The organism is Caproicibacterium sp. NSD3 (genome assembly GCF_053613275.1).
On the sequence record NZ_CM132119.1, the window covers coordinates 629,155 to 686,825 of the forward strand.

General features: G+C 43.4%; 52 protein-coding genes, 4 tRNA genes and 1 riboswitch (2 of these 57 only partly in view). Of the genes, 41 read left to right on the forward strand and 15 right to left on the reverse strand.

The window, feature by feature from the left end; translation table 11 throughout:
- Positions 1–1,262, reverse strand: the 5' portion of a protein-coding gene (locus tag ACVS9P_RS03090) for a shikimate kinase (protein ID WP_452104180.1). It extends 163 nt beyond the left edge of the window; 1,262 of the gene's 1,425 nt are visible here — the first part of the coding sequence; it begins with the start codon at positions 1,260–1,262; the stop codon falls past the left edge of the window.
- A gap of 208 nt (positions 1,263–1,470) precedes the next feature.
- Here ACVS9P_RS03090 and acpP point away from each other — a divergent pair, with 208 nt between their 5' ends.
- The 25 genes from acpP to ACVS9P_RS03215 all read left to right on the forward strand — a co-directional run bounded on the left by acpP (position 1,471) and on the right by ACVS9P_RS03215 (position 22,073).
- Positions 1,471–1,704: an acyl carrier protein gene (gene acpP, locus ACVS9P_RS03095; protein ID WP_180341230.1), complete on the forward strand. Its 234-nt coding sequence runs from the start codon at positions 1,471–1,473 to the stop codon at positions 1,702–1,704.
- 225 nt (positions 1,705–1,929) lie between these two features.
- Positions 1,930–2,211: a sporulation protein YabP gene (yabP, locus tag ACVS9P_RS03100; RefSeq protein WP_452104181.1), complete on the forward strand. Its 282-nt coding sequence runs from the start codon at positions 1,930–1,932 to the stop codon at positions 2,209–2,211.
- Positions 2,212–2,222: 11 nt separating this feature from the next.
- Positions 2,223–3,032: a septum formation initiator family protein gene (locus ACVS9P_RS03105; RefSeq protein ID WP_452104182.1), complete on the forward strand. Its 810-nt coding sequence runs from the start codon at positions 2,223–2,225 to the stop codon at positions 3,030–3,032.
- A 49-nt stretch (positions 3,033–3,081) separates the two neighbouring features.
- Entirely contained in the window at positions 3,082–3,588 is a 507-nt protein-coding gene (locus ACVS9P_RS03110; protein WP_452104183.1) for a S1 RNA-binding domain-containing protein, read from the forward strand.
- A gap of 105 nt (positions 3,589–3,693) precedes the next feature.
- Positions 3,694–4,878: an amidohydrolase gene (locus tag ACVS9P_RS03115; protein ID WP_452104184.1), complete on the forward strand. Its 1,185-nt coding sequence runs from the start codon at positions 3,694–3,696 to the stop codon at positions 4,876–4,878.
- 23 nt (positions 4,879–4,901) lie between these two features.
- Complete coding sequence (locus tag ACVS9P_RS03120; protein WP_452104185.1) at positions 4,902–5,741, forward strand: fumarate hydratase; 840 nt, start codon at positions 4,902–4,904, stop codon at positions 5,739–5,741.
- Positions 5,742–5,867: 126 nt separating this feature from the next.
- Positions 5,868–6,407 carry a ribosome hibernation-promoting factor, HPF/YfiA family gene (gene hpf / locus ACVS9P_RS03125; protein WP_452104186.1) on the forward strand — a complete coding sequence of 180 codons (540 nt, stop codon included), beginning with the start codon at positions 5,868–5,870 and terminating at the stop codon, positions 6,405–6,407.
- A 77-nt stretch (positions 6,408–6,484) separates the two neighbouring features.
- Positions 6,485–7,633 carry a THUMP domain-containing class I SAM-dependent RNA methyltransferase gene (locus ACVS9P_RS03130; protein WP_452104187.1) on the forward strand — a complete coding sequence of 383 codons (1,149 nt, stop codon included), beginning with the start codon at positions 6,485–6,487 and terminating at the stop codon, positions 7,631–7,633.
- 44 nt (positions 7,634–7,677) lie between these two features.
- Entirely contained in the window at positions 7,678–8,172 is a 495-nt protein-coding gene (locus tag ACVS9P_RS03135) for an N-acetyltransferase family protein (protein ID WP_452104188.1), read from the forward strand.
- 202 nt (positions 8,173–8,374) lie between these two features.
- Positions 8,375–8,659 (forward strand): co-chaperone GroES, encoded by a 285-nt coding sequence (locus ACVS9P_RS03140; protein WP_452104189.1) that lies wholly within the window; start codon positions 8,375–8,377, stop codon positions 8,657–8,659.
- A gap of 30 nt (positions 8,660–8,689) precedes the next feature.
- Entirely contained in the window at positions 8,690–10,321 is a 1,632-nt protein-coding gene (groL, locus tag ACVS9P_RS03145; protein ID WP_452104190.1) for a chaperonin GroEL, read from the forward strand.
- A gap of 184 nt (positions 10,322–10,505) precedes the next feature.
- Positions 10,506–11,450: a phosphate ABC transporter substrate-binding protein PstS family protein gene (locus ACVS9P_RS03150; protein WP_452104191.1), complete on the forward strand. Its 945-nt coding sequence runs from the start codon at positions 10,506–10,508 to the stop codon at positions 11,448–11,450.
- Positions 11,451–11,554: 104 nt separating this feature from the next.
- On the forward strand, positions 11,555–12,466 hold the full coding sequence (gene pstC, locus ACVS9P_RS03155) for a phosphate ABC transporter permease subunit PstC (protein WP_180341219.1): 912 nt from the start codon (positions 11,555–11,557) through the stop codon (positions 12,464–12,466).
- Positions 12,456–13,364, forward strand: a complete 909-nt coding sequence (gene pstA / locus ACVS9P_RS03160) for a phosphate ABC transporter permease PstA (protein WP_452104192.1) — start codon at positions 12,456–12,458, stop codon at positions 13,362–13,364. The genes pstC and pstA overlap by 11 nt, the downstream gene beginning before the upstream one ends.
- An 11-nt stretch (positions 13,365–13,375) precedes the next feature.
- Entirely contained in the window at positions 13,376–14,275 is a 900-nt protein-coding gene (gene pstB / locus ACVS9P_RS03165) for a phosphate ABC transporter ATP-binding protein PstB (protein ID WP_452104193.1), read from the forward strand.
- Between the two features lie 54 nt (positions 14,276–14,329).
- On the forward strand, positions 14,330–15,010 hold the full coding sequence (phoU, locus tag ACVS9P_RS03170; protein ID WP_452104194.1) for a phosphate signaling complex protein PhoU: 681 nt from the start codon (positions 14,330–14,332) through the stop codon (positions 15,008–15,010).
- A gap of 11 nt (positions 15,011–15,021) precedes the next feature.
- Positions 15,022–15,720, forward strand: coding sequence for a response regulator transcription factor (locus tag ACVS9P_RS03175; RefSeq protein ID WP_452104195.1), 699 nt, complete (start codon positions 15,022–15,024; stop codon positions 15,718–15,720).
- The gene (locus ACVS9P_RS03180; protein ID WP_452104196.1) at positions 15,717–17,435 is read left to right on the forward strand and encodes an ATP-binding protein; all 1,719 of its coding nucleotides are present in this window, start codon (positions 15,717–15,719) and stop codon (positions 17,433–17,435) included. The genes ACVS9P_RS03175 and ACVS9P_RS03180 overlap by 4 nt, the downstream gene beginning before the upstream one ends.
- Positions 17,436–17,543: 108 nt before the next feature.
- Positions 17,544–18,632: a DUF3048 domain-containing protein gene (locus tag ACVS9P_RS03185; RefSeq protein ID WP_452104197.1), complete on the forward strand. Its 1,089-nt coding sequence runs from the start codon at positions 17,544–17,546 to the stop codon at positions 18,630–18,632.
- Positions 18,633–18,778: 146 nt separating this feature from the next.
- Positions 18,779–19,966 carry a phage baseplate protein gene (locus ACVS9P_RS03190; protein ID WP_452104198.1) on the forward strand — a complete coding sequence of 396 codons (1,188 nt, stop codon included), beginning with the start codon at positions 18,779–18,781 and terminating at the stop codon, positions 19,964–19,966.
- Positions 19,967–19,980: 14 nt separating this feature from the next.
- Positions 19,981–20,340: a hypothetical protein gene (locus ACVS9P_RS03195; protein ID WP_452104199.1), complete on the forward strand. Its 360-nt coding sequence runs from the start codon at positions 19,981–19,983 to the stop codon at positions 20,338–20,340.
- Complete coding sequence (locus ACVS9P_RS03200; protein WP_452104200.1) at positions 20,337–20,459, forward strand: hypothetical protein; 123 nt, start codon at positions 20,337–20,339, stop codon at positions 20,457–20,459. Before ACVS9P_RS03195 ends, ACVS9P_RS03200 begins: the two co-directional genes overlap by 4 nt.
- Positions 20,460–20,471: 12 nt before the next feature.
- The gene (locus ACVS9P_RS03205) at positions 20,472–21,542 is read left to right on the forward strand and encodes a glycoside hydrolase family 25 protein (protein WP_452104201.1); all 1,071 of its coding nucleotides are present in this window, start codon (positions 20,472–20,474) and stop codon (positions 21,540–21,542) included.
- Between the two features lie 14 nt (positions 21,543–21,556).
- Entirely contained in the window at positions 21,557–21,793 is a 237-nt protein-coding gene (locus ACVS9P_RS03210; RefSeq protein WP_452104202.1) for a hypothetical protein, read from the forward strand.
- Positions 21,786–22,073, forward strand: coding sequence for a hypothetical protein (locus ACVS9P_RS03215; protein ID WP_452104203.1), 288 nt, complete (start codon positions 21,786–21,788; stop codon positions 22,071–22,073). Before ACVS9P_RS03210 ends, ACVS9P_RS03215 begins: the two co-directional genes overlap by 8 nt.
- A 111-nt stretch (positions 22,074–22,184) precedes the next feature.
- Here the strand turns inward: ACVS9P_RS03215 and ACVS9P_RS03220 are convergent, their stop codons facing one another.
- Positions 22,185–23,588, reverse strand: a complete 1,404-nt coding sequence (locus ACVS9P_RS03220) for an alanine/glycine:cation symporter family protein (RefSeq protein ID WP_452104204.1) — start codon at positions 23,586–23,588, stop codon at positions 22,185–22,187.
- Between the two features lie 249 nt (positions 23,589–23,837).
- Here ACVS9P_RS03220 and ACVS9P_RS03225 point away from each other — a divergent pair, with 249 nt between their 5' ends.
- Positions 23,838–25,202, forward strand: a complete 1,365-nt coding sequence (locus tag ACVS9P_RS03225) for a hypothetical protein (RefSeq protein WP_452104205.1) — start codon at positions 23,838–23,840, stop codon at positions 25,200–25,202.
- A 595-nt stretch (positions 25,203–25,797) separates the two neighbouring features.
- Here the strand turns inward: ACVS9P_RS03225 and ACVS9P_RS03230 are convergent.
- The gene (locus ACVS9P_RS03230) at positions 25,798–26,358 is read right to left on the reverse strand and encodes a DUF5714 domain-containing protein (RefSeq protein WP_452104206.1); all 561 of its coding nucleotides are present in this window, start codon (positions 26,356–26,358) and stop codon (positions 25,798–25,800) included.
- A gap of 348 nt (positions 26,359–26,706) precedes the next feature.
- Here ACVS9P_RS03230 and ACVS9P_RS03235 point away from each other — a divergent pair, with 348 nt between their 5' ends.
- From ACVS9P_RS03235 to ACVS9P_RS03245, 3 genes are all read left to right on the forward strand, one after another.
- Positions 26,707–27,231 carry a DUF6143 family protein gene (locus ACVS9P_RS03235; protein WP_452104207.1) on the forward strand — a complete coding sequence of 175 codons (525 nt, stop codon included), beginning with the start codon at positions 26,707–26,709 and terminating at the stop codon, positions 27,229–27,231.
- 363 nt (positions 27,232–27,594) lie between these two features.
- Complete coding sequence (locus ACVS9P_RS03240) at positions 27,595–28,482, forward strand: MerR family transcriptional regulator (RefSeq protein ID WP_452104208.1); 888 nt, start codon at positions 27,595–27,597, stop codon at positions 28,480–28,482.
- A 374-nt stretch (positions 28,483–28,856) separates the two neighbouring features.
- Positions 28,857–28,947: riboswitch (NiCo riboswitch) on the forward strand.
- A gap of 113 nt (positions 28,948–29,060) precedes the next feature.
- Positions 29,061–31,595: a cation-translocating P-type ATPase gene (locus ACVS9P_RS03245; RefSeq protein WP_452104209.1), complete on the forward strand. Its 2,535-nt coding sequence runs from the start codon at positions 29,061–29,063 to the stop codon at positions 31,593–31,595.
- Between the two features lie 667 nt (positions 31,596–32,262).
- Here ACVS9P_RS03245 and ACVS9P_RS03250 read toward each other — a convergent pair.
- From ACVS9P_RS03250 to ACVS9P_RS03265, 4 genes are all read right to left on the reverse strand, one after another.
- A tRNA-Gln gene (locus tag ACVS9P_RS03250) sits at positions 32,263–32,337 on the reverse strand.
- A gap of 41 nt (positions 32,338–32,378) precedes the next feature.
- Positions 32,379–32,455 (reverse strand) — tRNA-His (locus tag ACVS9P_RS03255).
- 41 nt (positions 32,456–32,496) lie between these two features.
- Positions 32,497–32,573: transfer RNA gene (locus ACVS9P_RS03260), tRNA-Arg, on the reverse strand.
- An 8-nt stretch (positions 32,574–32,581) separates the two neighbouring features.
- A tRNA-Gly gene (locus ACVS9P_RS03265) sits at positions 32,582–32,655 on the reverse strand.
- Between the two features lie 284 nt (positions 32,656–32,939).
- Here ACVS9P_RS03265 and ACVS9P_RS03270 point away from each other — a divergent pair.
- The 4 genes from ACVS9P_RS03270 to ACVS9P_RS03285 all read left to right on the forward strand — a co-directional run bounded on the left by ACVS9P_RS03270 (position 32,940) and on the right by ACVS9P_RS03285 (position 37,002).
- Positions 32,940–33,671, forward strand: coding sequence for an ATP-binding cassette domain-containing protein (locus tag ACVS9P_RS03270; RefSeq protein ID WP_452104210.1), 732 nt, complete (start codon positions 32,940–32,942; stop codon positions 33,669–33,671).
- Positions 33,668–34,585, forward strand: a complete 918-nt coding sequence (locus ACVS9P_RS03275; protein ID WP_452104211.1) for a SufB/SufD family protein — start codon at positions 33,668–33,670, stop codon at positions 34,583–34,585. The genes ACVS9P_RS03270 and ACVS9P_RS03275 overlap by 4 nt, the downstream gene beginning before the upstream one ends.
- 423 nt (positions 34,586–35,008) lie before the next feature.
- Positions 35,009–36,037, forward strand: a complete 1,029-nt coding sequence (locus tag ACVS9P_RS03280; RefSeq protein ID WP_452104212.1) for an ABC transporter substrate-binding protein — start codon at positions 35,009–35,011, stop codon at positions 36,035–36,037.
- 23 nt (positions 36,038–36,060) lie between these two features.
- Positions 36,061–37,002, forward strand: a complete 942-nt coding sequence (locus ACVS9P_RS03285) for an L-lactate dehydrogenase (RefSeq protein ID WP_452104213.1) — start codon at positions 36,061–36,063, stop codon at positions 37,000–37,002.
- Between the two features lie 66 nt (positions 37,003–37,068).
- Here the strand turns inward: ACVS9P_RS03285 and ACVS9P_RS03290 are convergent, their stop codons facing one another.
- Positions 37,069–37,971: a C39 family peptidase gene (locus ACVS9P_RS03290; RefSeq protein ID WP_452104214.1), complete on the reverse strand. Its 903-nt coding sequence runs from the start codon at positions 37,969–37,971 to the stop codon at positions 37,069–37,071.
- A 186-nt stretch (positions 37,972–38,157) separates the two neighbouring features.
- Between ACVS9P_RS03290 and ACVS9P_RS03295 the strand changes: the two genes are divergently transcribed.
- Together ACVS9P_RS03295 and ACVS9P_RS03300 are read left to right on the forward strand one after the other, a co-directional pair.
- Positions 38,158–38,751, forward strand: coding sequence for an HD domain-containing protein (locus ACVS9P_RS03295; RefSeq protein WP_452104215.1), 594 nt, complete (start codon positions 38,158–38,160; stop codon positions 38,749–38,751).
- A 20-nt stretch (positions 38,752–38,771) separates the two neighbouring features.
- Positions 38,772–39,668, forward strand: coding sequence for a YitT family protein (locus ACVS9P_RS03300; protein ID WP_452104216.1), 897 nt, complete (start codon positions 38,772–38,774; stop codon positions 39,666–39,668).
- Positions 39,669–39,766: 98 nt separating this feature from the next.
- On the opposite strand, the gene ACVS9P_RS03305 is transcribed toward ACVS9P_RS03300, so the two are convergent.
- Entirely contained in the window at positions 39,767–40,702 is a 936-nt protein-coding gene (locus ACVS9P_RS03305) for a sugar phosphate nucleotidyltransferase (protein ID WP_452104217.1), read from the reverse strand.
- A 148-nt stretch (positions 40,703–40,850) separates the two neighbouring features.
- Between ACVS9P_RS03305 and ACVS9P_RS03310 the strand changes: the two genes are divergently transcribed.
- From ACVS9P_RS03310 to ACVS9P_RS03335, 6 genes are all read left to right on the forward strand, one after another.
- A complete protein-coding gene (locus ACVS9P_RS03310; protein WP_452104218.1) occupies positions 40,851–41,210 on the forward strand; it encodes a DUF4186 domain-containing protein in 360 nt (119 codons plus the stop codon).
- Positions 41,211–41,374: 164 nt separating this feature from the next.
- The gene (locus tag ACVS9P_RS03315; RefSeq protein ID WP_452104219.1) at positions 41,375–42,733 is read left to right on the forward strand and encodes a carbohydrate ABC transporter substrate-binding protein; all 1,359 of its coding nucleotides are present in this window, start codon (positions 41,375–41,377) and stop codon (positions 42,731–42,733) included.
- Between the two features lie 148 nt (positions 42,734–42,881).
- Positions 42,882–43,607, forward strand: coding sequence for an ABC transporter ATP-binding protein (locus ACVS9P_RS03320; RefSeq protein WP_452104220.1), 726 nt, complete (start codon positions 42,882–42,884; stop codon positions 43,605–43,607).
- A complete protein-coding gene (locus tag ACVS9P_RS03325; RefSeq protein ID WP_452104221.1) occupies positions 43,600–45,171 on the forward strand; it encodes a hypothetical protein in 1,572 nt (523 codons plus the stop codon). Before ACVS9P_RS03320 ends, ACVS9P_RS03325 begins: the two co-directional genes overlap by 8 nt.
- Before the next feature lie 239 nt (positions 45,172–45,410).
- On the forward strand, positions 45,411–48,050 hold the full coding sequence (gene clpB, locus ACVS9P_RS03330) for an ATP-dependent chaperone ClpB (protein WP_452104222.1): 2,640 nt from the start codon (positions 45,411–45,413) through the stop codon (positions 48,048–48,050).
- A 95-nt stretch (positions 48,051–48,145) separates the two neighbouring features.
- Positions 48,146–48,439, forward strand: a complete 294-nt coding sequence (locus tag ACVS9P_RS03335; protein ID WP_452104223.1) for a Dabb family protein — start codon at positions 48,146–48,148, stop codon at positions 48,437–48,439.
- 39 nt (positions 48,440–48,478) lie between these two features.
- On the opposite strand, the gene ACVS9P_RS03340 is transcribed toward ACVS9P_RS03335, so the two are convergent.
- The 6 genes in view from ACVS9P_RS03340 to ACVS9P_RS03365 are tightly spaced (at most 31 nt apart) and all read right to left on the reverse strand, a layout consistent with a single transcriptional unit that may run on beyond the window.
- Positions 48,479–49,030, reverse strand: coding sequence for a 4'-phosphopantetheinyl transferase family protein (locus tag ACVS9P_RS03340; protein ID WP_452104224.1), 552 nt, complete (start codon positions 49,028–49,030; stop codon positions 48,479–48,481).
- Positions 49,027–49,260, reverse strand: a complete 234-nt coding sequence (locus ACVS9P_RS03345; RefSeq protein ID WP_180341186.1) for an acyl carrier protein — start codon at positions 49,258–49,260, stop codon at positions 49,027–49,029. The genes ACVS9P_RS03340 and ACVS9P_RS03345 overlap by 4 nt, the downstream gene beginning before the upstream one ends.
- 31 nt (positions 49,261–49,291) lie before the next feature.
- Positions 49,292–50,935: an AMP-binding protein gene (locus tag ACVS9P_RS03350; protein WP_452104225.1), complete on the reverse strand. Its 1,644-nt coding sequence runs from the start codon at positions 50,933–50,935 to the stop codon at positions 49,292–49,294.
- A gap of 18 nt (positions 50,936–50,953) precedes the next feature.
- A complete protein-coding gene (locus ACVS9P_RS03355; protein ID WP_452104226.1) occupies positions 50,954–52,444 on the reverse strand; it encodes an HD domain-containing response regulator in 1,491 nt (496 codons plus the stop codon).
- Positions 52,441–54,306, reverse strand: coding sequence for a histidine kinase N-terminal 7TM domain-containing protein (locus ACVS9P_RS03360; RefSeq protein WP_452104227.1), 1,866 nt, complete (start codon positions 54,304–54,306; stop codon positions 52,441–52,443). Before ACVS9P_RS03360 ends, ACVS9P_RS03355 begins: the two co-directional genes overlap by 4 nt.
- A gap of 14 nt (positions 54,307–54,320) precedes the next feature.
- A protein-coding gene (locus tag ACVS9P_RS03365) for an amino acid adenylation domain-containing protein (RefSeq protein ID WP_452104228.1) crosses the window boundary here: on the reverse strand, positions 54,321–57,671 show its 3' portion. The gene runs 4,095 nt beyond the window's last position; the window shows 3,351 of its 7,446 coding nt (coding positions 4,096–7,446); the start codon falls outside the window, past its right edge; its stop codon occupies positions 54,321–54,323.

A 57,671-nucleotide genomic window follows, 5' to 3' on the forward strand; every position in this document is an offset into this window, starting at 1 on the left:
TGATCATCCTTTAAACGTTGTTCAATGAGTGCAAGCGGTGCATCCAGCAGAATTGTGATCCCGGTCTCTTGGAACAGTTCTGTGTTTTTTGGATTGAGCAGGCATCCTCCACCGGCAGCGATGACAAGCCCCTCTTTGCGGGAAAGAGTTTCAACCGCTTTGGTTTCCATTTCCCGAAATGCTTTTTCGCCATCCTGTGCAAAAATTTCTGAGATGGTTTTTCCGGACTCTTTTTGGATATAAGAATCTATATCGATAAATTCCCGATTCAGTGCGTTGGAGAGAATTGCGCCTACCGTAGTTTTTCCGCATCCCATAAAGCCGCAGAGAATAATGTTTCCAAAACGGCGCTGCATAGCATTTTGAGCGTCTTTGATAATGGGGGTAACCTGTTCCGGCAAAAATGTTTTTCCGGTCCAAATTTTTTGCGCGGCAGCAGCCTGCCATACCAGCATGCCCATTCCGCCGATGGAAGGAATCCCATTCTTTTTGGCTAGGTGCAGAAGACGAGTGGTAAGCGGATTATAAATTGCATCAAAGACAGTATTACAGGCACATACAACCATTTCACTGACAGGACAGTCTGCAAGGTGAGGATACATTCCAACGCTGGTAGCGTTGATCAGAAGGTCAAAAGTTTCTCCTGATTTTACCATTCCCTCCAGTTCTTCAAATGAACAGAGATCAATTACAGCATTTTCTTTTCCGATTTTCCGGCAAGTTTCGCTTAAAGTCTCTGTAATCCGATCGCAGCGCTGATGAAAGGAAAAAACAGCATTGCTGTCGCCGAGCGGCAGCTCGTTTTGATGACGATGTAAAGCAATCGTCAAATGCGGATTTTTACTTTTGCGCAAAATTTCGTTGATAAATACCTGCGCAACACCGCCGTTTCCGAGAATCAGACAATGTCCCTGCAAAGAGAAGCCGGCATCCTCAATTGTATGAAGAAAGCCATCCCCATCAGTGGTATGGCCAATCAATCGACCATTATGATTTTCGACCGTGTTGACGCTGCCGAAAGCTTTTGCTTTTTCATCGGACTGATAGAGCAGCGGCAAAATCGATTGCTTATGGGGGATCGTCACATTGAAGCCATCCAGGCTCCGCAGACGAGGCAGAGAATCCAATAATTGCTCTGGTGGGATCTCCATTGTTGTATAAGTGCCTTCTATGCCGCTTAATTTCATCAGACGATTGTGAAGAAACGGCGACATGGTATGGCCAATTGGATAGCCGATAACGGCGAAGCTTTTTTTGCCCATAAAGTTCCTCCAAAAAAATCCGGTTATTATTTTATGAAAAATCCAAAAAAAACATTGACAAAGACCGAATTCCCTAATAGTATTGTTGATAGATTATTTTCATTACCGCTTTTTAGCGGATGTTGTGGATATTATACCGCATAGTGCAGTGTTTTGTCTACTTTAAGAAAATACCTTTTGAAAATTCTGCAAAGGAGGGATAAATTTTATGGTATTGGAGAAAGTCAAAGCAATCCTCGCGGAGCAGTTCGATGTAGAAGACGAAAACAGCATTACCGCCGAGACAAACATTGCGGATGATTTGGGCGCGGATTCCTTGGACGTCGTTGATTTGCTGATGAGCATTGAGGATGAATTCGAACTGGAAATTCCGGATGAAGAAGTAGAAAATCTCAAGACTGTCGGTGATTTGGTCAAGTATATTGAAGACCACATCGGATAAAAAATTGATTCTTCATTGCCTGCAGCATTTTGCTGCAGGTTTTTTTATTAGAAGCGAAAGTGTATTATTAGGAAAAACCGTGGCAAGATCTTTTAAAATCAAAATTGAAATTTGACGAAAAATAAAATATTTTTAGAAATAATTAATCGCTTCTAATGAAAGAATAAGGGCAAAAGGGATAATCGTTTTTTTCTGTGCATAGAATTGCACGAGGAGGGAAAAACGATGACTGAACCAGAAAAGAATGGAAAAACACCTCATAGCCTGACTCTGGAAAACCGACATCTAATAAAAGCTACCGGCGTTGCACGGGTAGATAGTTTTGATGAAGAGACTGTTGTTGCTTATACCGATTATGGCCAGCTGGTGATTAAAGGTCAAAAATTAAAAATCAGCGAACTAAATATGGATACGGGAAAGCTTTCGGTTGAAGGCGAAGTCGTTTCAATGACCTATGTTGCTGGGCGGGAAGAGCAGGGCGGATTCTTTGCCCGCCTGTTCCGCTGATGGATACGCCTTTGCCCCAGCTGATCTGGGGAGCCGGCGCTTTTTTCATTTTGGGGGCGATTGTGGTTCCTTTTTGGGAACTTTTACAGGCTATCTTTATTTTTGTGCATGCAAAGCGACTTTTTAGGACCGTCTTAGAGTCTGTCTTTTTAGCTTTGCTGGCGCCTTTGATGATGCTTTGGGAGCTGGCTGTCAATTATGGAGAACTGCGCTTTTTCCATTTGATCAGTGCCGTTGTATCCTTTTGGATCCTTCACCGAACAATTGGGAAGTGGCTGCGCAAAATCTTTTTGGCAATTTTATCGATCCTTAACAAACTGATTTTTGTGCCAATTAAAAAACTAATCGAATTTTTAGGGAGAAAAATTGAAATTGTTTCTTCCTTTTTCGGAAAGATTCGTGCGAAATTAACGTTCTCTGTAAAAAACACCTTGAAACCAAAGCATAAAATAGTGTATAATAAAACTATCCATAATAAGGACTTAAAGAGAAAAGGAGGACAGGGCCATATGCAGGAAGTACCACCCAAAAAGAAAATTAAAAATCGAAAAAGTATTCTGCTGAGGCTTGCCCTTTTTGCTTTTGCAGTCTATGTGGTGGTAGCAGTTACGAATCAGCAGGTACAGATCAGAGAACGAAAACAGGAACTCGACCAACTGAATCATCAGGTGCAGGTGCAGGAAATTGTGAATGATGAAATTCGCCATGACCTCAGCACTTCCAGCCAGAGCGATGATTATGTGGAGCGAGTTGCCAGAGAAAGCCTGAGCCTTGCAAAACCCGGTGAACGGATTTTTGTGTGCATGGGCGGCGAGTCATGATCATGTTATCAGATATCAGACAAATTTTTGAGGAGGAAACGGACAATTTATGCAGCTTGAGGTAGGAGCGGTCCTGGAAGGCAAAGTTACAGGAATCACGAAATTTGGTGCATTTGTAGAATTACCCGAAGGGCACACTGGAATGGTGCATATTTCTGAAATTGCACCGACTTTCGTACAGGATATCCATGAATTTGTTTCTGAAGGGCAGACCGTAAAGGTAAAAGTGCTCAATATCACAGAGGAGGGAAAGATCAGCCTTTCTATGAAGAGACTGATGACCCCTCAGCAGGGACGCGAAGGTCAGGGCGCCGGACGCCCTCGGCAGTCACGCCCGCCTCGTCCGCAGCGCCCGCATATCTCTATGCAGAGCGCGGGCCGTCCCGGCAATTTTGAATGGCAGCCAAGATCGGCTCCGGAGGCTGCATCCTTCGAAGATATGATGTCTCATTTTAAGCAGACGAGCGATGAGAAAATTTCAGATCTTAAACGGGTTACTGAAAACAAACGCGGAGGCGGAGGCGGATTCTCACACCGCGGTGGTTCTAAATCATAATAAGAATAGGCGGAAAACTTTGCAGAAAGTCGATTTTTGCTTTGCTTTTTCTGCCTTTCATCGGGATTGCCCGGAGGCAGTCCCGATTTTTTTGCAGGAGGAATTATGCTCTTTATTCATTGTGAACTTTATCCGATGGAGGGCCCAGCCATTTCAGACGGTTGGATCGAAACAAAAGGCTCTCGAATCGAAAAAATAGGGGAAATGCCGGCACCTTCCGGATGCGGCCGAATGGTAGACTGCAAAGGTGCGAAAGTTTATCCCGGATTTGTAGACGCTCATACTCATCTCGGAATGTGGGAAGATGCGCTCACTTTTGAAGGGGACGACGGCAACGAAGAAACCGATCCGGTTACGCCTCAGCTGCGTGCGATCGATGCCGTAAATCCACGGGACCGCTGCTTTACAGACGCATTGGAAGCTGGAATCACAACAGTGGTGACCGGCCCGGGCAGTGCAAATCCGATCGGCGGTCAGATGGCGGCTTTAAAAACATATGGAGACTGTATCGACGAGATGATTGTAAAGGCGCCGCTGGCAATCAAAATGGCACTGGGAGAAAATCCAAAAACCGTTTATCACGGAAAGGATCGAACCCCTTCTACCCGTATGGCAACGGCGGCATTAATACGGGAAGAACTTTTTAAGGCACAAAGATATTTAAGTGACCTTAAAAGAAGTGAAAAAGATGAAGATATCGATCCGCCGGAATTTGATATTAAATCGGAAGCACTGATTCCGGCTTTGCAAAGGAAGATCCAGGTCCATTTTCATGCGCATCGCGCCGATGATATTTTTACCGCAATTCGGATTGCAGAGGAATTTCATCTGGATTATGTGATCATTCACGGAACGGAAGGCTATGAGATTGCAAAGACGCTTCAGAAAAAGAAAGCCCGTATCCTTTCCGGACCATTTTTTACAGACCGAAGCAAACCGGAACTGCACGATCAAACGCCGGCAAATCCTGGAATTCTTGAAAAATTTGGAATCCCGACGGCAATCGTAACAGACCACCCGGTGATTCCGTTACAGTATCTGACGATGTGTGCAGGTCTTGCGATGCGGGAGGGAATGAGCCGTGAAGGCGCATTGCGTGCTATTACGCTCACCCCTGCAGAAATTTGTGGAATTTCAGACCGCGTGGGAAGTCTCCTTCCCGGAAAAGACGCCGATCTTGTTTTCTTTTTTGGTGACCCGCTTTCCGGATATGAAAAGCCGGCGGCAGTAGTTGCCGGAGGGAAAATCGTTTTTGAACATTTTGACAAAAATTCAGATTCAGAACAATAAATTTAAAAAAGGAGACCGATAATATGAGAGAAGTTGATACAGCACAAATTACAGATACCGTGGCGAGACTTTGCATAGAGGCAAACCGAGAGCTTCCGAAAGATCTGGAAGCGCTGATTCGGACAAAATGTGGCGTGGAGACTTCTCCGATGGGAAAGAGCATTTTGTGCGATCTATGCAGTAATATGGATGCCGCAAGAGAATTCGGGGTACCGGTGTGCCAGGATACCGGGATGGCGGTGATCTTTGCAGAGGTCGGGCAGGAAGTTCACTTAAATGGCGATTTTGAAGAAGCTATCAATGCCGGTGTGCGCAAAGGATATGTAGAGGGGTTACTGCGCTGCTCTGTTGTAAAAGACCCAATTCGCAGAGGGAATACCAATGATAACACTCCTGCAATTTTACATACTCGGCTGGTGCCGGGAGATAAAATCAAATTGACAGTGGCACCAAAGGGCTTTGGAAGCGAAAACATGAGCCGGATTAAAATGTTTTTCCCGTCTGCAACAGAGGATGACTTAGTTCAGTTTGCGGTGGACAGCGTAAAAGCGGCAGGAAGTAATCCTTGTCCTCCGGTGGTGGTCGGCATCGGCATTGGCGGCGATTTCGAAAAGTGTGCGCTTCTTGCAAAACAGGCACTTTGCCGCCCGGTTTCCGAAAAGAACAAAGACCCATATTATGCTTCTCTGGAAGAAAAGATACTTTCCAAAATCAATGAGCTTGATATTGGGCCGCAGGGCTTCGGCGGGAAAGTAACGGCGCTGGCGGTTGCCATTGAACAGTTTCCAACTCATATTGCCGGCCTTCCGATGGCAGTCAATATGGGCTGCCATGTGACCCGCCATGCGAGCTGTACCTTGTAATTTTTAAAAAATTATTAATTTTTCACAAATACGAGAAAATCGCTTTTATTATTTTGGCATATATGCTATATTGTAATCAAGGAAACGCAAAGCGTTTTCGCTGAAAAGATAAAGGAGATGTTCTGAATGAAAGTTACCATTATTGGACGAAAAGTGAATCTTCGCGATAATTTTAAAGAGCTTGCGATTAAGAAGCTAAGCCGATTTGACCGCATTTTTGATGAAGATGCGCAGGCAAAAGTAGTGGTTACTTTAGAGAAGAACCGTCAGACTGTGGAAATTACGATTCAAAACCGCGGAATCTTTTATCGTGCTGAAGATACGGAGCAGGAAATGAATGATGCTCTAGATCAGGTAATCGGCGCTTTGGGGCGTCAGATCCGCAAGAATAAATCAAAATTGGACAAAACGGTTCATACGGCGGCTATTGATCAATATATTGCTGATTATGCACCACAAGAGAAAACGGATAAAGAAGAGGAATATAAAGTCGTGCGCAGTAAACACTTCTTTGTAAAGCCCCTTTCTGTAGAAGAAGCGATCCTCCAGATGAATATGTTGGGACATCAGTTCTTTATGTTCCGCAATGAACAAACCGGAGAGATCAATGTCGTTTATAAACGCCGCGACGGAAATTACGGCTTTTTGGAGCCGAACGGCAAATAAAAGCCGAGTTTATGCCGGCAGGGGCGCTCTTTCGTCAGCGTCCCTGCCTTTTTCTGAAATTTTATTATGGAGGTTTTATGGAACAATTTGAATTGTGCTGCCCCTGTGTTTTAGGGGTAGAGGGGCTGGTGGCAAACGAGCTGCGCAGAATGGAAATGCAGAATGTTCGTCCCCAAAACGGAAAAGTCGTTTTTTCGGGAGATGAAAGAAGTCTTGTCCGTGCAAACTTGAGTTCTCGATATAGCGAGCGGGTACAGGTGTTGATGGGAACATTTCCTTCAAAGACCTTTGACCAGCTTTTTGAGGGAGTGAAAGCCCTGCCGTGGGAACGGTGGATTGGAAAAGAGGATGCGTTTCCGGTAAAAGGGAGAATCCTTTCCAGCCAACTCAGCAGTTTGCCGAGCTGCCAGAAAATCATAAAAAAAGCGATTGTGGAACGGCTGAAATCAAAGTATCGGGTGGATTGGTTCCATGAGACCGGAACTCTTTACCAGATTCAGTTTTTGCTGATGAAAGATCAGATCAGCCTGATGATCGATACGAGCGGAGCAGGGCTTCATAAGCGCGGTTATCGTCAGAATGCGGCAGAGGCGCCCATTAAAGAAACTTTAGCTGCTGCGATGGTCGATTTGAGCCGAGTCCATTCGGATGCGAATTTTATTGATCCCTGCTGTGGTTCCGGTACGATTTTAATTGAAGCTGCTATGTATGCGATGAATATTGCTCCGGGGATGCAGCGGCGCTTTTCCGCTGAACATTGGAAAAATATAGACGGTAAACTCTGGCAGGAAGAACGCGATCGTGCCCGCTCACTGGTATTGCGGGACGCTGCCTTTGAGGCACACGGCTTTGATATTGACAAAGCGGCGGTGGATCTTGCATTGGATAATGCGAAAAAGGCGGGGGTAATCGGTCATGTTCATGTGGAAAGCCGGGACCTGCACGATTTTCAGCCGCTGGGGGATTTCGGATGTGTTATTTGCAATCCGCCTTATGGAGAGCGCCTGCTTGATCTGGATGAGGCAGAAGAACTTTATCGTACGATGGGAAAAGTCTTTGTTCCAAAGCACGGCTGGAGCTATGGGGTTATCTCTCCTGATGAAACATTTGAAGAATGCTTTGGGCGTAAAGCGGACCGCCGCCGCAAACTTTATAATGGAATGATTAAGTGCCAGTACTATCAGTATTTCCGGGCACCAAAGGAAGAATCATCTTCAAATCCCTGAAGGATGGCAGTAGGCTTTAAGATACCGTATTTTGGAGGAAGAAAATGATTCGTCGACTTCAAAGTGAGGACATGGATATTGTTTGTGACATTGTCAATGACAATTGGAAATCTGTTTACGCAGGTTATGTAAACCAAGAACTGCTTGGGGAAAAGGGCTGTGCCGACAGAACAGAAAGATTGAAAAAAGATTTTCTTTCCGGCAGACTGGAAAATTATATCTATGAGCAGGATCATCAAGTGGTTGCTTTATTGTCTGTTGGCCGGTCGGAAGATCCTGATAAAGAAGGTTCTTTCGAAGTTTGGCGTATTTATTTGAAAAAAGCGTTTCAACGACAGAAAATCGGTTCCGATTTGATTCGCTTTGCAGAGACACAGGCCCGAAAAGAAGGCTTTCGGGAGATTGTAATTTGGGCCTTTCAGAAAAATACGTCGGCTGTTGCTTTTTATCAAAAAAATGGATATCAGGTTGATCAGACAAAATACTTGGGCAAGCCTTTTTTTGCGTACGGTTTGCGCCTTCAGAAAATACTTTTATAAAAAAGCAGCAGAAAATTTTCTGCCGCTCTTTTTTTACAGTTGGGAAAATTCGCTAATTTGTAAATAATTTATGAAATCGAAAATTTCTGTGAAAAACCCCTTGATTTTTTCGACACAAGCCGTTACAATAAGTTTAGCACTCAAAGATAAAGAGTGCTAAAAGCAGTAATCTATGTTTTATTTTTAAAGGAGGCTTTGTGTCATGACGATTCAACCTTTGTCTGACCGCGTGCTTATCAAAATGGAAGAGGCGGAGGAGACCACAAAGAGTGGAATTATTCTCTCTGGTTCCGCAAAAGAAAAACCCCAGATTGCCGATGTGATTTCAGTTGGCCCTGGCGGCATTGTCGATGGAAAAGAAGTTAAAATGACGGTTAAGGTCGGTGACCGTGTGCTCACCAGCAAATACTCCGGAACTGAGATCAAACTGGATGGACAGGAATATACCATTGTTCGTCAGTCTGATATTTTAGCTGTAGTAAAATAATTCATCTGATCATAATTGGAGGAATCAAGAATGGCAAAACAGATTATTTATGGAGAAGATGCCCGCAAGGCTTTAATGCGCGGCATTGATCAGTTGTCCGATACAGTAAAAATTACATTAGGCCCGAAGGGCCGCAACGTTGTGCTCGATAAAAAATTCGGCGCACCGCTTATCACCAATGATGGTGTGACAATTGCCAAAGAAATCGAGTTGGACGATCCCTATGAGAATATGGGCGCTCAGCTCGTTAAAGAAGTTGCTACAAAGACAAATGATGTTGCAGGTGATGGCACCACCACTGCAACGCTGCTTGCACAAGCGCTGATTCGTGAGGGCATGAAGAACGTAACCGCAGGAGCCAATCCGATGGTTATTCGCAAGGGAATGCAGACCGCAGTTAATACGGCAGTTGCCACTGTTAAGAAAAACAGCAAAAAGGTTGACGGCAGCGCCGATATCGCTCGTGTTGCAACGGTTTCTTCCAGCGATGAACAGGTTGGCAAACTGATTGCTGAGGCAATGGAAAAGGTTACAAATGATGGAGTCATCACAGTCGAAGAGAGCAAAACCGCCGAAACCTACAGCGAAGTTGTAGAAGGCATGATGTTTGACCGCGGCTATGTTTCTCCTTATCTTGTCACCGATACCGACAAGATGGTAGCGGATCTGGATGATCCTTATTTGATCATCACCGACAAGAAGGTTTCTTCTTTCCAGGAAATTCTGCCGTTGCTTGAGAAAGTTGTTAATACCGGCAAGAAATTCCTGATTATTGCGGATGATGTTGAGGGCGATGCTCTGACGAACCTGCTTCTTAATAAACTGCGCGGCACTTTAAACTGCTGTGCTGTTAAGGCCCCTGGCTTTGGTGACCGCCGCAAGGAAATGCTGCAGGATATTGCAACTTTGACCGGCGGCAAAGTCATCTCCAGTGATTTGGGCGTTGAGTTTAAGGATGTTGACCTCTCTATGCTGGGCCATGCCCGTCAGGTAAAGGTCGATAAAGAGAATACCATTATTGTTGGCGGCAACGGCGACAGTGCAGAGATCAAAGCTCGCGTTGATCAGATCCGTGCCCAGATTGAAAAAACCACTTCGGACTTCGATCGTGAAAAGCTGCAGGAGCGCCTCGCAAAATTAGCCGGCGGCGTTGCAGTGATCAAGGTCGGTGCTGCTACCGAAATTGAAATGAAGGAAAAGAAACTCCGCATTGAAGATGCTCTGGCCGCTACCAAAGCAGCTGTGGAAGAGGGCATCGTCGCAGGCGGCGGTGTTTCTCTGATCAATACAATTCCGGAAGTTGAAAAACTTCTCAAGAAGACACAGGGCGATGAGAAGACCGGTGTTTCTATTGTCCTGAAAGCTTTGGAAGAGCCGATTCGTCAGATTGCAACGAACGCAGGGGTAGAAGGCTCCGTTATCGTTGAAAATATTCGTCGTGAAAATAAGATTGGTTATGGATACAATGCTTTGACCGGCGAATATGGCGATATGCTTACCTTCGGTGTTGTTGACCCGACAAAGGTTACCCGTTCCGCTTTGCAGAATGCTGCTTCTGTCGCAATGACTGTTCTGACAACCGAGTCTTTGGTTGCTGATAAGAAAGAGCCTGCTCCGGCAGCTGCTCCGGCTGCACCTGATATGGGCGGCGGAATGTATTAATTTTGCAACCATAAAATAAATCCTCATTGATAGAAAAACTTCGACAGCTTTTTAAAGCTGCCGGAGTTTTTTGTTTTTTAAAGAGTTCTAAATTGCATTTAACTTCGTTTTAACATTGCATTGATAGAATAGCATCGTACAAAAGGAAAATAATAAAATAAAAAAACGAGGAGACAAAGCAATTATGAAAAAAATGGTTGGCTTTATATTATCAGTCTTACTGGTATCTTCCACTTTGGCCGGATGCGGCCAAAACGCTGCATCGGGAAGCAGCAACGTAGCTTCTGGAGCAGCAAGTACTACAACGTCAAAATCTGCAACGGCGGATATTAGCGGAACTATTACAGGATCCGGATCGAGCGCCCTTTTGCCGCTCGCACAGGATGCAGCAAAAGATTTTAAAGACAAATATCCAAATGTTTCGATTACTTTAAATGCTGGAGGCTCCGGAGACGGATTAAAGCAGGTTTCTGACGGATCCGTCAACATCGGAAATTCCGATGTTGAAGCTTCCTCAAAACTGACGGCCGATCAGGCAAAAGAATTGGTGGACCATAAAGTCTGTGTTGTTACGATGGCGCCGATTGTTAGCAAAGATGTCGGAATTACAAATTTGACAAAAGAACAGCTGATTTCTATTTTTACCGCTCAAATCACAAACTGGAAAGACGTCGGTGGCCCGGATGAAGCGATTGTGCTGGTGACCCGTCCGACTACTTCCGGAACGAGAGCTTTATTTACGCAATATGCGCTTAATGGAAATCAGGAAGCCAGCAATGCTGCACTTGAAACCGATAACTCCGGGACCCTTATTAAATCAGTGGAACAAAATAAAGGGGCCATCGGATATGTGGCACTGAGCTATTTAGTTGGAGACAATGCAAATCAGGTAGCAGCGGTTTCAATCGATGGAGCTGCACCGACTCTGGAAAACACTTACAACGGAAAATATCCCGTTTGGGGATATGAGCACATGTATACCAAGGGCGAGGCTACCGGTGCAGTAAAAGAATATCTTACCTTTATTTGCTCGGATGAGTATGGCAAGAAGATGGAGGGACTTGGATACGGGATTACTGCTAAAATGGATTCGTCCGTTACCTCTAGCCGTGATGCCGCAGCTAAATAAGGCCTTTCAAAATAAAAATTTGTGCTTTTAAACGAATTGGGATCGGAAAGTTCAGACGGAAAAATTGTTCGTCTGAACTTTTCACATATAAAATGGAGTGCTTTATGAATAAAAGAATTTCGGGGCATATTCGAAAAGAATATGCAGGGCGAACCGTTGTGACCATTTTTGGCGTTTTTATGATTGCAGTGACCTTTGCAATCGGAATTTTTCTTTCTGCAAAGGGAATAGGAACCTTTGTCCAATATCAGCATTCGGTTAGCGAGTTTCTCTTTTCCTCAAACTGGAGTCCTATGGATGATTTTATAGGGGGCGGCCACGTCGGTGCTGCAATTTTTATTGTTGGTTCGCTTGCCACCTGTGGGCTGGCACTGGTAATTGCAGTTCCCTTTAGCTTAGTCTCTGCGATTTTTATTACCGAAATTGCGCCGGGTTTTGGGAAAAAATTTTTTCGGCCGGCCATTGAAATCTTTGTCGGAATTCCATCAGTCGTTTATGGATGGGTTGGACTTTCCATCTTAGTTCCAACAATTCGTACGGTTTTTCATCAACCGATGGGATATGGCGTTCTTGCTTCTGCAATCGTTTTGGCAGTGATGATTTTTCCATCCATTACGACAGTGGCGGCCGATGCCATTCAAAGTGTCCCGGACAGTTACCGGGAGGCGGCCTATGGAATGGGTTCCACACGCTGGCAGACCATTTATCGAATTGTTGTCCCCAATGCACGGTCTGGAATCCTGACAGGAATTATTCTCGGTCTTGCGCGCGCCTTTGGAGAAGCTCTTGCAGTTGCAATGGTAATCGGGCAAATGAAAGCTTTTCCAAAATCAATTTTTTCACCGACTTCAAACCTTACTGCAACAATCGCCTCCAATATGGGAGGCGCTGCCGAGGGCGGGGAATATAATACGGCACTCTGGACAATGGCGCTGCTGCTTTTCCTGATTTCTTTGCTCTTTATTTTTCTGATTCATTTGATTTCAAGCAGAAAGGAGAAAATCAATGCACAATAATCAAAAAGACGAAGTGGATCGTTTTAGCCGAAAATGCCGCGCAACAGATCGGTTTATGACCAGACTGTTTTATGTGGTAGCGGGATTCTTTCTCCTTTTATTAGCTGCTTTTTTACTGGATGTGTTGATTTCAGGTTTTTCGAGTTTTGACAGCAGTTTTCTTTCTTTTACGGCAGAGGGAATTGGAAACCAATTTTTCAATACGGTCTATCTGGTGTTTTTGTCTCTTTTAATCAGTGTTCCTATCGGCATATTTGCCGGGATTTATCTTGCGGAATATGCAAAGGATGGAAAGCTGACCCGTTTTATCCGGATGTGCGTGGAGACGCTTTCTTCATTGCCCTCCATTGTGATTGGCCTTTTTGGATATCTCGTTTTTATTGTGATGACTCATCAGCACTGGAACCTTTTGGCAGGCGCTTTTTCGGTTTCTATTCTTTGCCTGCCGCTGATTACATCGACGACAGTGGACGCGTTTCAGGCACTGCCTGGAGAATATAAAAGCGGCTCTCTTGCGGTTGGCGCCACTCACTGGCAGTCGATCGTCCATATGCTTTTGCCTGCTTGTGTTCCGCGCATTATGACCGGTATTATTTTAGCTGCCGGACGGGGATTCGGTGAGGCTGCCGCTTTGCTTTATACGGCAGGGATGAGCACGGATATCAACTGGAGCAACTGGAATCTGACCTCTCCGACCTGCCCGCTCAATCCTATGCGTCCAGGCGAAACGCTGGCTTTACAGATTTGGGCTTCCCGTACGGAATCCATTGCTGCAAATGCAACACAAATTGCAAATTTTTGTTCGGCTGTATTAATTCTGATGGTTCTTCTGTTTAGCTTGTTGGCACGAATCCTCAGCCGAAAAATTGATGAAAAAGCAACCGGTTCTTCCAAATAAAGGAGAAATAAATGATGGAGAATATCATAAATCAAACGCCTGCCTTAGTCGATTTAGTAGACAAAAGACAGGGAACATGGCAGCTAAAAGAAACAGCCGACACTACCCCACATGAGACAGTTTACGGAAATCTTTGCGGGATCGAAAATATCAAAGTGGGAATTCATGACCTGAATCTCTATTATGAAAGTGCAAAAGAGTCTTTTCAAGCACTCAGAAATGTAAATATGGACATTGCAGCCAACAAAATAACGGCGTTTATTGGACCTTCCGGCTGCGGAAAATCAACTTGTTTAAAAACACTCAACCGAATGAATGATCTGGTGCCAGGCTGTAAGATTACAGGAAAAGTCACAATTGATGGAGAGGATATTTACGATTCCCACACGGATGTCACTCTTTTGAGAAAACGTGCGGGAATGGTATTTCAAAAAGCAAATCCATTTCCGATGTCGATCTATGATAATATTGCTTATGGTCCGCGGATTCATGGAATCAAGCAAAAGCAGAAACTGGACGAAATCGTAGAGACCAGTTTAAAACAGGCCGCTTTGTGGGACGAAATAAAAGATCGTTTGAAAAAAAGTGCGCTGGGAATGTCCGGCGGGCAGCAGCAGAGACTTTGTATTGCTCGCGCACTGGCAGTGGAGCCGGATATTCTTTTAATGGATGAACCTACCAGCGCGCTGGATCCAATTTCAACTTTGAAAATTGAAGATCTGATGGGCGATCTGCGCAAAAAGTATACGGTGATTATTGTTACGCACAATATGCAGCAGGCAGGACGAATTGCCGATAATACCGCCTTTTTCTTGCTGGGAGAGATTGTGGAGTATTCCAATACAATGGATATGTTTAATAATCCTTTGGACGAACGCACAGAGCGCTATATTACAGGAAGATTTGGCTGATTTTTTGCTCGCGTTTTTATAAAAATATGGTATGATACAAAAGGAGACCGAATTATGCCCAGAAAATATTTCGATCAGGAACTAAAAAAACTTAACGAACAAATGATACAAATGGCTCTTATGATCAGCGACCGAATTGAAAAGACGATCCGGGTGCTGAAAACAGATGATCGGGAGTTGGCCCAGCAGGTCGTTTTGGGAGATCGGGAAATTGATTCTTTGGAGCAGGAAAACGAAAAGTTTTGCATGAACCTGCTTGCAATGCAGCAGCCGTTAGCTCATGATCTGAGAGAGATCGCCGCCTGCCTCAAAATTTTGACCGATATGGAACGCGAAGCCGATCAGTGTGCCGATATCTGTGAAATTTCAGAGACAGGAACGCTTGATCCCAACAGTTTGCTGATCAATAATGTGGTGCAAATGATGGGAATGGCACAGTCGATGTTCCAAAGAGCGATGAATGTTTTTTTAAGCGGAGATTTGGAAGAAGCAAGGGCAGTTTGCAAAGAAGATGATGCAGTCGATTCTGCATTTGCAAAAATGGTTTTGGAAATTTGCGCTTCCATCTCTAAAAATCCGGAACAGGTGATGAAAGAGGTTGATCTTCTTTTTATTATTAAGTATATTGAACGTATGGGAGACCACGCGACGAATATTGCAGAATGGGTGATCTATCGGGGAACAGGGGAGCATCCAGACCTCAATGGAGAGGAGGATCTTCCTAACGGGAAATAACGGAGGAAGTTATGGCACTTATTTATGTTGTCGATGATGAGATGAATATTCGAAAATTAGTGGCTTTTGGATTAAGAGACGCAGGATTTGAGACGGCCGAATTTTCGGATGGAGAAAGCCTTCTAAAAGGAATGAATCGAAAAAAGCCGGATGCCATTATCCTTGACTGGATGATGCCGGGCATGGATGGATTAGAAGTATGTCGGCGGCTGCGGGAAGAGAAATCATGGAAAAAGATTCCGATTTTAATGCTGACTGCTAAGGGAGAAGAAATCGACAAGGTAGTTGGACTCGAAATGGGTGCCGATGATTATGTGACAAAGCCATTTGGAATCAAAGAGCTCTGTGCAAGAGTGCGGGCAATTCTCAGAAGGGTGAATGACTCCAAAGAAAACGAAGAAGAAGTTTTGGAAGAAGGCGGCCTTTCAGTCGATATTTCGCGTCATACGGTTAAAAAAAATGGAACAGTGATTGAACTGACTGCAAAGGAATTTGACCTTCTCTGTATTTTGATGCAAAACACCGGAAAAGTGCTTACTAGAGAGATACTGCTTGATAAAGTCTGGGGCGTGGAATATTACGGGGATACTCGCACGGTCGATGTTCATATGCGCTACTTGAGACAGAAAATCGAAGAGAATCCGGATTGCCCCCGATACTTAATTACAGTGCGTGGGGTCGGATATAAATTTGTCGGAGATCACTCATGAAGAAAAAACTGATTCTTTTAAATAGCATCGCAGTCGTTTTAGCATTTTCTGCGGCGTTTCTGTTTTCTGCTTTTCAAGTGCAGCAGCGGTATCACGAAATGTTTTCACAGAGGGTCTCAACGGCACTTTCTGTTCTGTCTGCCGAAGAGGATAAAATTTTGCAGGACCCACAGGAAATTGCGCAGGAAGTCGGAAAACAGCTCAGTGAAAATGGGGACGAGATGCGCATCAGTATTATCTCTTCTGACGGAGAAGTGCTGGGGGATAGTACGCAAAAAGAAATTTTAGAAAATCATGCGAATCGTCCGGAAGTAAAAGCTGCAAAAGAGTTTGGACGCGGAACAGATACTCGCATGAGCGCTACCGTTCATCAAAGCTATTATTATGAAGCAATTTCTTTAGAAAACGGCATTATTTTAAGAGCAGCTCTGCCGACCACTCAAATCGATCAGGAAATTTTGGGGCTCTGGAAAACAGCAGCATTCAGTATCGCACTGGGAGTTCTGCTTGTTCTGTTTATTACGGGAGCGATGGTCTCCCGTGCAACGCGTCCTTTGCAGGAACTGACAAAGGCTGCTGGAAACATTTCCAAAGGGGATTATTCCAGCCGTGTTAAGGTGACTGAAAAAGACGAAGTAGGGGATTTGGCAAGTTCTTTTAACAAAATGGCCGAAAGCACTCAGCAGGCGATGGAGGCTCAGCGGCATAACCAAAATCAGCTGGAGGGCCTTTTGGATAGCATGGACAGCGGAGTCTTGGCGATTGATCGAGAAGACAGGGTACAGTTTTTAAATGAACGTGCCAGAGAACTGGTTGGAATTCCACATCTTGCAGTTGGAGGTCAGATGGAAGGCAGTCTCCTCCTAGCTCATATTGGGCATCTGATGCACCGCGCAATGGAAAGCGGAGAAGCAGTTCGCCAGGAACTGAGCGGGCAGAAAGAAGAGCAGAAGCTGACCGTTTATGCCGTTCGTGTTGATGATGGGCATACAGCTTTAGCGGTGATTTCTGATGTTACCAGAATGAAACAGCTGGAGCAGCTGCGCACAGAATTTGTTTCGAATGTTACCCATGAACTAAAAACGCCGCTCACTGCAATCAGGGGGAGTATCGAGCTTTTAAAGAGTGCTGACCGGGATGAAAAAACCCGCGCTTACTTTTATGATGTGCTGGATATGGAGACGCAGCGGCTGCAGCATTTGATCGACGATATGCTGGCACTTTCCCAAATTGAGAATGCAAAAGAGGATCCTTCTGCAAAAATGTGTTCTGTAGAACAAGCGGTAGAAGAAGTGGTGGAGCGCCTTTCGGAGACGGCTAAACAGAATGAGGTGCAGCTCAGCTATCGTGTTGATCCCAAAGCGATTGTCCGTTTTTCTCCCACACGGCTTCAGCAGATGATTTCTAATTTGGTCGAGAATGCAATCAAATACAACCGAAAGGGCGGAACGGTCAGCGTTGAGGGCCTTTTGAGGCGGAATATGGTTGTGATCAATGTAAAGGATACCGGAATTGGAATTGCACCGGAACATATTGGGCGTTTGTTTGAACGGTTTTATCGGGTAGATGCTTCTCGTTCCCGAGAAATCGGCGGTACCGGATTGGGACTCTCGATTGTCAAACACCTGGCGGCTTTATATGGCGGTACGGTTAGTGTAGAAAGCGTGCCGGAAAAAGGCAGCACCTTTACGGTGACGCTTCCCGTTGCAAAATAACTTTTGTTTAACAAGATCGATTTGGAAACGATTCTTTTTTAATCCTTCCTTTTTTTAGAAAATATGATACAATATTTTTAAAATGTTTCTTAAGGGAAGGAGATTTTTATGAAAAAGTGTAAAACTTTGGCCTTAGTGGTGGCTGTAGCTTTGCTAATGGCCGGTTGTGGACAGACTGCCTCGGTCTCCTCTGCTCCGGAAGCGCCGGCTTCCTCTGCGTCTGTTTCTTCGCAGCCTCAAAACGAAGGAAATCCCAAAAACATGAATCTTTTAACAGGGCTGGGTACTTTAACTGACGGAGCGGTCGGAAAACGTCCCGTGGCGGTCATGGTAAATAACCTTGTGGATTCTTTGCCGCAGTATGGAGTCTCTGATGCCGATGTGATTTTTGAGATTCCCGTGGAGGATAATATTACTCGTCTGATGGCAATGTATGGTGATTATACAAAAGTGCCTAAAATTTGTTCTTTGCGCAGCTGCCGATACTATTATCCAATTCTTGCGGTCGGCTTTGATGCATTTTATGTGCATTGGGGGCAGGATCCTGGAAAGGCACAGCAGGTATTGAATACGTTGGATATCGATCATCTCAATGGAACTGAGAATACTTACGGACTTTATGGAAGAGATCAGGCTCGCTTAAATAGCGGGATGGGTTTGGAACATACAGGTTATTTTGATGGAACCGGACTTGCTGCCGCTTTAAAACAAAATGGTGTACGTACGGATTTGAAGTCGGAAAAAACCGGACCTGCGTTTTCATTCCAGTCGGGGACGAATTTAATAAAGCCTGATGGCAATGCCTGTACCAAGATGAATGTGCAGTTTGGTCAGGGGGATTATTTCAGCACCTTTACTTATGATTCAAAGACTGGAACCTATCTAAAACAGCATAATGGAAACCCGCATATCGATGGGGTTACCGGCAAGCAGTTAAGCTTTACAAATGTGATCGCTTTGGAAACAGATATTTCACAGATGGACAGCACCGGCCACCAAAGTGTAAACTGGAAGGGTGGCAAGGGAACCTATAAAGGATATTATCTCTCTGACGGAGTGGTACAGTCGATTACATGGGAGAAAACCGGAGAGTATGATTATCTTAAGTTTTATGACAACAGTGGAAAAGAACTGAAACTAAACCGCGGAAAAACTTATATTGCGCTTGATTATCCGGGTTATGTTACTTGTTCCTAAAAAATAAAAAATTAGTAAGACCCGCTGAGGGACAGAGAAATCTGTACTTCGGCGGGTCTTTTTTTATTGGAACTTTTCCTTCTTTTCCCCAAAAGGCAAATTTAAAGCGCCATTTTTCGGAGGAGTGAAAGGAGTGGTGCAGCCACATGAATGAAAAAATAAAAATTTCTGCAGATGGAGGAGGAACAGCAAAAATTCTCCGGGCATTTCAAGGAGAGCACAATGCAAGAACTTATCAGATGGAAATTGATGGGCCGGATGGCCAGCAAATCGATCTTTCCGGAACAACGGCGATATTTTATATCTCCGAAGAGGATAAAGTCTTGCAGCTTCCAATGACAATCTCCGAAAATTCGGCATCCGTTACTTTAACGAATGAAGCATGCAGAACTTCTGGAGATTTAAAATGTTGGATTCAAATTGTAAAACCGGAAGCTTATGATCTGCGGGTTGATAATCTGATTCTGCGGGTCTTTCCCTGCAAAATTGATGAAGCAATTCCTGACGATGGAGAAGTTTCGGCTTTGTATCAGCTGATTTCTGATACTGGAAAAGCAATTCAAAATGCAGATCAAGCTGCAGAGGGGGCTCATACGGCGGCGGAAAATGTACAGTCGGCCGTTACTTTAGCTTCTAATGCAGCCCAAAATGCCAATACTGCGGCAGAATCAGCACAAGAAAAAGCGCAGGCGGCAACGGTAGCTGCCCAAGACGCTGATCATGCTGCTTCTTCGGCAAACACCGCAGCTAATAATGCGGCTTCTGTAAGCAGTGAAACACAGAAAATCGCGGATCAGTTAAAGGAAATGGATGTTTCTACACTGCAGACACAGATTCGTTCTAAGGCGGATAAATTATCCGGAGCAACTGCCGGAAATCTTGCAGTCATCAGTTCCGACGGCGACTTTAAAGACAGTGGGAAAGCCCCTGCCGATTGGCTTGTGAAAAACGATCTGCTTTTGCTTGTTTATCCGGTCGGCGCTGTTTATCTTAGCTTTCAGAATGCTAGCCCTGCCTCTTTTTTAGGGGGCACATGGGAAAAATTAGAGGATAGATTTTTACTGGGAGCCAGCAGTTCTTATGCTGTTGGAGGTAAGGGCGGAGAATCCACTCACACCTTAACAGTAAACGAAATGCCAAATCACAATCATGTTGGCTTGTACGGAAAAGGAGTGAGCCAATGCTTTTGGGATACCGGCGGGTCCAAATGGAGCCCTTCTGGAGAATGGACAGGTACATCTGGAGATTATACGACCGGATATACCGGCGGAGGCAGTGCGCATAACAATATGCCGCCCTATATAGCCGTTTATATGTGGAAACGAGTTTCTTAAAGAGGAGAAATAAAATGAAAATTTTAGATGCACAGGGTAACGAGATTCTAAATCCGGATTTAGAAAAAGGTTATTTAAAAGAGGACAAACTCGTTATTCATCACGATGAACAAGCGGAAATACCGGAACAATCTCATTTTGAGACACTTCACGAGTATCCAAACGGCGGAAAAGAAGTAGAACGGGTAATTGATACCCCTTTTATTCCAGCAGAAAAAGCTTATGAAGAAGAGATTCTCATCCAACGGTATGTTCCATATACTTACGAGGAACTGCTCGAAATGAAAAAGCAGAAGACACTTCCAAGTTTAGGGAATCGCATTTGCGCGATTGAAGATCTTATTTTATCAGAGACGATGGGAGAAAAGTCATGAGACCACTTACAAAATTTTTAAGAGTCCAATATCTGCTAGGAAAATTAACGAAAGAACAGTTGGATTCTTTAATCGACAAAAAGATTACACCAGAAGAAGAGGAAGAGATTATGAAATGAGGAAAATGAAACATGCGGGGGATTGATGTAAGTGCTCACAATGGAGAGATCGATTGGCAGTTAGTAAAAAACGATGAAATCGACTTTGCCATTATTCGTGCCGGATATGGAAATGATCCGAGCCAAAGAGATCGCTTTTTTGATCGGAATATGCTGGGAGCGCTCCGCGCCGGAATTCCTGTTGGATGTTATTGGTTTAGCTATGCTACTTCGATACCGGATGCGCAAAAAGAAGCGGAAATTTGCCTTACGGTTCTTAAACCGTATCAAGATCAAATCACATGGCCTGTCTTCTTTGACTACGAATATGATTCGGTTCGTTATTCCCGAGAGCAGGGAGTTGAGCCGGATAAGACGCTTGTTACCGATATGGCTGCTGCATTTTTAGATGCAATTTCTTCTGCAGGGTATCAGGCGGGTAATTATTCAAATTTGGATTACTGCCGAAATTGGTTTGATATGAACAGATTAGCAAATTATCCTTTATGGTTCGCACAGTATGATGTTAATTCTCCGAGCATTCCCTGTGCGCTTTGGCAGTTTGGAGGAACTTCTGTTGCAGGCTGCAGAGGCAGCATTGATACCAATCTTGCTGATCGGGATTTGGAAAATAGCGCAGCACCGGTTTCGGTACAGCCTTCCTCTTCTAAACTAGAAAAAGTTGGGGTAAAGTACCGCGTAAAAACGCAAGAAAGTGGCTGGCTGCCGGAAGTAAATAATCTTTCGGATTTTGCTGGAATCGAAGGGCAGACAATTACTGATCTTGCCGTTGGAGTTGACTGTGGTTCTGTTCGATACCGAGTCCATACAAAAGACGGAAACTGGCTGCCGAAAGTCAGCGGTTATGATACGGATGACTTTGAAAACGGATATGCAGGAAATGGCACACCGATTGATGCAGTGGCTGTTTATTATGAGACACCTAATTCCATTCGGCCTTACAGAAAAGCTTGCTATCGGGTTTCTGCGCTCAACGGCGACTATTATGACTGGCAGCAGGATAACGAGATAAAAAATGGTCAAGACGGTTATGCGGGCTGCTTTGGAGAAAAGATTGACCGATTCCAGATCACGGTCCGATAAGGGAGGTGATGGGAATGCCAACCGAAGTAGTAGTTGCGCTGATCGCTTTTTTGGGAACAGCCGTCGGCAGTTGGAGCGGAATTCGAACTGCCAATAAATTGGTGGATTTTCGTTTGCAGAAACTGGAGGAAAAAGTTGCAAAACATAATCAGGTCGTCGAGCGTACTTATAGATTGGAAGAACAGATGAAAGCTGCAGATCACAGAATTAGTGATTTGGAGGATAAGGAGGATCATGATGAACATGACTGAATTTTTAAGCTGGGATTTTTTGGCAACGTTTGTGGGCGCAGCAGCTGTAACGAGTTTGCTGACGCAGTTTTTAAAAAACATTGGGGCACTGAGTAAAATGCCGACGCAGATACTCAGTTATCTAATTGCGCTCTTTGTGCTGCTGATTTCTACCGCGGCAACGGGAGGATTTTTGCAGCCGTGGACGATTTGGGCTTTGATCCCGTTTAATGCGGTCTTAGTCTCAACTTCCAGCAACGGAGCCTATCAGGCGATTGTTAGAACAAAAGGAAAATCATAAAGGGATTGTTAAAAAGGTAGAAACTTTATCAGTTAAATAAAAAGCGCAGGCTTTCTGCCTTATGACGGCAAAAAGTCTGCACTTTTTTTAGTTCACACAACTAAGAAATAATTATTTCCAATAATCCAATTCGTCAGGATTTAGACCAACATCTGCAGCATGGAATACCGGATTTTTCCCGGCCTTTTTTTGCTTTTCATAGTCTTTACAGGCTTTAACAGCGACATTGCTCAGCGCTACACAAGCCGGTAGATTAATCATGCACATGATTGCCATCATAATATCGGCAAGATCCCATGCAGCCGCCATTGGCAGAGTTGCACCGATCAAAACGATAAAAGAACAGAACAGCCGGAATCCAACCATGAATTTTTTGCCGGGCTTTTTGCGATGAATAAAGGTAAGGCAGTTGTCTACATAGAAAAGGTTTCCTAAAAGTGTTGTAAAGGCGAAAAGTACCATTGCAACGGTGACGAAAATTGGTCCGAATCCGCCGAGAACACTCGAAACAGCCTGTTGTACATAGGGGGCACCGGCAAGCTCTTTGGTTGGTGTAATGCCGGAGCAGAGGCACATCAGAGCGGTTGCGGTGCAGAGCAAAAGGGTATCAATAAAGACGGAAAGGACTTGAACAAGTCCTTGCTTGACTGGATGAGAAACATCGGCAGCGGCTGCTGCGTTTGGAGCGGAACCTACGCCGGCTTCATTGGAATAAAGTCCGCGCTTAATTCCGTACATCATGCAGGAACCTGCAATTCCACCAAAGATTGATTTGAAATCAAAAGCGTTTTCAAAGATCATAGCAAAAACAGCAGGAATAATATTGAGATGTGCGAAGAAGACGACTAAAGAAACTGCCACATAGAGAATGCCCATAATTGGGACAAGCAGGCTGGTCGCTTTTACGATTCGCTTTCCACCGCCCATCACACACCATGCAACAAGAGCGGCAAGAATAAGGCCGATAATCCATGGAGTGGAGGTGGAATCATAAAAGTTGTAGACTGCAAAAGTGGACTGCAGGTTATAAGAAGCAAGCATGTTGAATCCACCGGCGTAAGTAAGAATCAAGCAAACAGCAAAAAGAGTTGCCAAACCACGATTGTGGAGCGCTGTTTCAATGTAATAAGCAGGGCCGCCGTAGCTGTCCCCGTTTTCATCACGGCGTTTGAAAATCTGAGCGAGTGTGCTCTCAATGAAAGCAGAGGCTGCACCGATCAATGCAATCACCCACATCCAGAAGGCTGCACCAGGACCGCCGAGGCAAAGCGCTGTGGAAACACCAACGATATTACCAGTACCAACTCGAGAAGCGGTAGATACCATCAACGCCTGAAAAGAAGAAACGCTATTTTCTTTTGAAGGCTTTTCGGAGACGACCCGAATGGATTCCGCGAACATGCGAAGCTGAACAAAACGCGTTCGAAAGCTAAAAAAAAGACCTGCTGCGAGCAAGACAATAATCAATATTGGATAATAAAGAAAACTGTCCAACCCGTCCAAAATTTGCATCATAAATTTTCCTCCCTGTTTTATTATATTCATAGCTTTAAAGTGAATTTTGCATTCAGCTCAAAGTTTTGAATTAATATTAATTCTATTTTAGCAAATTTGAGGGATTCGTCAAGTTAATTTTCTTTTTAGAAAATATCGCTTTAAAATTTTAGCTGAGAAAATACAGCCGAAAAAGGGAAAAAAGAATTTAAAAAAAGAAATCATCTAAGACGATAAATCCATATAATGGCGTGATAGGGGGAATCTTAGATGGCTCAATTAGGAACACTGCACATTATTTATATTGCCGCAGTGCTTTTTATTATTGCCGCTCTGCTTAAGAAAAAGGAGATCGTTCTTCCCTGTATTATTGGGATTTTTGCGATCTGCTTAGCTTATAGTCATAATTTTATTCTGGCAGTTCAAATGCTTTATCGTGCCATTGTATCATCTGCCGGTGAATTTATCGGAATTATTATTGTGATTTCGCTGATTATGTCTATGTCAAAATCTTTGGAAATGGTGGGCGCTGACCGAATTATGATCCGTCCGCTGCAGCATATGATCCACACCAGAAAACCGGCATTTTTTTTAGTTGGCTGTGTAATGCTGATTTTCTCTTGGTTTATTTGGCCTTCACCAGCAGTTGCACTCATTGGAGCTTTGTTGCTTCCGGTTGCGCTGAATGCGGGACTTCCGGCAATTTGGGCCGCTGTTGCCATGAATATTTTTGGCCATGGTATTGGGCTTTCCAGTGACTTTTTTATTCAGGGAGCTCCATCGATTACGGCAAAATCCGCTGGAGTTTCAGTGACGGAAATAATGACCGCTTCTATCCCAATTTGGGCGGCTGTTAGCATTGTAACGGTTATCGTCTCTTATGCTATGTTTCTACGGGACATGAAAAAAGAGCCGCAGATTTCATCAGAATCAAAAATAGACGATGAGAGGCATCCGTCAAAGTTTGCCTATGTGATTGCGGTTCTCACGCCGGCGGCGTTTTTGTTTGATATCGTTGTGATGTTGAAATTTAAAATTGTTGGAGAAGATGCGACTGCTCTCGTCGGCGGGACGGCTCTCATTATTATGGTAATTATTATGCTCTTTAATGGAGACATTCTTTCTTCTCTGGAAAAGATCACGGATCATATCAAATATGGATTTAAATTTTCAATTTCCATTTTTGCGCCAGTCATCGTGATTGCAGCACTCTTTTTTATGGGAAATGGAGAATTTGCTGCAAAGGTATTGGGAAAAGATGCACCTGGGATTCTGAGTGATATTGGAATTGCAATGACAAATGCAGTTCCGGTAGGGCGTGCACCAACAATTCTGATTGAATCTGCCGTTGCGGCGATTACAGGATTGGATGGCTCCGGCTTCTCAGGGTTGCCAATGGTAGGCTCAATTGCGCAGACATTCTCTGTTGCAACGGGTGCTAATGTAGCAACATTGGCGGCTCTTGGGCAGGTTATCACCATTTGGATTGGCGGCGGAACTATCATTCCATGGGGTGTTATTCCAGTTGCAGCGATTTGCAATGTAAAGCCAACGGAATTAGCACGAAAAAATCTGATCCCGGTTATTTGTGGGATCGGCGCCGGAATTATTACGGCTTTTTGCTTGCTTTCATAATTAAACGTACCATAAATAAGTTCCCTGTGCGGCTTTTGTTCTACATCAGGGAACTTTCAAAACATATAAGACAGAGTAATGCTACTTTGCCAAAAGGCTTTTTATTGTCTGTACGACCTGAATTATGTGGATTTACAATGGAATTTAAACTGGGAAAAATTTCGTTTGCAAATTGGTTACAACGTTGTTACAATTATGGTGTTCTAGAGCAAATATATGAATAAAGGAGGCTATTATATGTGTTCTTTTTGGAGCTATATCTGCCGTTACTTTAATTGCTGCAGTTTTTGTAATTTCTGCTAAGTAAATTTATCCATTACATTACCACCCCTTAGTTGGGGTGGTTTCTTTTTATGTCTGTTTATTTCAAAACTTATTTTTTAAAATAAAACCCCGCCCAAACATAGTGTTCATGCGGGGTTCAAGCAATATTTAACTGGCTGGGCTGGCGGGATTCGGACCCACGCGTGACGGAGTTAAATTTTGTACGATTTTGATTAAATAAATAACAAATAAACAACAAAATATGAAGCGAATTTGATGTGAAAAATTTTCACATCAAGTCAAAAACATAAACCAGAAATGACATAAAGTTTTATTGATGAAAGGGGCACCGTGTTCCGATGCATTGCTCATTATAAGGACTAAATTCACATTTAATATTTGGCGTTTCTAATGTTACATTATAATTTTCATTTATAAATTCAACGGCTGTTTTAAAACTTAAAAACGCATCTCTTTTGCAGCACCGGGGGCCATTTATCTCTGCTAATTTTTCCAATGCCTTAGAGGTAAACTTCATATGATTTCCCCATGAGCCATCTGTTGATAGTGGGCCAGTGCCGTCAATGATTGCCAAGCTGGCACCTACCGACATGACTGCACCACATACACCCCATAGGCCGCATACAGCTCCGGGCATCAGTAAACCTTGGTGCATAAGTTTTTGCAGACTTTCTTCCAGATCTATCTTGCCACCGGCATTATAATACGCTGTCAAAATGCATGCTCCGTCCAAAACATGATGCTCTGGTCCATGAATGCGCACAAAGTCTTCTGATGCTACTTTTTTAAAAATCTCGTAAGGATTTGTTGATTTTGAGCCTTTACATGCGGCTATAATGAGATTTGCCCGGTCTTCCATTGTATAGTCCATTTATAATCATCTCCACATACTTAAGCATGGAATACAAATTCTATAATTGAATTTCTGTAATTGGGTTAATCATACCCTTAAATCCTATAAAATGGAACACTTTGCATGAAGGTTTGTTAAGATTAAATATAATTTTATTTATATAATTGGATGAATTGGCAGTAAAATTGTGAACTGTATTCACATAAAACAAACTGGGGAGTTTGTACACGAAGTCAGTTTTTCGAGTTTGCTAATAACTTATCGTAAGGCTGGATGGGTGAGAAGTCTTCGATTCAGGTGAACCAATTTTTAAAATGGTTAATATTATGTGGTATGGCTAACTATGTAACAAAAAGGAGAAAATTCATGTTTAATTTTTCATCTTGTGAGCCAGCATGTGCAATGTCATTATACAAATCTATTCAGGGCAAGTATTTTGTCGGTGGCAGCCGTGAAGAATTCGGCAACGGTAAGTATGCTTGGGCAGGACTTTTTAACCCAAAGAATTCCGGTGTCTTACTTTTTGTCAATGTCTTTACTGTTACCAATGTCAGTGAGATTCCATTTTCCATTCAGGTTTGGCTAAATGCGGTAACTTCTGGAACGGCAAAGCTAACAGATATGCAAAGTCCGTCTAATATGGCATTATGTTCGCTACCAAAACCAAAAGTTGGGTTTCTGTATGCGGAAAACGTTGATACGGAGCCTTTAGCCGGAACGCCCATATACGGGCGTCGTTGCCCTGCCGAAACAACGATTGTAGCTGAGGAAGACGGAAAATTTATCTGCCCTCCAGGCGGTAATTTTTTAGTAAACTGTATTCCGCCGGAAACAACCAGCGAAAAAATTTTGGGAAGTGTTGCATTTGGTTGGTGGGAAGAACCCTGCTAATGGGTAAGCTTCATAGTTTACTAAAATTTGTTGACTGCCCATATTTTTAAGTTTATACCGGTTTAATGAAACTCGACAAAAAAGCGGTTTAAGATTTAGAAAGTAAATAGGCTCCGCACCCGAAATGAAACAACAAAGAGCTGCCGTTTCCTAATGTGGCAGCCTGCTTGACGTAAGTCGGACGAGCACATGTTACGCTCCTGTCAACACTTAGGAACATGAACTGACGTCAAAAAATCTGTTTTAGCACAGGTTCATGATCGACAGCCACGGATGGGTAATATATAAATATCAAATAAATCTGCAAATATCTATTGACTAGCCCCTTGGGGTCTGGTTTACAATGCTTTTGAGGTGATAGTTATGTTGATAGGAGAGGTATGTAAAGTCTACCAAATCACAAAAAAAGCAGTTGAGTATTATGAGCAACAGGGATTTATACATCCTGAAGCAATGAAAAACGGGTATCGCAACTATTCTAATAAAGATATTTCTATGCTAAAAGAAGTTTCTATGTTGCGAAAACTGGATATAGGCATAGCGGATATTAAATCAATAGTGTTCAGCCAAGATAAATGCAAAGCGTTAGTGGACTACCAAGCAAAACTAGAAGTTTCACTTACTCAGGCAAAGGCACAATACGATTGCATTACCCATTTAATTTCCAATGGCTATGATGTGGAGGAAACAACAAATCTTATTGAACATTCACTCGATCATAATACAATCATTCGTGATAAATTACTCTATGCCTTTCCCGGAAGCTACGGAAAATTTTTGAGTTTGCATTTTGGAAGATTTTTAAATGAAAAAATAGATACTACCGATAAAGCTATTGCATATCAAAAAATAATTGACTATCTAGATTCAATTAATAATTTTAGTTTCCCCAGTAAATTAGAAGATTTCTTTGAGCTGATGGACAAAAATCAAGATGCGGTCGATTTTGAAAAAATGGAAAAAAGCATGGCCTCCGTAGTTGATGATTACGATGGATATGTAGACAAAAACAAGAAATCTATCGAGCAGTATCTTGAAATTCGAAATTCTGAAGAATATAAATCCAGTCCTGCGTTTGAAATGCAAAAGGCTATGATCGATTTTCAACGATCCAGTGGTTATAGTGATATATTTATTCCAAACTTGAAGATCCTAAGTAAATCCTATACAGAGTATATGCAAAAGCTACAAACAGCTAATGATAAATTCATGAAACGTTTTCCCAAATCAAAAACCATTTATGAAAAATAACTATTTCATAAAGTGAAAAATATTGGTCGAACAAATAACGGCAGATAAATAAATAGCACGCTTTTAGAGCCTTCCAGTGGCAGCTTTGCGATTGGAGGGCTTCTCGTTACTGTTTCGCTTGGCCGCATAAGCGAGATAGGCGGACATGATCCTTTTTAGTTGAAAAATCTTATTATAAACAAACCACGAAGTTTATCTATGTGGCGGAATGTGTTGCTGATTGGTAGAAAAATTTGTCGAAAAGCAAATGACAATGGGAAAACTGGAAGCAGATAGAACGAGCTCCATTAAAAATTATTTAAATTTTCAGTCACTTGACATGAAAAAACAGATATGATAGTATATCAAATATCTCTTTGCGCTGCATTTGATCTACAGTACAAACTGAGCAGGCGATTGACCTCAAAGAGGTTGATAGGGCTGGGCCTTAACGGCAACAGGAGAAACCAAACCTGTGGGACAGTGTATTGTTCCACAGGTATTTTTATACCCTTTTTTCGTGGAACGAAGACTGTTTATCTTTGCAATGCCATAGAGCTGTCACACAAATGTCGAAAGACATGAAGGAGGTAACTTTTATGACAGAACAAAAAACGGCCGCAAATTTAACAGGGCTGATAGCAGAAGAAGCTGCACAGCGCCAAAAGCAATTTGGGAAAAATGAATTGAGTCCCAGAAAAAAGAAAAGTATTTTTTCTAAAATCCTCAAGACTCTGTCAGAACCCATGTTCCTGCTTCTTATCGTAACCGCAGTCATTTATTTTTTTCTTGGTGAGCCGCGTGATGGAATCATCATGCTGGTTTTCGTGCTGGGCATGATCAGCATCGATGTAATTCAGGGCTGGAAAACCGATAAAACTTTGAGTGCGTTAAAGGATCTTTCAGCACCACATATTTCGGTGCTGCGTGACGGAAAAAAGCAGGAAATTGACAGTACAGATCTTGTTCCTGGCGACATTATGCTGATTGCGGAAGGTGACAAAATACCTGCTGATGGGGAAATTCTTCAGGCAAACGATTTATGCGTTAATGAATCATCCTTGACAGGAGAAGCAGAAGGTGTCTGGAAAGTACCATCTGGAGCAGACAACAGTAAAGACCGGTGGCGCCGGGATCATTGCTATGCAGGTACGCTCGTCACACAAGGCAGTGCAGCCGTCTGCGTGAATCAGATTGGAAAAGAAACAGAAATCGGGAAAATCGGCTTAAATGTTTCTAACGCACCGGAATTTCCTTCCCCTTTACAAAAACAGACAAGAAGCCTTGTAAAGCTGTGTGCAGTGATTGCAGCTGTCCTGTTTGTCTTAGTTGGCTGCTTTACTTGGCTCAATCTTCCGGACCATAATTTTGTCGATCGGCTGGTGGAAAGTATCCTTTCCGGCGTTACGCTTGCCATGGCGATGATTCCGGAAGAATTTCCAGTTATTTTAACCGTGTTTCTTTCCATGGGTGCATGGAGGCTTGCCAAAAAGCATTCGTTAGTGAGAAAGCTTTCTTCGGTGGAGACGTTAGGTGCGGTCTCAGTTTTATGCGTAGACAAAACCGGTACCATTACGGAAAACCAGATGACCGTCTGCGAAACATGGACTGAAAAAAATCAGGAAGAGAAATTTTGTGCCACAATGGGAATGGCTTGTGAACCGGACACCTATGATCCAATGGAACAAGCGATGCTTTCCTACTGTGAAAGCAAAGGCATGCCAAAAAATTTCCTATTTAGCGGCAAACTGGTCCGAGAATATTCTTTTACTCACGAAGCCAAAATGATGGGCCATGTCTGGCAGCACGAAAATAAAATTATGGTTGCAGCAAAGGGTTCGCCGGAAAAAATTCTGCCACTGTGCGAGATAACCTCGGCAGAACTTATCGAAGCACAAAAAAAGGTCACCGATATGGCAGCACAGGGGCTGCGCGTGATTGCCGTTGGGCAAATGAGTATCCCAACAATCGATGATATTCCGGCAACTTTATCGGAATGCCATCTACACCTCTGCGGCTTAGTTGGCCTTGCCGACCCGCCAAGGAAGTCTGTGGGAGCAGACATCCGCCGCTGTAACAAAGCTGGCGTCCGAGTCGTAATGATTACTGGAGACAGCGGCGACACAGCAAAAGCGATTGCAAAAAAAATCGGGATTCCGAATTGTAATCAGGCGATAACTGGCGATGAAATAGATCAGATGACTGAAGAAGAATTGCAAAAATGCGTCAGTACGGTTAATGTTTTTTCCCGTGTCGTACCGGAGCATAAAATGAAAATTGTGAAAGCACTAAAAGCCAACGGAGAAATTGTTGCAATGACAGGCGATGGCGTCAATGACGCTCCTGCTCTTAAATATGCCGATATAGGAGTTGCCATGGGCAAAAGGGGGACGGAAGTATCACGCGAAGCGGCAGACCTGATTCTTCTTGATGATAATTTTTCTACCATTGTGGATACCATCCGAGATGGCAGAAGAATCTATGACAACATTAAAAAAGCAATCGGCTACGTTTTTACAATTCATATTCCGATTGCGTTTTCCTGTCTGCTGGCTCCACTCCTGAAAGTAAATCCAGAAAGTTTAATGCTGCTTCCGCTTCATGTTGTCCTGTTGGAACTAATTATTGACCCAACATGTTCCATCGTTTTTGAACGGCAGCCGGCGGAAAAGAATGTAATGGAGCGCGCTCCCCGCAGTCCACAGGAGAAAATTGTTGGTGCAAAAAACCTTTTAAAAAGTGTTTTGCAGGGCCTTGTCATTTTTGCTGCTTCTTTTGGGACTTATTATGTTGTCCTACAGAGGAATCCGCTTGAAAATGCAGCGTTAGCTCGCGCCATGGGACTTTCTATTTTATTCCTCAGCAATATTTTTCTGGTCCTGGTCAGTAGTTCCCAGACGGATTTTGCATATCAGTCGCTCCGTTCGCTGGTGAGGGATAAAGTGATGTGGGCGTCTTTTTCCGGGATTATTCTGATGCTTGTGTTAGGCTTATATACACCGCTTTCTTTTTTCCTAAAACTGACTTCTTTAACAGGAGCTGAGATATTTACTGTGATTGGAATATCTGCAGTTGCAGTGCTGTGGTTCGAATTGGTAAAACTATTTAAGATTCTAGAAAAACGTCACCATTGAAAAGCAACAAGTAAGAGACATAAATTTGTATAAAAATAGCGGCATTCCCCTAATTGGGAGTGTCGCTATTTTTATAATCTATAATTTTTAGTCTTCTTTGCAGAAGAGATTTTCAAATGGTTTCTTTTATCAAAAAATTGTAAGGCTTATGCCTGTGTGCTGATAAATGGTTTTTCCCGAGACTCTGTTTCTTTGGCAATCTTTTGAGATAGTGCATCGCACTCGACCATAAATTTGTTGTGAGCTTCTTCCTGCTATTGACAAGGCTTGCGTTAATCCGCCTACATTAGAGACCGCTTTTCCAATTCCAGAAGTTAATTTATCAAATTTATCGACCAGTCTACTAATAGCGAACACGCCCTTCTCAGAATATCTCTGCATATCCTATTGTTATCCATGTTTTTAAGGGTAATAGCCAAATGATAAGGAGTACCTTTTATGAATAATTGTCGCAATCGAATGAATTTGCAAAGGCTTTAACGCCATACAAATACCACGATTCAAATTGGATCACACCAGGATATATGGACTGTATCGGCAGAGGCGTTAAATAAACTTTTGATAGTAAACAACAACGGGTGATTTAGTGGTTTTGTGTGGGAGTTGTTTTTTAAAATGAAACCCCGCACAAACATAGTGTTCATGCGGGGTTCAAGCAATATTTAACTGGCTGGGCTGGCGGGATTCGGACCCACGCGTGACGGAGTCAAAGTCCGTTGCCTTACCGCTTGGCTACAGCCCAATATGGAAATACGAGGCCAAAAAAGACCTCGTATCAATCGATGGGGTGGAAGATGGGACTCGAACCCACGGTCTCCAGAGCCACAATCTGGCGCTTTAACCAACTAAGCTACATCCACCATATAAATGCGCCAAAAGACTTTATGCTTTTGGCGCGTGCTGGCGCGCCAAAAGGGACTCGAACCCCTGGCCTACTGCTTAGAAGGCAGTTGCTCTATCCAGCTGAGCTATTGGCGCATGTCCTTTGGAGCGAGTGATGGGAATCGGACCCACACAACCAGCTTGGAAGGCTGGGGTTCTACCACTGAACTACACTCGCATATTGGCAACGGATATTAATATAGCATACACAACGGGAATTTGTCAAGTGTTCCTAAAATTTTTTCCCGAATTTTTTCAGATAATCGGCGAAAAAATTCTTTATTCAGAAAGAAAAAATATTTGTATTTTTCCTTTTAAATCTGGCAACTCTAAAAGTACACTAAAAAAGTATAATTTTTTTGCGAACTGATCTTGACAGGAATTGTCAAATTTTTTACAATAAGAAAAGAAGGAACTTCATTCGTTCCTGATTGTTTGTTTAAAAAGAAAGAAGGAACCAATTTGTTGCAATTATCTGACCTTTGTTGGCATGCGCCCGGCGGAGAATCTATTTTAAAAAATATAAATCTGACAATTCCGGATGGAAAACTTGTGGTTATTACCGGCCCAAATGGTGGAGGAAAAACGACCCTTGCTAAATTGATTTCCGGTGTGGAGACTCCGGATTCCGGAAAGATTGTTCTTGATGGAGAAGATATTACGGGACTCGATGTGACAGAGCGTGCTTTAAAAGGGATCAGCTATGCGTTTCAGCAGCCGATACGATTTAAAGGGCTTACTGTACGGGATCTCTTAGAATTGGCCTCTGGGGAAACGCTCTCGGAGGAACGGCTATGTACGCTTTTAAGCAAGGTTGGACTTTGTGCCAGAGAATATATAGACCGCGAAGTGGATGCCAGCCTTTCCGGCGGTGAAATTAAACGGATCGAAATTGCAACCGTTTTGGCACGCCATACAAAGCTGACGATTTTCGATGAGCCGGAAGCGGGGATCGATTTATGGAGCTTTGCAGCGCTGATTGATGTGTTTCAGGAAATGCGCGGAAAAATCAATGGCTCCATGGTGATTATTTCTCATCAGGAGCGTATTTTACAGATTGCGGATGAACTGGTCGTAATTGCGGACGGGCAAATTAGTTGTTCCGGTAAGCCGGATCAGATTCTGCCGACACTTTTAGAAGAGCCGCATTGCGAAAAATGTCCCAAAGAGGAAGGGGAGGCGTGTGAACGATGAATCATATTTCAGAACAACTTTTAAAGATCGTTTCCGACTGGAAAGGAACGTTTCACGGAGCCTATAATATTCGGGAGGACGGACAATGCGCCGGCCGGCAGTCTACGGAGCATATTCAGATCGATTCCAAAAAGGATCGTCCCGGCTTGGATATTCGAATTGCCCCCGGCACAAAAGGGGAGACAGTTTCCATCCCTGCCTGTGTGACGCACGGAGACGTGGATGACCTTGTTTATAATGATTTTTATGTCGGCGAGGGAGCAGATGTCGTGATCGTAGCCGGCTGCGGTGTCCATACGGAAAATGGAGAGCCTGCCCGACACAATGGAATTCATCGTTTCTTTATGGGAAAAAATTCCCATGCACTGTATCTGGAAAAGCATATCGGGACTGGAAAAGGCAACGGGCTTCGCACGATTGACCCTGTGACGGAAGCTTTTCTGGAAGAGGGCGCCTTTCTTGAAATGGATACTTCTCAAATCGGCGGTGTAGATCATACGCTGCGTACGACTAAGGGAACTTTGGGAAAAGATGCGAAGCTTGTCATTCACGAGCGGATTTTGACTGAAAAAGAACAGACTGCGAAAACACAGTTTGAGGTCAACTTGAACGGCGAAAATTGTGGAGCAAACCTGATTTCCCGATCGGTGGCAAAAGATCATTCCCATCAGGAATATCAGTCGCGCATCGTTGGAAATACCCGCTGCAACGGTCATTCCGAGTGCGATGCGATTTTGGTAGGGGAAGGCACCGTTAATGCCGCGCCGGAACTTTCTGCCAACAATCCGGATGCCGCCTTGATTCATGAGGCTGCGATCGGAAAAATTGCCGGAGAACAGATTCTAAAGCTTCGCACTCTGGGATTGACCGAAAAAGAAGCAGAAGAAAAAATTGTCGCCGGATTTATGAAATAAAAACCGGGATTTGACTTTTTCTTCGTAAGTAATTTAAAAAAATCTTGACAGCAGATTTTGAATGTGCATATAATAGAACCAATCAAGAAGAAATCTTCGAGACGGAAGTGAATCCGTATACGCGCCTACAGAGAGCAGGGAATGCTGAGAACCTGCGGAAGAGCGATATGGCATAATGGTCCGTTGAGAGCGAGGGGAAAGGCCTTTTGGCCCAGTATCTGAGACGTATTGTCGGCGTTAACGATAAGGAATGTGTTGGCATTCCGTTGAGAGGGTCGCTTTTGCGGCCAATAAAGGTGGTACCACAGATTTTTATAAGATCTGCCCTTTTTAAAAGAAGGGGCAGATCTTTTTTTATTTGCGGAACAAAGCGGTGCGGTCCAACAGCTGTGCCTTTCGAGAAAAAGAAAGGGGCAATTCAGAATGAAAAAGAAATTGACAAGAGGAACGGCTGTTTTGATGGCGGGGGCGCTGATGGCATCAGTATTTGCGGGGTGCGGAACAAGTGCCGCATCTTCCGCAAATCCTTCTCAAGCAGGAGAAAAAAAGTATAAGATCGGGATTATCCAGCCTATGGATCATCCATCGCTTGATCAGATTCGGGAGACCATTATTTCGGAACTTTCCGATTTGGGAATGGACGATAAAATCGAGATCGATTATGAGAATGCACAGGGTGACACGGCAGCGGTTACAACGATCATCAATAATATGCTTTCGTCCAATGTGGATCTGTTGGTGCCGATCGCTACCGGTCCGGCACAGGCTTGCGCCAAAGCTACAAAAAATGTGCCAATTATTTTTTCGGCGGTCAGCAATCCGATTGAAGCAAAACTAGTGGATTCTTTTGACAAGACGGATGGTAATATTACCGGAGTTTCAAATTCGATTGCGGTAGAAGATATTTTTAAATTGGCACGGGAATTGACGCCTAACGTGAAAACTTATGGATTTGTTTACAACCCGGGCGAAGTCAATTCTGTGACTGGGATTAACCGTGCAAAAGCGTACTGCGATGCAAATGGGATCGCCTATAAAGAAGCGACGGTTACCAATTCCAATGATGTGCAGCAGGCAGTACAGTCTCTGGTTGGAAAAGTGGATGCGTTTTTTACACCGAATGATAACACAGTCGCTTCTGCCATGCCGCTTTATGAAAAAATTGCAGAGGGAGCAAAGCTTCCTGTATATGTGGGTGCAGATTCCATGGTGAAGGACGGCGGCCTTGCGACCGTCGGAATTGATTATACGGTCCTTGGAAAGCAGACTGCACAGATGATTAAACGTGTGATCGACGGCCAAACGATTGCACAGACGCCGGTAGAATCGATTCAGGAATATGCGAAAATGATTAATACTGATACGGCCAAAAAGTTAGGAATTACGATCCCACAAAGTTTGCAGGGGGATTTTCAGCAGATTACAACTACGACTGTCAACAGCCAAGGCTAAAATTATTTTAGGAGGAATCATCAATGAAACAGGGAAAAATTGTGATCATCGGCGCCGGCCATGTAGGCAGCCATTGTGCGTCTGCGTTGATGCAGCAAGGCGTTTGTTCCAAAATCATTCTAATTGATAAAGATACGGAAAAAGCTAAAAGTCAGGCACTGGATCTGCAGGACGCAAATAGCTTTCAGCCGAGGCCGACAGAAGTTTCCACTGGGGATTATGAGGACTGCAAAGACGCTGATCTGCTTGTTTTGGCGGCTGGGGTTCCAAGACTTTCGGGACAGACGAGAATGGACGTTTTAAAAGATACTGCAAAAGAAATTTGTGAGATTGCACCGAGAGTAAAAAAGTCTGGATTTTCTGGGATTACAATTACAATTTCCAATCCGGCAGACGTGATTGCATTTTACTTTCGCAGATTGACCGGATTTCCGGCAGAAAGGGTGTTCAGTACCGGAACAGGCTTGGATACGGCGAGACTGCGCCGTGCACTTGCTAAAGCATTAAAAGTAGACCCCCGCAGCATTTCCTGCTTTGCAATGGGGGAACATGGAGACAGTCAGTCCGCTCCGCTTTCTTTGGTACGAGTCGGGGGAGAATCCCTATTTGACTTTATCAAGAACTCTCCGGCACTTTTGGGAGCGGCAGATTTAGAAGCGGCAGTGCATGACGCTGCATTTTCCGGCACGGATATCATTGAGGGGAAAGGTTCTACCGAATTTGGAATCGGTGCAGTTTTGGCCGATACTGCAAAAGCAGTGCTTTTTGATGAACACCGTATCCTCCCTGCTTCAGTGCTTCTGATGGGGCAGTATGGACAATCCGATGTTTATGCGGGCGTCCCTGCAATGGTTGGAGCAAATGGAATCGAATATGTTCCGGAGCTTCCTCTTTTACCGGAGGAAGAAAAAGCGTTTGGAAATTCCTGCGATGCGATTCGTCGGGCGATTGCAACGCTTTCCTGATGCTTTATTTCGAGATAAAATAAAAAAGCTGCCATGATTTTTTGAAGTCATGGCAGCTTTTTATATTTATGCGCTGATTGCGTAAATCGTGATAACCTGAGGAAGCAATCGGTCAAATGACCAGGTGGTCTGGCTCCTTGTTTTGCTGTTTGGGTCATTTACAAGAAATTTCCCATTTTCATAGCCGCGGATTACAATATAATGTCCGCGCTTTGTAAAATCGCCAGGTCCCAAATTGCAGACTAGAAGAGCGCCGCTTTGCAGTGCATCGGTGAGCTCTTTTTCAGAACTCATGGAAAGTGATTTCGAAGAGAGTCCCAGAAGCTGCGCTCCGCTTGTGAAAAGACTGCTATCGGTTCCATCATCTTTCGATTTAAATCCATTCTTGCTGCTGAATTGTGCCATTTTATCCGGTGTGTTGGAATCGTCTTTTGTCAAAGCGGTTACGACCATGGAAAAACAGGTGGGCCCACAGCCGGAAAGTCCGATGATGCTGTTTCCGTAGGGCAGATAGCCCCATCTGGGGTCCCATTGAAGGTAAAGTGGCACTCCGTTTTCTACTACATCGGAAGCGTCGCTTCCAGAAACAGAGGTTCCTTTGCACTCCGGATATCCCAATGTAAAGTTTAAAATTTCATCATTTTGTGATAGAGAAGTCAGCAGCTCGTCCGGATATTGATTTGAATTTTCTAAGATTGTCAGATAACGGGGATTTGTTTGTGCGGTAAGCGCAATCTTAGAAAGTGCGCTGCCCTCTGGATAAGAGGAAAGAGAGAGAGAGGAACCTTCTTCCACTTTTGAGACATCAGCATTTAAAAAGGTTTCTTTTGAAGGAGCAGAATTCAAATCTTGATTCAGAAAAAGCAATAGACAGAGGATAACTGCCATCATCATTAAAATTGCCGGAATGATTTTTCGGTTCTTTTTTCGCTTTTTTAACACTTCTATTGATTTATTTTTTGGTGTCATTTAACTGATCCTTTTCATAATTTTTTATTTTTTAATTAGGATTCCATTATAAAAAAAAGAAAGGGAAAAATATAGCTTTTTCTGACGATTTTAAAGAAAAGCTTTTAGAAAATAATGAAAGAAGATGCGAAACCCTATTTTCCGTGGTATAATAAAAAATATTTTTGAAATACTGGGAGGATTACCATGGGATATAAAGAAGAGTTTATTGAAATTTATCAGCGTGAGATCAAACGGCAGGGCAGTGAGCCGCTTCTTAGCTGGCTGCAGCAGACAGACTTTTTTACAGCGCCCGCTAGTACCCGCTATCACTGTGCTTGTCTCGGAGGATTGGTGCAGCATAGCGTCAGCGTCTATCAGACCATGCAGAAATATTATGAGGAAGGAATCGACAGCCGCGAAAGTTTTGCAATCTGCGGGTTGCTTCACGATATCTGTAAGGCTCAGTTTTATAAAGTCAGCTCCAGAAATGTTAAGAATGAACAGACAGGACAGTGGGAAAAGAAGCCTTATTATTCGATCGAGGATCAATTCCCATATGGTCACGGCGAAAAGTCTGTTTTCTTGATCGAGCGTTTTCTGCGGCTGAAGACTGGGGAAGCAATGGCAATTCGGTGGCATATGGGTGGATTCGATGATGCGGCAAAAGGAGGATGCAACGCAATTTCACAGGCGTATGAACGGTATCCTTTGGCAGTAAAATTACATCTTTCCGACCTTGAGAGTACTTATCTTCACGAAAACGGTACCTCTGCGGTACCAAATGGACATATTAAATGACCCATTAAAGAGGAATTAATATGAAAAAAGAATTTGGCGAAATTTTTCGAAAAAATGAAAAATTACGGTTGTTGGCTTCGATAATTGGGGCTGCGATTTATGCGCTTGGGCTAAATTGGTTTATTGTTCCGCTCAATCTTTACAGCGGCGGCATGATGGGAATTGCACAGCTGATTCGGACTTTTTTGTCCAACAGTTTTGGAATTCAGTCGGGACAGCTGGACTTAGCCGGTATCTTTTATTATATCCTTAATATCCCGATGGTGATTATGGCAGTCAAAATGATGGATAAGCTTTTCGTTAAAAAACTGTTGATTACCCTAACTGCCTGCACAATTTTTCTTTCGGTTATTCCGATTCCAGAAAAGCCAATTTTGGGAGAAGAGCTCACTAGCTGTCTAATCGGTGGAATTATCTGCGGATTTGGAATCGGACTGTATCTGCGGGCGGGCGGTTCCTCAGGAGGGTTTGAAGTTTTAGGAATTTATCTGGCAAGAACAAAGCCGAACTTCAGTGTGGGCAGAATGAGTATGATTATTAATGGAGTGATCTATGCGGTTTGCCTCATCTTATTTGAACCCTCTGTTGCGGTCTATTCTGTGATTTATTCTGTGTTCATGTCAATTACGATGGATAAATTTCATGCGCAGAATATTCGTGTGGAAGCAATTATTCTTTCGAAAACGAATAATGACCAGATAGAGGCACAGATTTTAAAGCGTCTTGGAAGGGGAATCACCTGCTGGAAGGCAAAAGGCGGTTTTACCGGAGAAAATATCGATGTGCTTTATACTGTGCTTTCCAAATATGAAATTGGAATACTGAAAGATATTGTCTATACTGCGAATCCACAGGCGTTTATGGTCGTAAAAGAGGGCCTTTCGGTGGACGGGAATTTTATTAAGCGGCTTTCATAACAAAAAGAGCCGGACAGTGCTTTTTAAGGCATTGTTCGGCTCTTTTTCGGTTTTGGGATGCTTTTAAAAACAAAGCCAAAATCGGTCTTTTGTTTTTATCAGATGGAACTGTTCCAGAGATTTTCAGGATAAAGTCCGGATTGTGTCATTTGGGCAATCGCATTTACAACGGTTGGCTTATCCGCCTTATAAGTGACGCCGTACCATTTATCCGGGCTGTGCAGAACTTTGACAACTGCTTTCTTTTCTTCGATCAACTGACTGACAACGCTCGGCAGAAAATATTCGCATTTAAGTGGATCTTCCAGAAGATTGTCTTTTAAAAAAGCAGGAAAACGATTTTCTGCTTCTTCCAAGAAATGCCCGGAAAAGCCCCATAAATTCATAGAGACTGTCGTGTTTCCAGGAAAAGCTCCCCAGCTTTTGCCGTTATCATCTGTATAGCATATCTCATTGCCCTGCTTTTCAATATGAGTATGTTCGGTAACACTTTTTAAGTTTTCCTGTGAATCGGATACACAGACGCCCCTTGCAACATGACCATTTTCGGTAACGGTGTTCTGCAGGTCATATCCGACCATACAATAGGAATCCACATTGTCTTTGGCAGAATGAGTATTGAGATAGTTATAAATGACGCTGAATGCGTGAGCGCCATAATAATCGTCGGAATTGATCACAGCAAACGGACCGTCAAGAAACGGCTTTGCACTTAAAATTGCATGGCAGGTTCCCCAGGGCTTTTCGCGGCCTTGAGGAACGGAAAACCCTTGAGGCAAATTAGAAAGTTCTTGATAAGCGTATTTTACATTCATCACCTTTTCCAGGCGATTTCCGATTGCTTCTTTGAATGTTTTTTCGATCGCTCTTTTGATGACGAAAACAACGGTTTCAAATCCGGCACGCCGCGCATCATAAAGAGAATAGTCGATAATCAATTGACCGTGTTTTCCAACAGGGTCTACTTGCTTTAGACCACCGTAGCGGCTCCCCATTCCGGCAGCCATTACGACAAGCACAGGTTTTTGGTTCATATGGAATCCCCCCAAAATTCTATCAAATCGTTTTTATTATATTGCAAAGAAAGCTCTCCTGCAACTGCAAATTTGCTCAATACTTGACAATTGGGCGCAGATTGCGCTATTGTTTCCTTGAAAATACATCAATGGAGATCGATTTTTTATGCAGACAATCGATGAAGCTTTGCAAAAATTACAGCGTTCTAAATTTCGCTCGCGTTTTCATTTAAAAGGAAAAGAGAAGCTCTATATCAAGGACAAAGGAATGGAAACAATCAGATGTCATGCGCAGGATTTTGTTCGGGAGCGGCTTGCTCCTGCACAAATTTCAAATGACGGCAAGCAAACTCCGATGCGTGGACATCCTGTTTTTATTGCACAGCACGCCTGTGCCTGCTGCTGCCGCGGGTGCCTTTATAAATGGTACCGAGTGCCGGAACACACAGAACTTTCTTCCCGCCAACAAGAGCAGATCGTAAATCTTTTGATGGAATGGATCAAAAGAGAGATGCTTTTTTCATAAAATATGGTTTTTATAGCCAATTTTGATAAAAAATTAGGGCTATTTTGGGACTAGCGGCAAAAATCGGGGCTTTTTACTTGCATATAACGGGAAAACCCGTATAATACAAGGAGTGGCCGTAAAGGGAGTCCTTTCATAGGATTTCTTTTAAAAGGAGGATAAAGATGAAAAAAGTAATCTGTATTTTGATGACGGCAGCACTTTGTTTTTCTATGTTATTGAGTGGCTGCGGACAAGTTTCTCCCCTTTCTTCAGAAAGCGGGAAAGCTCCTTCGGAGAGTACTGCAAAATTAGAGGGAGAACTTAAAATTAATGTGGCCCAAGGAAGCTATGCTAAAAACATGTGGCAGCAACTTGCCAACGCTTTTGTGAAAGAAAATCCCGGTGTAAAAGTCACGATTACAGTAGATCCCGAAATCGAGACGCTTACTGGTCAGATGAAAGAGGCCGGGGATTGCCCGGATCTGATGTTTGTTCCCCTTGGACGCGCGCAGGGAATGACGGAGACCGAATTGGAGAATAATGCGATGCTTGATCTTTCCGATCTTTTGGGGGAAGTAATCCCGGGCGAAGCGAAAACGGTGAAAGATAAAATGCTGCCGGGCGCTAATAATGGGGCATTTTCTAAAAATGGAAAGCAGCTGTTGCTGCCCGAATTTTTTAGCCCTGCCGGTCTTGTTTATGATCAGCACCTGTTTCAGGAAAATGGGTGGCAGATTCCGAAAACATGGGACGAGATGTGGGCTCTTGCCGATCAGGCGAAAGCAAAGGGAATCTCACTTTTTGCCTATTCGAAACCAGAGGATCTGGAAACCTTCTTTTACGGAATGCTGGCAAATACCGATCCGACACTGCTGTCTAATGTGTGCAGCTACCAGGAGGGCGTCTGGAATTCGGATCAAGGGAAAAAAGTGCTCGATACTTTTGTAAAATTAGCTTCTTATACTGATGGAACAGTTCCTGCCAATGCAAATGATGAAAATTATCTTAAAAATGAACAGCTTTTGTTGGAGGATAAGGTGCTCTTTATGCCCGGTGAAAGCGGAATCCTTGACCAGACTGCACAAGAGACGAAGGCAGAAGGCTTTGAGTGGGGATTTGTTCCTGTGCCGTCTTTTGAATCCGGGAAGAGTCAGACTCTTTATACGGTAACCAGCGAATGTTGGATCCCAGCAGCCGCAGCAGATCAGGAGCTGGCTAAAAAGTTCCTAGTTTGGTCTTATAGCGATGAAGCAGCTGCTATTTGTGCTCAATTTGGAGCAACAACCGTCGTCCCGAAAGCCGAAACACAGCTTGATCAGGCACATCAAGCGTTTTATTCTCAGTATGGAGATCAGCTTACAAACGGCCTGATTACGGACGAATTTCTTCCAGCGAGCGCTTCTGATATGAAAGATCTTCGCAGCAGCCTTTTCGGCACTTTTGGAGCTCTTATCAGTGGAGAGGTTACTCCGGAGAGCTGGAGCCAGGGCGTCATTACGGCAACGGATACCTTGCGGACAAAAAGAAACGCATCCACTTAAATAAACGGAAAAGGAAAGTGAAAAGCTTTCCTTTTCCGTTTTCTTTTTTAAGATAATACTTGACATTCTAAAAGCTTATGATATACTACAATTAGATACTTATCTAATAGATAGTCATCTAAATAAAGAAAAATCCGGAGGGAAAATTATGCTGAAAATTTCTGAATTTTCAAAAACATATGCAGGCGGCAAAAGAGCGGTAGATCACCTGAGTCTGGAGGTTCATTCCGGCGAAATTCTTGGATTTATCGGACATAATGGAGCAGGAAAGACGACGACACTGCGCGCTGTTGCGGGAATTCTTGATTTTACCGAAGGAGAAATCACCATTGACGGGCATTCGATTCAAAAGGAGCCGGTAGAAGCCAAAAGAGAGATGGCTTTTTTACCGGATAATCCTGATATTTATGAATTCCTTACCGGAATCAAATATCTAAATTTTCTTGGAGATCTTTATGAGATTCCTGCGGAAGTGCGGGAAGAGCGGATTAAAACTTATGCGGATGCGTTTGAAATTACAGGAGTTCTGGGAAGCGCGATCGGCGGATACAGCCATGGGATGAAGCAGAAACTGTCTCTGGTTTCTGCCTTTATGCGCAAACCAAAGCTGCTGATTTTAGATGAACCTTTTGTGGGGCTTGACCCACAGGCCTCCTTTTTGCTCAAAGGTTTTCTGCGTGAAATGTGCGAGGCAGGAGGAGCAGTGTTCTTTTCCACGCATGTTTTGGAAGTGGCAGAGAAGCTTTGTGACCGGATTGCAATTATTAAACAGGGAAAACTGATTAGGGTGGATACAACAGCTTCCATTGTCGGTGATGAGAGTCTGGAGCAGGTATTTCTGGAACTTGAAAAGGAGGATGTGCCGCATGCGTAAGCTTGGGATTCTTTTAAAGATTAATTTTCAGGCGATGCTGCGCTCGTTTTCTGTCGGAAAAAAGCGTTCGGCAGGTTGGATTGGGGCACTCGCTTTGATGGTGTTTTTAGCGCTGTATCTTTCTGGAGTTTATAGCTTTATGCTGGCGGCTGCTTTATCCTCTGTAGGAAATTTGCAGCTTTTAATTCCGATGATGACAATTCTGGCAACCATTGTTTCTGTAATATTTACGATCTTTGCGGCCAGCGGTCTTGTCTTTGGCAGTAAGGACAGCAATTTATTGCTGCCTTTGCCGGTTTCGGCATTTACGGTGATGCTTAGTAAAGTGCTTGCACTTTATCTTGAAAATTTAGTATTCAGCGGGCTTTGGATGATCCCTGCAACTGTTGCATATCTTTTTTACGGCGGCGGCAGTGCTTTTTTGGTTTTTCCAATTATTATCAGCATCATTTTTTTACCGTTTTTGTCGTCTCTGCTTGCCCTTTTGGGCGGCTGGCTGATTGCATTTCTCACTGCACACAGCCGTCATCGTGCTTTGATGGGAAATTTGATCAGCGGCGTTTTGCTGGCAGTCGTTTTGATTGGTTCTATGCGGGTCAATCATATTCTTCAAGCGCTGCTTCTCAATGCAAATCAAGTTGAAAAGACATTGCATACAGGGCTTTTTCTGTTTGGCTGGCTTATGGATGGTTTGCAGGGAAATTTCCTTTCCCTCTTATGGCTGGTCTTGTTCTGTTTCTTACCATTTTTGCTGATTTCGTGGGTACTCAGCTCACATTATCAGAAACTGCTTTCTAAAATGCAGAGCCATGTGCTTCGCAATGATTATCATTTGCAAAAACTGCAAAGCAACAGTCAATTTGCTGCACTTTTTAAAAAAGAATGCGGCCGCTATTTTGGAACCACGATTTACTTGTTTAATACCGGAATCGGCGTGTTGATTATGATTGGATTTTCTGTTTATGCGCTTATTGCCAGACAGAGTCTCCTTGAATTTGTCCAACAGTTCGGAGAAGAGATTCTTATGGCGATCTTGGCGCTTGGAATCTGTATGATCATTTCGATGACAAATACAACATGTGTATCAATTAGCCTGGAAGGCAATACTTTTTGGATTTTAAAGGGATCCCCTGTACCAGCAAGAGTGATTTTTCGCGCGAAGGCAGCACTTAATTTGATCATTTGTTTAGTTGGTACGATTGTCAGCGTTCCTCTTTTGGGGATTGCATTTTCTTTGCCGGCATTGAGCACAATCAGTCTTTTGATTATTGGTCTTGCAATGGGAGTTTTTGTAGCACAGTTTGGGTTGATGGTCAATCTCAAATTTCCGAAAATGAACGGAGAAAACGATACTATTATCGTAAAGCAATCTGCATCGGCATTTTGTGGTACTTTTGGAGGAATGCTGCTGACGGCATTATTGGCAGGCGCATTTTATTTGCTTTCTTCTCATCTTGAAATTGAGCAGTTTTTATTCCTCGCAAGTGCGTTTTTACTTTTACTGGCGCTGGCAATTCATCGATGGCTTTTGACACGCGGGACCGAAATTTTTAAGACTTTATAAAAACAACCGGGGCGGAAAAATTTTCTGCCCCGGTTGTTTTTTTGATTAAATTCGACTAAGATGGAACTGGAAAGATTTTCATAAAAGCAAATTAGCACTTAACTAAGTAGAGTGCTAAAAATTAATTATTTGTTCACAAAATATTCATGAATCCCAATTATACTAAATTCAGAACGATTGGGAAAGACTTTAAAGATGGTTTTTTAGACGTTCAGTTGAATTATGAGGAGTGAGATGCTATGAATGCACAGAATTTTACACAAAAATCCATTGATGCGGTTCAAGGCGCACAGAGTTTGGCAACAGCCAACGAAAATATGCAGATTGAACAGGTACATTTGCTGGCGGCATTGCTCCAGCAGGAAAATGGTCTTATTTCGCAGCTGATGAAAAAGATGAATGTGGATCCACAGGCATTTTTAAATGCGGTCAATCTAGAGATCAAAAAACTGCCGGGTGTTTCTGGACCAGGCAGAGAGGCAGGAAAAATTTATGTTTCTCAGGCAGTGGATTCTGCTCTGAATGAAGCAGAAAATGCTGCTTCTCACATGAAAGATGAATATGTTAGTGTTGAGCACTTATTTTTAGGCTTGCTGCACAAGGCAGATAAAACGTTAAAGGATCTGTTTCGGACCTTTGGGGTTACCGAAAGCGGATTTCTTGCGGCACTTTCGAGCGTGCGCGGGAATACACGAGTAACCAGCGATAATCCGGAGGGAACCTATGATTCTCTTTCTAAATATGCGCAGGATTTGGTAGAACTTGCACGAAACCATAAATTGGATCCTGTGATTGGCCGTGATGCGGAGATTCGGGATGTGGTTCGAATCCTTTCGCGTAAAACGAAAAACAATCCAGTTTTAATTGGCGAGCCAGGTGTTGGCAAAACTGCGATTGCTGAGGGACTTGCTCTGCGGATTGTTCGCGGAGATGTTCCGGACAACCTAAAAAACCGCAAGCTCTATTCTCTGGATATGGGCTCGTTGATTGCGGGTGCCAAATATCGCGGTGAATTTGAGGAACGTCTCAAAGCGGTTCTCAATGAAGTAAAAAAATCCGAAGGGAAAATCATTCTGTTTATTGATGAGCTGCATACCATTGTAGGCGCTGGCAAAACAGAGGGCAGTATGGATGCCGGAAACCTTTTAAAGCCGATGTTGGCCCGTGGTGAACTGCATTGTATCGGTGCAACGACCTTAAACGAATACCATAAGTATATTGAAAAAGATGCCGCACTGGAGCGTCGGTTCCAACCGGTCATGGTAGAAGAACCAACCGTTGAGGATACCATCTCGATTCTGCGTGGATTAAAGGAACGCTACGAGGTGTTCCATGGAGTTAAAATCCAGGATCAGGCACTGATTGCAGCAGCAACCCTTTCCGATCGATATATTTCGGATCGCTTTTTGCCCGATAAGGCAATCGACCTTGTTGATGAAGCATGTGCAATGGTTCGTACTGAGATGGATTCCATGCCGACCGAGTTGGATGATGTTTCGCGTAAAATTATGCAGTTGGAAATTGAAGAAGCAGCGCTCAAAAAAGAGGACGACCGTTTGAGCCAGTCCCACCTTGTCGATATTCAGAAGGAACTTGCGGAGCGCCGTGAGCAATTTAAAGAAATGAAGGCAAAGTGGGAGAACGAAAAGCAGTCTATTGAAAAGGTCCAGAAACTGCGCAGTGATCTGGAAGACTGCCATGCGCAGATTGAAAAGGCAGAGCGGGAATATGATCTAAATAAAGCTGCCGAACTAAAATATGGCCGTCTGCCGCAGCTGCAAAAAGAGCTGGAAAAGCAGGAAGCAATCGCTGAAAAATCGCAGGAAGCGCAGCTTTTGCATGACCGCGTGACTGACGAGGAGATTGCAGAGATTGTAGGGCGTTGGACCGGAATCCCGGTAGCGAAATTGATGGAAGGCGAAAGAGAAAAGCTTCTGCGCCTCGATGAACAGCTCCATCAGCGGGTGATTGGTCAGGACGAAGCAGTCCAAAAGGTGGCAGATGCAATTCTGCGTTCTCGTGCAGGCATTCAGGATCCAAATCGCCCGATCGGTTCGTTCCTGTTTCTTGGGCCTACCGGTGTCGGCAAAACAGAGCTTGCAAAAGCGTTGGCCGAGATGCTGTTCGATGATGAAAAAAATCTGATTCGGATTGATATGACCGAGTATATGGAAAAATTCAGCGTATCCCGTTTAATCGGAGCGCCTCCGGGGTATGTTGGTTATGAAGAGGGCGGTCAGCTGACCGAAGCCGTTCGCCGCCATCCTTACAGTGTGGTGCTGTTTGATGAGGTGGAGAAGGCCCATCCGGATGTCTTTAATGTGCTGCTTCAGGTCCTTGATGACGGAAGAATTACGGATAGTCAGGGCCGTACCGTTGATTTTAAGAATACTATTATTATTCTGACTTCCAATCTGGGTTCCCAGTATATTCTGGAAGGAATCGGAGCGGATGGTTCTATCAGCGAAGAAGCAAGAAATCAGGTCCAGGCACTGCTCAGAAAACAGTTCCGTCCGGAATTTTTAAACCGCCTAGATGAGATTGTCTTCTATAAACCTTTGCAGCGCTCAGAGATTGATCAGATTGTTAATTTGCAGATGAAAGATCTTCGCCGCCGTCTGGCGGATAAAGAACTGGATGTCACCCTTACTGACCGTGCCCGCGATTATGTGGTGGATCAGGCATTTGATCCTGCTTATGGAGCACGTCCGCTTAAGAGATTCCTGCAGAGTAGGGTCGAAACGTTGATCGCAAGGAAGATGATTGCAGGTGAGATTGCGCCGCGCAGCACGATCGTGGTGGATTATGATGGCAGAGAACTGACCGCTTCTTCGCAAAAACAAGAGAGACAAAATCTAAAAAGTTCTGAAAAAGCATAGAAATTTTTCATAAAATGTGATATAGTAAAAATCGGCTTTAGGCGACAAAATAGTTCGCTTAAAGTCGATTCATACTCAAAGGAGGTTCCCCATCCATGGTGAAACATCTTGTTTTCTGGAAGCTAAAAGACTCAGAACGAAGAAATGCAGTAGCAGATGCGGCACTGTTGCGCAGCCGCTTTAATTCACTGATTGGAATTGTTGATGGATTAAAATCCATACAAGTCGGGGCCAATTACAAGCCCGGAGATTATGATTTGTGTTTAGAGTGTGTATTTGATTCTAAAGAGGACGAAGAGCAGTATCAAGTTCACCCGGAACATTTAAAAATCAAGGCTTTGGTTGCAAAGATGATTTGTGGGCGCACCGCATTTGATTATGAAATCTAAATGACAGAAACAAAATAGGAAAGGGATGCTGAATGAATTTCAGCATCCCTTTTTTTGAGCAAAATAATAAAGAGACGGAGTCGATTTTCCGCCGCAGCAAAAAATTCGATAAGAGGAGCCGCACTTGATGGGATAAAGAGCGGCTCCTCTTATTGCAGACAAAAATCCGTTTTGATCAACGGTAGAAAAACGGCAGAAATTTTCGTCAATACCACTGCCTAAGTATTTGACATAACTTTCTTTTGCTGCCCATATGGAAAAGAAATCAGAGAACTGTGTTTGGCATAGATGAGAATATTCTGCTGGATGAAAAAAACGTTTGGCGATGGAATTCATTTCTCGATTTTGTTCAACGATCTGAATATCAAGACCAATTTTGTCGCAGTCGCAGAGCGCACACCCCCAAAAAGTACCGCTGTGTGAGATAGAGATCGTGTAAGGAATTTCTTTCAGATAGGGTTGTCCACTTTTTTGATGCTCTAATTTTACGGTATTAAAATCGAAATCTGAATCAAAAAGATGCAGAGATTTTTGCAGCGCATATTCAGGCGAAAAATCCTGACCTTTTTGAAAGAGAAAAATTTTTGTCATTGTACGCCCTTATCCTGTAGATAAGAAATGACATCTTTAATGCGGTGCAGCTTCCAAATTTCCCGTGTTTCAATCGTAATATGAAACTTTTTTTCACAGGCACACACAATGTTGATCAGGTCGAAAGAATTTAGCTGTAAATCCTTTACGAGGTCGGTTTCATAAGTTATTCCCTGTTTTCCGGTGATTTCATAGATGATCGATTGCAGTGTATTTAATAAATTTTCCAAAATTCGCTTCCTCCTCTTATTATCTCCATCGCTAAATCTGCCGTTTAATTTTTTGCGCAGATGTTTTTTCGAAAGGTGTCTCGCGCAGATTGACAAGCTGAATTTGTTTGTAAGATGGATATTCAACATTCAGCTCATCAATTTGTTTTTGCAAAAGGTTCAAGACCTCATAAGAATTCATTCCCTGTGTTTTGTCAGGGTCCGGATAGATCATGACGGCAAGTCTGGCACTATCCTTAACTTCTCCAATGCTTGCTCCGTATGCAATGACCTCTTTTACAAGTGGTAATTGAGACACGCGGGTTTCTATTTCTTCTGGAGAGACCTTTTTCCCGTTTTTCAGAACAATCAAATTCTTTTTTCTGCCGGTAATATGTAGAAAACCGTTTTTATCCAGAGCCCCAAGATCACCGGTGTGGAACCAGCCGTCAGTTAAAACGGAATCCGTCAATTCCTTATCTTTGTAATACCCGATCATCACACTTTCCCCGCGCACAAGGATTTCATCCTCTTGCAGCATGAGCCGGAAGCAGGGGAGAACTTTTCCCACGCTGCCAAAGCAATAATCCTTGTTGCGGTTTACACTGATCAGTGGGGAACATTCTGTGATTCCATATCCTTCTAGACAAACGATACCGAATTTGTGCATCCTCTCAACTACATCCGGAGCAAGACAAGCACCTCCACAGATCAAAAGAGAAAGATCGCCTAAACATTTTTGCTTAATTGCTTTCCACTCAGGTGGAACCGACTCTTCTTTTCGGTGAAACCAAAGAAGCTGCTTTTCGGGAGGATTTTCCGGCAAACCAGCTTCTGATAAAGCTTGTGACAAGTTTTTGTTTATAATTTCCATAACGAGAGGAACAGCCAGTAAGGTTCCAGGAGCAAAAAGGGCGAGATCGCGCTGGAATGTTTTGAGGTTCCCGTTAATGCAGAGATGGCAGCCGGCAATCAGTGCATTCAAAACGCAGCAGGTAATTCCATAGGTATGGAAAAATGGAAGAAAGGTAAATACTTTTTCTGTGAATTTTACCATCGCCATAGATTGACCGGCATTGATTAAGATTCCTTTTTGAGAGAGCATGACCGCTTTTGAAGCATTGGTCGTTCCGGAGGTAAAGGCAATTACCGCCAGATCATTGCCGTCTGTTTTAAGGTTTAGGAAGGCCTTTCCTTGCTGCGCAATTAACTGAGCACCTTGTGCACAAACACTCTGAAAACTGTTTGGTGCTTTTTTGTCGTTCGAACATATGCTGACATTTGCCATTTGTGAAATAGGGCCATCTTTTGAGAAAAGCTTTTTTACAGAATCGGACATAATCAAAAAATCGCAGTCTGCAGAAGAAATCATTTTGCGAATGGTATCCGTATCCTGGTCAATGTCAATTAAGACCGCAACAGAACCGATAGCAGTTACTGTAAAAAAGGAAATCAACCATTCCAGACTGTTTTCCCCAGCGATAGCGATGTGTTTTCCCTGTAATCCTTTTTGAAGAAGTGCTTCTCCAAATTCATGAGCAGTTTGATAAATTTGCTGGTAAGTAACCGTATGAGGAACCCCGTCCTGATCATATTGAGTAATGGCCGGCTGATTTTTATACCGTACCTGAATACCAGAGAGGAAGGATAAAAAGGTGTCATAACAAGTGGTGGGGTAATATGGATAAGAATGCATGGTTTTGTCTCCTTTTCTTTAAAAGTTAGTGGGATCGCTTGTGGAGTTGGAATCAGAAAGAATATTCGGATTTTGATCCAGAATGGAAAGAAATGCATCAACAGGTTCCGGGGCAAATTGTTTTCCACGGCCTTCAATTAATTGCTGTTTTGCTTGTTCCAAAGTTAAATTATTGCGGTAGCGGCGGTGAGAGGTCATCGCATCAAACGCATCTGCGACACTGATAATTCTGGATTCTTCCGGAATTTCGTAACCGGATATTCCGTTTGGATATCCAGTTCCGTCCCAATGTTCATGGTGACTTAGAACGATGGGCGCAATCGTTTGATAGGAACGAATGGAAGAAAGTAAGATAGCGCCGTCTTTTGGATGCCTTTTGATCACTTTAAATTCTTCATCAGTCAGAGAACCGCTTTTCAACAAAATTTGATCAGGAACTTTGATTTTTCCGATATCGTGAAAAAGACCGGCAATACGAATCCTTTTGACAAATTCCTTACTTTTACCCATCGATTTTGCAATTAATTCGGAATAATAAGAGACCCGGTCGGAGTGATTGGAGGTATAAATATCTTTTGCATCCACCATGGAACGTACTGCATTTGTCATTTCTGCAAACTGCTGCTCCAATCGAGTATACGCTTTTTGCAAATGTGTGTTTGTCAGGTCAACCATGTTTTGCAGCATCTGATTTTGCAGAGCTGTAGTTGCCTGGCGGACATAAAGCTGTAAGAGTTGATGGTCTGGAAAATGATGGGTGGAACTTGAAATTCCGATGATCCCGATTCGCTGATGATATTCATCAACTAATGGGATAATTAAAAGCGGATTTTCGGAATCAATTTGGTAATTTTCCTCTTTGTCGCGGGATTGTTTCCAAATTTTATCTGCTGATTTTTTCCCTTCTTTCAGATTCCCAATTCCGGAAAAAAGTGTTCCTATACTTTTTTCCGGAATATAAACAAATCCATCTTCGATCGAAAATAAAAACTTAAGTTGTTCCAAAATCAAATCCATCTGCTGCTGCAATGGCTGCTTTTGAAATAGTTCCAGACTTTTTTCTAAAATGTCTTGTAAACCATTTTTGTAATGGCGAATCGTGCGCATCTGCCGAATTGATTTTACGCAGGATTCTACCAAAAGGCCAAGCTGATCAAAGCGGTCACTTTTTTCATAGTATCCCTGAATATCCAGCTCTCGAATTGTTTTGACCGGGGGAACTAGGTCTTTGTGACCTGTTAAAAGAATAATATAAAGATCCTGGTTAAAAGCGCGAATTTTTGTAACGACCTCGTCCCCACAAATTGGAGACATCAGATAATCCAGAAGCAAAATATCATAATTTCCAGTACGAATGCGCTCAATCGCACGTTCCGGATTGTTTTCGGTGTCTACATGATATCCAAATTCCTGCAGATAAGACTGTACTGTCAGCGTCATGATTTCATCATCGTCAAGTGTAAGAATTGAGACATCAGTTTGTTGTGCGGAGATGCGGTGTTTTCTCATTGTAAAGTACCCTCCTCGGAAAAAGTAACTGTTTCGGCAGGAATAGAGATACCAAAAACAGCACCTCCTTCAGGATGATTATCTGCCCACATAATACCGTTGAATTTTGCTTTTATAATGGAATTTGAAATATAAAGCCCTAGTCCGGTGCCTAAACTTCCTTTGCTGGTATACATTTGTTTAAACAGCTTTGTCATGATTTCCTGTGGAATTCCTGGACCGTGATCACGGATAGAAAGAATCAAGGCTTGATTGTCTTTCTTGAGAGACAGTTCGATCAGTCCTCCGTCCGGCTTTTGAGCATCAATTGCATTGGAAATTAAGTTATTAAGAACTTGAACAAGGCCGTTAATATCCCCTTGCAGTAAAGCTTCTCCGGAAAAATCCTGCTGAATTTTTAAAGTGCATTTTTTACTTTTTAATTCATGGCGCATTAAAATTTCCACGCGCTTAATTGCATCGTTTAAAGCAAATGTTTGGTTGGAAGTTTCCTGGCTCATGCTGATGGCTTGTCCCTTGACTGCCGAGATAATATCGGACATATAGGAACAGGATTCCCGAATCCGACTCAGCCACTCGGCCATCTCCTGATAGATTTGGCGGTAGTCGTCTTCGTTTACTTCTGGATCGCCTAAACTTTTACAGCATTCATCCACCAGATTGTTGATGGCAAGTGTTCCTCCTGAAATTGCCATGATCGGGGTCTTTAGATTGTGTGCAATCCCGCCGATCATTTGACCAAGGGAAGCCAGCCGTTCTTGCTCCATCATACGTTTCTGATTTTCCTGTAAACGCTGAATATTTTTTTTCATCATAGAGACATCTTTAAAGCTAGCCAAAAATCCGCCTATTTTATCTTGAAGAATGAGGGGAGTGATCTCCACCATGTAGTATTTTTGATGGTAACCTTCTCCTTCGTTGGGGAGTGTGATGGGTTGTTCATAGGAGATACTAGAACCGGTCTGGCGGCAAGTTCCCAAAGAGGTCAGCAAATTGACAAGACAGGAGCGATCTAAAGAGTTTCCCTCAACACTGGGAAGATACTGATTTGCCTGAATTCCATTTGCTTTTCCGAAAACTTTTTCAAATGGTTTATTATAGTCCAACACCAGATAATGATCGCTTAAAACAAGATAACCGTCGGTAAAAGAATCCAGAATTTGCTGAGTTGCCAATGGCTTGATATCAAGAATGTGAAAATAAAAAATCGCGAATCCATCAAGAAAAATCGTTACATTAAAGGCCAGCGGCGTTGCATAGATCTGAAAATCGGCAATTCTAAAAGTTGCAAGAAAACTGACAATTAGAGGAACAGCAGCACCAACCGAAAAGCAGATGGTTTGCTTGATATACAAGCGATTATGATTGTGAATCGCAAAATTTGTCATAAGGGCAATCGAGGCAATCATGCAGATATAACAGTAAATTCCATTTACCATCATAAACGGCCCGAAAACAATTTGATCGGGAATCACGGAAAAATGTTTATACATCAAATGGTGCAGGGGATTTGTCCATGCTAGAATTACGGTGCAGGTTGGGATGACCAGAAACCAATAATAGTGTTTCGGAAATTTTTCCAACCCGTTGATAAAGATTAAAGCAATGAGCAGGCAATCGGTAGAAGCTAATGGCCCGCCAAAATAAGTGGTAGAGTCGCAGAGCCAAAGCCCAAAAGTATCATCGGGGTTTATAAAACGCATGACCAGAAGGGCCCCCATAAAGACAGCCATTGCAAGAGCCAGCGTAAAAAACAGCCGATGAATCAGACGAAGATTTCCTTTTTTGACACTATATGTTACGAAAAATAAAATCACAAGAATTGAAAAGGAAAAGATCGTGCAAACAACGTCTGGAATCAAAATTTTTGCCTCCTTTAAGAGTCGAATTGAAGAAATTGCTTTAATAAGACGGTCGGTTCTGGATTTTTCCATTCGAATCCTAGTTGTTGTAAATGCGTAACCGTTTGTTCGCAGGAGGGAATGATATGTACCGGTTTGCTGCGGGAACGGTTCCAGATTTCTATGAGAGGAGCAATTAAAAGTTCAGGAAGCTGCTCCACTTTTTGCAGCATTCGTTTTTCAAATATGGAATCTTCCACGATCTGGGCGGATGGAGAAAGTGCATGGACTAATTTCCATAATGGCCAGGTGTGCGGATTCAGTAAATGATAGACCGCAGGAGATTTTGCGCTGGAATGAAGAGAAAGCAGTACGATCGCTTTTGCACATTCATCAACAGGGCAAAGTTCAATCGGAATATTTTTAAAAGAATCCGGGACGCAGTTTAAAAGCAGCAGACCGCGCAAAAACCCATAGAAAGCATTGCTCTTCGGATTGCGCTGGAATTTTCCATCTTGGCTGCGTCCGACAAGTCTTCCGATTCGAAAAATCTGTGCGTGAAGCCCATGAGAAGCGGCAGAGAATATTTTTTGCTCTGCCAGGAACTTTCCTTTTATATAGAGATTTTCTTCCCAGTTTTGCCCAATATCCAAATCGTTTTCTGTAAAGCGAACTTCCTTTGAGGGATGATCCAGAAGATAATCACCACAGACGCTGGCAGTGGAAATATGGAGCAGTTCTGCACCGATTTTCTGGGCGAGATGGATTGCCTGTACCGTACCGTCTACATTCGTGCGGAGAGAAAGAGTTTCTTCTGCGTAATGGCGGACATCGGCCGCTGCGTGAAGAATGGTTCCGACAGAGTGGGTCAGTTCATTTAAAGTATTTTCCGAAAGCCCCATCAGCGGACGGCAAAGATTCCCATCCAGAATGGTTAGCTTTTGTTTGTTTTGGGAGACCCATTGTTCCCCAAAATAGTCGGAGAGAATTTGAAACAGACGCTCCGGCTCTCCGCCACGCACAAGGCAATATAATTTTTGGAATCCATTATCTATCAGTTCTTTTAGCAAATGAGCGCCTAAAAATCCGGTACTGCCTGTTAAAAACACAGCGCTTTTTTTAGTTGGAGAAGCTGAAAATTCCGAGTTGATTTGAGAAATTGTCGAAGAGGAGACTTCTAATCCTGTCGGCTTTTTATAAAGCTCTGTTTTAGGGAAATTGCCAGATCCTTTCGATAACAGCTTTAGCTGACCGTTTAGAGTGGGCGCCTCGTAAAACTGTGCCAGCGTTATCGCCCAGCCTTTTCGAAAATAACGGCTGAGGATTGTCAGTGCGGTTAAAGAGGTTCCTCCCTGATCGAAGAAGGACTTATTAGGGTTCAAGCTTTCGCGGTTGAGGACAGAAGTCCAAATTTCTAAGAGAATTTCTTCGGTAGGAGAATCGTGCGATCCATCGGAAGAAGGTCGTATCTCCTTTTGTGGCAAAATAGGAGGACAACTGCCCTTTTGAGGAGGAATAGAGGCCGCAGAATCCACCCGGTAAGCTTTTAAAGCTTGCCGGTCTGTTTTTCCGCTGGCGGTTCTCGGCAGGGATTCCAAAACAATAAAAGTAGAGGGAATCATATATTTTGGAAGCTTTTCAGAAAGAAATGATTTTAGTGCGGAAAGATCAGGAGAAGACTGTCCTTTTTTGGGCACGACAAAAGCGCGAAGTTCCATGGCAATTTCGCTGCGAACTGCGATCACAGCTGCCTCTGCTACCAATTTTGAAGCAAGGATTTGTCCTGCAATTTCGTCCAGTTCCACACGCTGACCGTTTAATTTGACTTGTAAATCCCGGCGCTCTACAAAGTCAAAGGAGCGATCGGGCAGCATCCGAATAATATCTCCGGATTTATACATTCGACTTCCCGGACAGAACGGGTCTGGAAGATAAGAATTCTTTGTCAGATCCGGCCGGTTTACATAACCAATAGAAAGACAGTCTCCGCCAATATAAAGTTCACCGCGTGCAGTCGGCATAACCGGACGCAGATTTTCGTCTAAGACATAGGTGTGACAATTTGGAATCGCTTTTCCGACGGAAATCTTTTTGCGGTGTGTCATGTCAATACAGGTCATATAAACGGTTACTTCTGTTGGTCCATAGAGATTATAAATTTGTTCAACACCGGTTTTTCGCAGGGATTCCAAAAGCTGAGGAGTCAGCAGTTCTCCGCAGGAAAATAATAGCTTGATTTGAGGCAAAACACTGAGAAATTCCTCGTTATTTAAACACATCTGAAGCCTTGTAGGGGTGAACTGTAAAAATTCGACATGCTCTTCACGGACAAGGCGGGCAATTTCCCAAGGCAAAAGCATTTCGTTTTCATCTGCCATGACGCAGCATCTTCCCATTGCAAAGGTCAGAAGTGTTTCTGTAATAAACGTATCAAAAATCACACCGGCAATACAAAGACTTGCTCCGCGAACGTTCTTAAAAACCTGCCGCATGGTGCCCAAAAGATTTGCTAGAGCGCGGTGGGGAAGAACAGCTCCTTTTGGCTTGCCGGTAGAACCTGATGTAAAGAGGATATGGATAGCGTCTTCTGGGGAACGTCCCGAAACAGGCAGAAGGGGGACAATTTCCTCTGTCATCGTTAAAATTTTACAGGGAAGGTCATCTGGAAGTTCTTTTTGCGTATCCGAATCGCAAAAAAGCAGCTTTGCGCCCGAAATATTCAGCATATAGCAGATGCGTTCTTTCGGAAAATTGGAAAGGATCGGCATATAGGCGGCGCCTGCTTTTAAAATGCCCAACATTCCCGCAACGAGGTCGGAGTCTCTGGAAGCTGCCAATGCGACATAATCGCCGTGCTTTACGCCTGCTCGCTGCAGCTGTCCGGCAAGAGAATCAGAGCGGGCTTTTAATTGTGCAAAGGTAGTCGTATGCCCATGACAGCGGATTGCAGGAGAGTTTGGAATGATCGCCGCAGTTTCATCAAAAATCTGATCCATACATTCGTTTAGATAGGGCATGCTCATACGATTCGGGAGAACGAGAAGCTCCAGACGATCTTTCTCGGAGGTCGGGTCTAAATCATAGAGCTCCTGCTGATCATTTTGCAGAATACGTTCTACCAGTGTGCAGTAACTTCTGGAGAGAAGCTGAATCGTTTCCGGAAGGAATAAAGTCTTCGCATATTCCAGATAGAAAACAAATTGCCCATTTTCATTGCGCGCTTCCATGTTGAGATCAAGCTTTGCGGTTTTGGTAGGAATGGGCAGATATTTTAATGGCTTTCCATGAAACTGAAATGCTTTTTCAGAAATTGGCCGATAAGAGAAGAGAATATTAAAAAGAGCGTTGCGGCTTAGATCACGCTGTGCGCCTGTGATGGAAATCAG

Bases quoted from the DNA above. Each gene is read 5' to 3' on its own strand.
- acpP (WP_180341230.1), top strand. From the start codon at position 1,471: ATGGTATTGGAGAAAGTCAAAGCAATCCTCGCGGAGCAGTTCGATGTA.
- yabP (WP_452104181.1), top strand. From the start codon at position 1,930: ATGACTGAACCAGAAAAGAATGGAAAAACACCTCATAGCCTGACTCTG.
- ACVS9P_RS03110 (WP_452104183.1), top strand. From the start codon at position 3,082: ATGCAGCTTGAGGTAGGAGCGGTCCTGGAAGGCAAAGTTACAGGAATC.
- ACVS9P_RS03115 (WP_452104184.1), top strand. From the start codon at position 3,694: ATGCTCTTTATTCATTGTGAACTTTATCCGATGGAGGGCCCAGCCATT.
- ACVS9P_RS03120 (WP_452104185.1), top strand. From the start codon at position 4,902: ATGAGAGAAGTTGATACAGCACAAATTACAGATACCGTGGCGAGACTT.
- hpf (WP_452104186.1), top strand. From the start codon at position 5,868: ATGAAAGTTACCATTATTGGACGAAAAGTGAATCTTCGCGATAATTTT.
- ACVS9P_RS03130 (WP_452104187.1), top strand. From the start codon at position 6,485: ATGGAACAATTTGAATTGTGCTGCCCCTGTGTTTTAGGGGTAGAGGGG.
- ACVS9P_RS03135 (WP_452104188.1), top strand. From the start codon at position 7,678: ATGATTCGTCGACTTCAAAGTGAGGACATGGATATTGTTTGTGACATT.
- ACVS9P_RS03140 (WP_452104189.1), top strand. From the start codon at position 8,375: ATGACGATTCAACCTTTGTCTGACCGCGTGCTTATCAAAATGGAAGAG.
- groL (WP_452104190.1), top strand. From the start codon at position 8,690: ATGGCAAAACAGATTATTTATGGAGAAGATGCCCGCAAGGCTTTAATG.
- ACVS9P_RS03150 (WP_452104191.1), top strand. From the start codon at position 10,506: ATGAAAAAAATGGTTGGCTTTATATTATCAGTCTTACTGGTATCTTCC.
- pstC (WP_180341219.1), top strand. From the start codon at position 11,555: ATGAATAAAAGAATTTCGGGGCATATTCGAAAAGAATATGCAGGGCGA.
- pstA (WP_452104192.1), top strand. From the start codon at position 12,456: ATGCACAATAATCAAAAAGACGAAGTGGATCGTTTTAGCCGAAAATGC.
- pstB (WP_452104193.1), top strand. From the start codon at position 13,376: ATGATGGAGAATATCATAAATCAAACGCCTGCCTTAGTCGATTTAGTA.
- phoU (WP_452104194.1), top strand. From the start codon at position 14,330: ATGCCCAGAAAATATTTCGATCAGGAACTAAAAAAACTTAACGAACAA.
- ACVS9P_RS03175 (WP_452104195.1), top strand. From the start codon at position 15,022: ATGGCACTTATTTATGTTGTCGATGATGAGATGAATATTCGAAAATTA.
- ACVS9P_RS03180 (WP_452104196.1), top strand. From the start codon at position 15,717: ATGAAGAAAAAACTGATTCTTTTAAATAGCATCGCAGTCGTTTTAGCA.
- ACVS9P_RS03185 (WP_452104197.1), top strand. From the start codon at position 17,544: ATGAAAAAGTGTAAAACTTTGGCCTTAGTGGTGGCTGTAGCTTTGCTA.
- ACVS9P_RS03190 (WP_452104198.1), top strand. From the start codon at position 18,779: ATGAATGAAAAAATAAAAATTTCTGCAGATGGAGGAGGAACAGCAAAA.
- ACVS9P_RS03195 (WP_452104199.1), top strand. From the start codon at position 19,981: ATGAAAATTTTAGATGCACAGGGTAACGAGATTCTAAATCCGGATTTA.
- ACVS9P_RS03200 (WP_452104200.1), top strand. From the start codon at position 20,337: ATGAGACCACTTACAAAATTTTTAAGAGTCCAATATCTGCTAGGAAAA.
- ACVS9P_RS03205 (WP_452104201.1), top strand. From the start codon at position 20,472: ATGCGGGGGATTGATGTAAGTGCTCACAATGGAGAGATCGATTGGCAG.
- ACVS9P_RS03210 (WP_452104202.1), top strand. From the start codon at position 21,557: ATGCCAACCGAAGTAGTAGTTGCGCTGATCGCTTTTTTGGGAACAGCC.
- ACVS9P_RS03215 (WP_452104203.1), top strand. From the start codon at position 21,786: ATGACTGAATTTTTAAGCTGGGATTTTTTGGCAACGTTTGTGGGCGCA.
- ACVS9P_RS03220 (WP_452104204.1), bottom strand. From the start codon at position 23,588: ATGATGCAAATTTTGGACGGGTTGGACAGTTTTCTTTATTATCCAATA.
- ACVS9P_RS03225 (WP_452104205.1), top strand. From the start codon at position 23,838: ATGGCTCAATTAGGAACACTGCACATTATTTATATTGCCGCAGTGCTT.
- ACVS9P_RS03230 (WP_452104206.1), bottom strand. From the start codon at position 26,358: ATGGACTATACAATGGAAGACCGGGCAAATCTCATTATAGCCGCATGT.
- ACVS9P_RS03235 (WP_452104207.1), top strand. From the start codon at position 26,707: ATGTTTAATTTTTCATCTTGTGAGCCAGCATGTGCAATGTCATTATAC.
- ACVS9P_RS03240 (WP_452104208.1), top strand. From the start codon at position 27,595: ATGTTGATAGGAGAGGTATGTAAAGTCTACCAAATCACAAAAAAAGCA.
- ACVS9P_RS03245 (WP_452104209.1), top strand. From the start codon at position 29,061: ATGACAGAACAAAAAACGGCCGCAAATTTAACAGGGCTGATAGCAGAA.
- ACVS9P_RS03275 (WP_452104211.1), top strand. From the start codon at position 33,668: ATGAATCATATTTCAGAACAACTTTTAAAGATCGTTTCCGACTGGAAA.
- ACVS9P_RS03280 (WP_452104212.1), top strand. From the start codon at position 35,009: ATGAAAAAGAAATTGACAAGAGGAACGGCTGTTTTGATGGCGGGGGCG.
- ACVS9P_RS03285 (WP_452104213.1), top strand. From the start codon at position 36,061: ATGAAACAGGGAAAAATTGTGATCATCGGCGCCGGCCATGTAGGCAGC.
- ACVS9P_RS03290 (WP_452104214.1), bottom strand. From the start codon at position 37,971: ATGACACCAAAAAATAAATCAATAGAAGTGTTAAAAAAGCGAAAAAAG.
- ACVS9P_RS03295 (WP_452104215.1), top strand. From the start codon at position 38,158: ATGGGATATAAAGAAGAGTTTATTGAAATTTATCAGCGTGAGATCAAA.
- ACVS9P_RS03300 (WP_452104216.1), top strand. From the start codon at position 38,772: ATGAAAAAAGAATTTGGCGAAATTTTTCGAAAAAATGAAAAATTACGG.
- ACVS9P_RS03305 (WP_452104217.1), bottom strand. From the start codon at position 40,702: ATGAACCAAAAACCTGTGCTTGTCGTAATGGCTGCCGGAATGGGGAGC.
- ACVS9P_RS03310 (WP_452104218.1), top strand. From the start codon at position 40,851: ATGCAGACAATCGATGAAGCTTTGCAAAAATTACAGCGTTCTAAATTT.
- ACVS9P_RS03315 (WP_452104219.1), top strand. From the start codon at position 41,375: ATGAAAAAAGTAATCTGTATTTTGATGACGGCAGCACTTTGTTTTTCT.
- ACVS9P_RS03320 (WP_452104220.1), top strand. From the start codon at position 42,882: ATGCTGAAAATTTCTGAATTTTCAAAAACATATGCAGGCGGCAAAAGA.
- ACVS9P_RS03325 (WP_452104221.1), top strand. From the start codon at position 43,600: ATGCGTAAGCTTGGGATTCTTTTAAAGATTAATTTTCAGGCGATGCTG.
- clpB (WP_452104222.1), top strand. From the start codon at position 45,411: ATGAATGCACAGAATTTTACACAAAAATCCATTGATGCGGTTCAAGGC.
- ACVS9P_RS03335 (WP_452104223.1), top strand. From the start codon at position 48,146: ATGGTGAAACATCTTGTTTTCTGGAAGCTAAAAGACTCAGAACGAAGA.
- ACVS9P_RS03340 (WP_452104224.1), bottom strand. From the start codon at position 49,030: ATGACAAAAATTTTTCTCTTTCAAAAAGGTCAGGATTTTTCGCCTGAA.
- ACVS9P_RS03350 (WP_452104225.1), bottom strand. From the start codon at position 50,935: ATGCATTCTTATCCATATTACCCCACCACTTGTTATGACACCTTTTTA.
- ACVS9P_RS03355 (WP_452104226.1), bottom strand. From the start codon at position 52,444: ATGAGAAAACACCGCATCTCCGCACAACAAACTGATGTCTCAATTCTT.